General features: G+C 63.9%; 48 protein-coding genes and 1 pseudogene (2 of these 49 cut by a window edge). 20 read left to right on the top strand and 29 right to left on the bottom strand.

Annotation, left to right across the window (positions count from 1 at the left end; all coding sequences use genetic code 11):
* The 6 genes and pseudogenes from F3J20_RS03810 to F3J20_RS03785 all read right to left on the bottom strand — a co-directional run.
* A pseudogene (locus tag F3J20_RS03810) lies at positions 1 to 515 on the bottom strand (type VI secretion system Vgr family protein) (it extends 2,343 nt beyond the left edge of the window).
* A 348-nt stretch (positions 516 to 863) separates the two neighbouring features.
* Positions 864 to 2,291: an efflux transporter outer membrane subunit gene (locus F3J20_RS03805; protein ID WP_167282021.1), complete on the bottom strand. Its 1,428-nt coding sequence runs from the start codon at positions 2,289 to 2,291 to the stop codon at positions 864 to 866.
* A 10-nt stretch (positions 2,292 to 2,301) separates the two neighbouring features.
* Positions 2,302 to 3,873, bottom strand: a complete 1,572-nt coding sequence (locus tag F3J20_RS03800; RefSeq protein WP_167044530.1) for a DHA2 family efflux MFS transporter permease subunit — start codon at positions 3,871 to 3,873, stop codon at positions 2,302 to 2,304.
* 7 nt (positions 3,874 to 3,880) lie between these two features.
* Complete coding sequence (locus tag F3J20_RS03795) at positions 3,881 to 4,981, bottom strand: HlyD family secretion protein (protein ID WP_205299202.1); 1,101 nt, start codon at positions 4,979 to 4,981, stop codon at positions 3,881 to 3,883.
* An 80-nt stretch (positions 4,982 to 5,061) separates the two neighbouring features.
* Positions 5,062 to 5,484: a MarR family transcriptional regulator gene (locus F3J20_RS03790; RefSeq protein ID WP_167282019.1), complete on the bottom strand. Its 423-nt coding sequence runs from the start codon at positions 5,482 to 5,484 to the stop codon at positions 5,062 to 5,064.
* An 88-nt stretch (positions 5,485 to 5,572) separates the two neighbouring features.
* Positions 5,573 to 5,995 (bottom strand): MarR family transcriptional regulator, encoded by a 423-nt coding sequence (locus tag F3J20_RS03785; protein WP_167282017.1) that lies wholly within the window; start codon positions 5,993 to 5,995, stop codon positions 5,573 to 5,575.
* Between the two features lie 532 nt (positions 5,996 to 6,527).
* Between F3J20_RS03785 and F3J20_RS03780 the strand changes: the two genes are divergently transcribed.
* From F3J20_RS03780 to F3J20_RS03770, 3 genes are all read left to right on the top strand, one after another.
* Positions 6,528 to 7,541, top strand: a complete 1,014-nt coding sequence (locus tag F3J20_RS03780) for a VRR-NUC domain-containing protein (RefSeq protein ID WP_167282015.1) — start codon at positions 6,528 to 6,530, stop codon at positions 7,539 to 7,541.
* Positions 7,522 to 8,682 (top strand): type VI immunity family protein, encoded by a 1,161-nt coding sequence (locus F3J20_RS03775; protein WP_240162693.1) that lies wholly within the window; start codon positions 7,522 to 7,524, stop codon positions 8,680 to 8,682. The genes F3J20_RS03780 and F3J20_RS03775 overlap by 20 nt, the downstream gene beginning before the upstream one ends.
* A 327-nt stretch (positions 8,683 to 9,009) precedes the next feature.
* Positions 9,010 to 9,936 (top strand): EamA family transporter, encoded by a 927-nt coding sequence (locus F3J20_RS03770; protein WP_167282013.1) that lies wholly within the window; start codon positions 9,010 to 9,012, stop codon positions 9,934 to 9,936.
* A 41-nt stretch (positions 9,937 to 9,977) separates the two neighbouring features.
* On the opposite strand, the gene F3J20_RS03765 is transcribed toward F3J20_RS03770, so the two are convergent.
* The 4 genes from F3J20_RS03765 to F3J20_RS03750 are packed head-to-tail and all read right to left on the bottom strand — an operon-like array spanning position 9,978 to position 17,878.
* Positions 9,978 to 10,730 carry an AAA family ATPase gene (locus F3J20_RS03765; RefSeq protein ID WP_167282011.1) on the bottom strand — a complete coding sequence of 251 codons (753 nt, stop codon included), beginning with the start codon at positions 10,728 to 10,730 and terminating at the stop codon, positions 9,978 to 9,980.
* 25 nt (positions 10,731 to 10,755) lie between these two features.
* Entirely contained in the window at positions 10,756 to 11,649 is an 894-nt protein-coding gene (locus F3J20_RS03760) for a transglutaminase family protein (protein ID WP_167044545.1), read from the bottom strand.
* Positions 11,646 to 14,351: a circularly permuted type 2 ATP-grasp protein gene (locus F3J20_RS03755; protein WP_167282009.1), complete on the bottom strand. Its 2,706-nt coding sequence runs from the start codon at positions 14,349 to 14,351 to the stop codon at positions 11,646 to 11,648. Before F3J20_RS03755 ends, F3J20_RS03760 begins: the two co-directional genes overlap by 4 nt.
* 29 nt (positions 14,352 to 14,380) lie before the next feature.
* Positions 14,381 to 17,878: a transglutaminase family protein gene (locus F3J20_RS03750; protein WP_167282006.1), complete on the bottom strand. Its 3,498-nt coding sequence runs from the start codon at positions 17,876 to 17,878 to the stop codon at positions 14,381 to 14,383.
* Positions 17,879 to 18,356: 478 nt separating this feature from the next.
* On the opposite strand from F3J20_RS03750, the gene F3J20_RS03745 reads away from it, so the two are divergent.
* Positions 18,357 to 19,538 carry a putative zinc-binding metallopeptidase gene (locus F3J20_RS03745; protein ID WP_167282004.1) on the top strand — a complete coding sequence of 394 codons (1,182 nt, stop codon included), beginning with the start codon at positions 18,357 to 18,359 and terminating at the stop codon, positions 19,536 to 19,538.
* Positions 19,539 to 19,657: 119 nt separating this feature from the next.
* Here the strand turns inward: F3J20_RS03745 and F3J20_RS03740 are convergent, their stop codons facing one another.
* The 3 genes from F3J20_RS03740 to F3J20_RS03730 all read right to left on the bottom strand — a co-directional run bounded on the left by F3J20_RS03740 (position 19,658) and on the right by F3J20_RS03730 (position 22,434).
* Entirely contained in the window at positions 19,658 to 20,944 is a 1,287-nt protein-coding gene (locus tag F3J20_RS03740) for a DUF3443 domain-containing protein (protein ID WP_167282002.1), read from the bottom strand.
* An 11-nt stretch (positions 20,945 to 20,955) separates the two neighbouring features.
* Positions 20,956 to 21,405 carry a DUF2844 domain-containing protein gene (locus tag F3J20_RS03735; protein WP_205193044.1) on the bottom strand — a complete coding sequence of 150 codons (450 nt, stop codon included), beginning with the start codon at positions 21,403 to 21,405 and terminating at the stop codon, positions 20,956 to 20,958.
* A gap of 603 nt (positions 21,406 to 22,008) precedes the next feature.
* Complete coding sequence (locus F3J20_RS03730; RefSeq protein ID WP_167044562.1) at positions 22,009 to 22,434, bottom strand: phasin family protein; 426 nt, start codon at positions 22,432 to 22,434, stop codon at positions 22,009 to 22,011.
* A 321-nt stretch (positions 22,435 to 22,755) separates the two neighbouring features.
* Here F3J20_RS03730 and F3J20_RS03725 point away from each other — a divergent pair, with 321 nt between their 5' ends.
* The 8 genes from F3J20_RS03725 to F3J20_RS03690 all read left to right on the top strand — a co-directional run bounded on the left by F3J20_RS03725 (position 22,756) and on the right by F3J20_RS03690 (position 33,431).
* Complete coding sequence (locus F3J20_RS03725; RefSeq protein ID WP_167282061.1) at positions 22,756 to 23,211, top strand: hypothetical protein; 456 nt, start codon at positions 22,756 to 22,758, stop codon at positions 23,209 to 23,211.
* A gap of 814 nt (positions 23,212 to 24,025) precedes the next feature.
* On the top strand, positions 24,026 to 24,841 hold the full coding sequence (locus tag F3J20_RS03720) for a DUF4410 domain-containing protein (protein ID WP_167282000.1): 816 nt from the start codon (positions 24,026 to 24,028) through the stop codon (positions 24,839 to 24,841).
* Between the two features lie 298 nt (positions 24,842 to 25,139).
* Positions 25,140 to 27,701, top strand: coding sequence for a type VI secretion system Vgr family protein (locus F3J20_RS03715; protein WP_167281998.1), 2,562 nt, complete (start codon positions 25,140 to 25,142; stop codon positions 27,699 to 27,701).
* A 4-nt stretch (positions 27,702 to 27,705) separates the two neighbouring features.
* The gene (locus tag F3J20_RS03710; protein ID WP_167281995.1) at positions 27,706 to 28,707 is read left to right on the top strand and encodes a DUF4123 domain-containing protein; all 1,002 of its coding nucleotides are present in this window, start codon (positions 27,706 to 27,708) and stop codon (positions 28,705 to 28,707) included.
* A 39-nt stretch (positions 28,708 to 28,746) separates the two neighbouring features.
* The gene (locus F3J20_RS03705) at positions 28,747 to 31,668 is read left to right on the top strand and encodes a T6SS effector BTH_I2691 family protein (protein ID WP_167281993.1); all 2,922 of its coding nucleotides are present in this window, start codon (positions 28,747 to 28,749) and stop codon (positions 31,666 to 31,668) included.
* Entirely contained in the window at positions 31,665 to 32,405 is a 741-nt protein-coding gene (locus tag F3J20_RS03700; RefSeq protein WP_167281991.1) for a putative type VI secretion system effector, read from the top strand. Before F3J20_RS03705 ends, F3J20_RS03700 begins: the two co-directional genes overlap by 4 nt.
* 14 nt (positions 32,406 to 32,419) lie before the next feature.
* Positions 32,420 to 33,148, top strand: a complete 729-nt coding sequence (locus tag F3J20_RS03695) for a putative type VI secretion system effector (RefSeq protein ID WP_167281989.1) — start codon at positions 32,420 to 32,422, stop codon at positions 33,146 to 33,148.
* Positions 33,149 to 33,179: 31 nt separating this feature from the next.
* Complete coding sequence (locus tag F3J20_RS03690) at positions 33,180 to 33,431, top strand: PAAR domain-containing protein (RefSeq protein WP_167281987.1); 252 nt, start codon at positions 33,180 to 33,182, stop codon at positions 33,429 to 33,431.
* Between the two features lie 170 nt (positions 33,432 to 33,601).
* On the opposite strand, the gene F3J20_RS03685 is transcribed toward F3J20_RS03690, so the two are convergent.
* Positions 33,602 to 34,081 (bottom strand): universal stress protein, encoded by a 480-nt coding sequence (locus tag F3J20_RS03685; protein ID WP_167281985.1) that lies wholly within the window; start codon positions 34,079 to 34,081, stop codon positions 33,602 to 33,604.
* Between the two features lie 244 nt (positions 34,082 to 34,325).
* Positions 34,326 to 34,643 (bottom strand): DUF1840 domain-containing protein, encoded by a 318-nt coding sequence (locus F3J20_RS03680; RefSeq protein WP_167044586.1) that lies wholly within the window; start codon positions 34,641 to 34,643, stop codon positions 34,326 to 34,328.
* Between the two features lie 307 nt (positions 34,644 to 34,950).
* Here F3J20_RS03680 and F3J20_RS03675 point away from each other — a divergent pair, with 307 nt between their 5' ends.
* From F3J20_RS03675 to F3J20_RS03660, 4 genes are all read left to right on the top strand, one after another.
* Positions 34,951 to 36,117 carry an HPP family protein gene (locus F3J20_RS03675; protein ID WP_205299207.1) on the top strand — a complete coding sequence of 389 codons (1,167 nt, stop codon included), beginning with the start codon at positions 34,951 to 34,953 and terminating at the stop codon, positions 36,115 to 36,117.
* A 97-nt stretch (positions 36,118 to 36,214) separates the two neighbouring features.
* Positions 36,215 to 36,631 (top strand): helix-turn-helix domain-containing protein, encoded by a 417-nt coding sequence (locus F3J20_RS03670; RefSeq protein ID WP_167044589.1) that lies wholly within the window; start codon positions 36,215 to 36,217, stop codon positions 36,629 to 36,631.
* Positions 36,632 to 36,633: 2 nt separating this feature from the next.
* Positions 36,634 to 38,433 (top strand): chloride channel protein, encoded by a 1,800-nt coding sequence (locus tag F3J20_RS03665; RefSeq protein WP_167281983.1) that lies wholly within the window; start codon positions 36,634 to 36,636, stop codon positions 38,431 to 38,433.
* Between the two features lie 277 nt (positions 38,434 to 38,710).
* Positions 38,711 to 39,334 (top strand): LysE family translocator, encoded by a 624-nt coding sequence (locus F3J20_RS03660; RefSeq protein WP_167044595.1) that lies wholly within the window; start codon positions 38,711 to 38,713, stop codon positions 39,332 to 39,334.
* A 104-nt stretch (positions 39,335 to 39,438) separates the two neighbouring features.
* Here the strand turns inward: F3J20_RS03660 and F3J20_RS03655 are convergent, their stop codons facing one another.
* Complete coding sequence (locus F3J20_RS03655) at positions 39,439 to 40,854, bottom strand: PLP-dependent aminotransferase family protein (protein ID WP_167281973.1); 1,416 nt, start codon at positions 40,852 to 40,854, stop codon at positions 39,439 to 39,441.
* Between the two features lie 240 nt (positions 40,855 to 41,094).
* Here F3J20_RS03655 and F3J20_RS03650 point away from each other — a divergent pair, with 240 nt between their 5' ends.
* Positions 41,095 to 42,423 (top strand): aspartate aminotransferase family protein, encoded by a 1,329-nt coding sequence (locus tag F3J20_RS03650; protein ID WP_167281970.1) that lies wholly within the window; start codon positions 41,095 to 41,097, stop codon positions 42,421 to 42,423.
* A gap of 145 nt (positions 42,424 to 42,568) precedes the next feature.
* On the opposite strand, the gene F3J20_RS03645 is transcribed toward F3J20_RS03650, so the two are convergent.
* From F3J20_RS03645 to F3J20_RS03630, 4 genes are all read right to left on the bottom strand, one after another.
* A complete protein-coding gene (locus F3J20_RS03645) occupies positions 42,569 to 42,904 on the bottom strand; it encodes a ribbon-helix-helix domain-containing protein (RefSeq protein ID WP_167044604.1) in 336 nt (111 codons plus the stop codon).
* A gap of 63 nt (positions 42,905 to 42,967) precedes the next feature.
* Positions 42,968 to 44,554, bottom strand: coding sequence for a GMC family oxidoreductase (locus tag F3J20_RS03640; protein WP_167281969.1), 1,587 nt, complete (start codon positions 44,552 to 44,554; stop codon positions 42,968 to 42,970).
* Positions 44,555 to 44,570: 16 nt separating this feature from the next.
* Entirely contained in the window at positions 44,571 to 45,182 is a 612-nt protein-coding gene (locus F3J20_RS03635) for a tat (twin-arginine translocation) pathway signal sequence (RefSeq protein ID WP_167281967.1), read from the bottom strand.
* 63 nt (positions 45,183 to 45,245) lie between these two features.
* On the bottom strand, positions 45,246 to 45,644 hold the full coding sequence (locus tag F3J20_RS03630; protein ID WP_167044613.1) for a VOC family protein: 399 nt from the start codon (positions 45,642 to 45,644) through the stop codon (positions 45,246 to 45,248).
* A gap of 359 nt (positions 45,645 to 46,003) precedes the next feature.
* On the opposite strand from F3J20_RS03630, the gene F3J20_RS03625 reads away from it, so the two are divergent.
* The gene (locus F3J20_RS03625; protein ID WP_167044617.1) at positions 46,004 to 46,255 is read left to right on the top strand and encodes a hypothetical protein; all 252 of its coding nucleotides are present in this window, start codon (positions 46,004 to 46,006) and stop codon (positions 46,253 to 46,255) included.
* Between the two features lie 70 nt (positions 46,256 to 46,325).
* Here the strand turns inward: F3J20_RS03625 and F3J20_RS03620 are convergent, their stop codons facing one another.
* From F3J20_RS03620 to F3J20_RS03580, 9 genes are all read right to left on the bottom strand, one after another.
* The gene (locus tag F3J20_RS03620; protein ID WP_167281965.1) at positions 46,326 to 47,534 is read right to left on the bottom strand and encodes an ABC transporter substrate-binding protein; all 1,209 of its coding nucleotides are present in this window, start codon (positions 47,532 to 47,534) and stop codon (positions 46,326 to 46,328) included.
* A 124-nt stretch (positions 47,535 to 47,658) separates the two neighbouring features.
* A complete protein-coding gene (locus tag F3J20_RS03615) occupies positions 47,659 to 48,372 on the bottom strand; it encodes an ABC transporter ATP-binding protein (RefSeq protein ID WP_167281963.1) in 714 nt (237 codons plus the stop codon).
* On the bottom strand, positions 48,369 to 49,190 hold the full coding sequence (locus tag F3J20_RS03610) for an ABC transporter ATP-binding protein (protein ID WP_167281961.1): 822 nt from the start codon (positions 49,188 to 49,190) through the stop codon (positions 48,369 to 48,371). The genes F3J20_RS03615 and F3J20_RS03610 overlap by 4 nt, the downstream gene beginning before the upstream one ends.
* The gene (locus F3J20_RS03605; protein WP_167281959.1) at positions 49,187 to 51,136 is read right to left on the bottom strand and encodes an ABC transporter permease; all 1,950 of its coding nucleotides are present in this window, start codon (positions 51,134 to 51,136) and stop codon (positions 49,187 to 49,189) included. The genes F3J20_RS03610 and F3J20_RS03605 overlap by 4 nt, the downstream gene beginning before the upstream one ends.
* 353 nt (positions 51,137 to 51,489) lie before the next feature.
* Positions 51,490 to 51,891: a 4-carboxymuconolactone decarboxylase gene (gene pcaC, locus F3J20_RS03600; protein WP_167281958.1), complete on the bottom strand. Its 402-nt coding sequence runs from the start codon at positions 51,889 to 51,891 to the stop codon at positions 51,490 to 51,492.
* Positions 51,888 to 52,679 carry a 3-oxoadipate enol-lactonase gene (gene pcaD, locus F3J20_RS03595; protein WP_167281956.1) on the bottom strand — a complete coding sequence of 264 codons (792 nt, stop codon included), beginning with the start codon at positions 52,677 to 52,679 and terminating at the stop codon, positions 51,888 to 51,890. Before pcaD ends, pcaC begins: the two co-directional genes overlap by 4 nt.
* A 5-nt stretch (positions 52,680 to 52,684) precedes the next feature.
* The gene (locus tag F3J20_RS03590) at positions 52,685 to 54,064 is read right to left on the bottom strand and encodes a 3-carboxy-cis,cis-muconate cycloisomerase (protein WP_167281954.1); all 1,380 of its coding nucleotides are present in this window, start codon (positions 54,062 to 54,064) and stop codon (positions 52,685 to 52,687) included.
* Between the two features lie 315 nt (positions 54,065 to 54,379).
* Positions 54,380 to 55,039 (bottom strand): 3-oxoacid CoA-transferase subunit B, encoded by a 660-nt coding sequence (locus F3J20_RS03585; protein ID WP_167044641.1) that lies wholly within the window; start codon positions 55,037 to 55,039, stop codon positions 54,380 to 54,382.
* Positions 55,040 to 55,052: 13 nt separating this feature from the next.
* Positions 55,053 to 55,760, bottom strand: coding sequence for a 3-oxoacid CoA-transferase subunit A (locus F3J20_RS03580; protein ID WP_167044644.1), 708 nt, complete (start codon positions 55,758 to 55,760; stop codon positions 55,053 to 55,055).
* Positions 55,761 to 56,190: 430 nt separating this feature from the next.
* On the opposite strand from F3J20_RS03580, the gene F3J20_RS03575 reads away from it, so the two are divergent.
* A complete protein-coding gene (locus F3J20_RS03575; RefSeq protein ID WP_167281952.1) occupies positions 56,191 to 57,120 on the top strand; it encodes a LysR family transcriptional regulator in 930 nt (309 codons plus the stop codon).
* A gap of 168 nt (positions 57,121 to 57,288) precedes the next feature.
* Positions 57,289 to 57,671: the 5' portion of a GTP cyclohydrolase I FolE gene (folE, locus tag F3J20_RS03570; protein WP_167281949.1), read on the top strand. It continues 256 nt past the right edge of the window; the window shows 383 of its 639 coding nt (coding positions 1-383); it begins with the start codon at positions 57,289 to 57,291; its stop codon lies off the right edge, out of view.

Here is a 57,671-nt window from a genome sequence, read left to right as displayed (position 1 = left end):
CCGGGCACGAAGTTCCAGTCAGTGTCGTCCTGCCGGCAGTACGAGCGCTCGGGCAGCGGCTTCGACAGCACGAAGCGGTACATGCCGTGCGCCTGCGGGTGCTGGTTGAACACGTCTGAGACGATCGCATCGACGCTTTTGTCCTGCCAGTGCTTCTGATCACGGCGAAACCGCAGGAAGTGCATCCATGAGGAAAACGCCAATTGATAGCTGGTAAGACTGCCTTCGCTCCCCAGTCGGCGCGCCATGTGCACGTAGCCGTGGTGCGGGAGGTACGAACCGTCTGTCTGCTGGATCCACAGCGTGATGCCCTGCGCAATCAGCGTCTTGAGCTGAACATCGGCCAACGTGGAAACGCAGTCGAGCATAAACAGGTAATCGCGGCCAATCCGCGAACGCCCCGTTACCCGATGTGGCAGCAGTACGTCATTGCCTGCCGGCGTATCCAGTTTCAGAAGACGGTCCTGCTGCGACAGGCCGCCTGTTATCACCCCGGTTAAATCCTGTGCATTCATGACGCTCTTTATCTGATTATCCGTTCACCTCGCGCGATTTTACGTATGACGATTATGTGAATGCAATCGAATAATCTTCGGGAATTGTAAAATTGGGCAGCCAATTGCCCCAGACTGCTGCCGGTCAGATTCATGCTGACCACTGCCGATAAAACACTATGCCCATCAGTATATTCATTTTGCATACGTCGTGATTCACATACACTGGGATGGAAACAGCGTAGAAACCTGCGATACGCGCAACGTAAGCTCGCGTCTATCTCCTGATACAACAGGCCTTCGACGAACGAATATAGCCGGGACTGCAATGCAGTAAGCGCCGCACCATCTACCCGCGATCAAACCCCATCACCGATCCACCGCCGCCACCGCCTCCCCCTCACCCCAACCGCCCCCAAGCGACCGATACAACGCGATCGCCGCAAGCGCATGCTCGCGCCTTGCCTGGTTCAGCGATTCCGCGTCGCGCAGATACGCTTCCTGCGCGGCCAGAACATCGAGAAAGCTCGACGCACCGCCCTTGTACAACTCCGTCGACAAACGCAGCGCGTGATTCGACGCATCGAGCGCAGCGCCGAGACGCTGCACTTGTACCGCGCCGCTCACGAGATCGCTGCGGTTATCCTCGACTTCCTTCAACGCCTGCAGCATCGTCTGCTGCAAGCCGAGTTGCGATTCGCGCATGCGGCTTTCGCTCGCGTCGATGTTCGCGGTAATGCGGCCAGCGTTGAAAATCGGGCTCGTCGCATTGAGGGCGGCGCTAAACAGATTGTCGGTTAGCGTCGGCAATCCCAGGTATGACGAAGCAAGCAGCCCATCCGCGAGATTGATCCTGAACTGCGGATAGCGCTGCGCCTTCGACACGCCCACTTCCGCTGCGCGCTGTTCGACGAGCGCATACGCGGTGCGCACGTCAGGCCGATGCAGCAGCGCCTCGGACGGCAACACCTGCGGCGCGCTTTGCGCGGGCACCGGAATCTCGCGCGCGTCGCCAAGCAGCAGCGTGTCGACGCTTTCCGGCGTACGACCCGAATACACGGCGATCAGACTCAGTTGATGCTGCACCGCCGATTGCATACGCGGAATCTGCGCCTGCAAATCCTCCAGCTGGTTTTGCGCGCGCGCGACGTCGAGTTGCGTCGACAGACCGTAATGCAAGCGCTCCTGCGTGAGCTTCAGCGCACGGCTGCGAATCGCTTCGTTGTCGCCGAGAATCTGCAATTGCGCCTGAGCCCAGCGCAGATCGATATAGGCCGCCGCCGTATTCGCCGCAAGCGCGAGCCGCAACTCGTTCAAGGCGGCTTCGCGTCCCGACACCTGCGCCTGCGAGGCCAGCACCGCGAGACGTTCGCCGCCGAACACATCGGGCGTCCAGCTCGCGGCCACGCCGAAGCCGGCCTGCCGCACATAGCCGAGCGGCGGTGGCGTGTTCTGGCGCGTGCTCGACGCGCCCGCGTTCGCATTCAGTTGCGGCACGAGCGCCGCACGATCCTGCGTGACGAGATCCTGCGCCTGCTTCACGCGTTCCATTGCAGCCTGCACGTCGAGGTTGCCGGTCAACACCGTTTCGACCAGTTGATGCATGACCGAATCGCCAAACTGCGTCCACCAGGCATCGGCACTCACGCTGTCCTGCGGCGCATCGACGCTCCACGCAGCCGGCGCGATCGTCGCTACCGTCTGCGGCAAATCCGCATGCGTGGCCGGTTGCACCGCGCATCCCGCAAGCGCGAGCCATGCCGCGCTCGCTGCCCACGTCATTATCATCCGCTTCATGTTCGACTCCTTAATGGGCTTCGGGCGGCGGCGCGGTATTGCCGAACGGGCGCGAAAACAGCACGCTCAGCAAGCCGACCACAAAGCAAAGCGACACGGCGAGAAACGCGTCGGAGAAAGTAAGAACGAGCGCTTCGCGCATCAGTACCGCGTGCAATTCACCGAGCCCCGCATTCGCTGCATTCAATACGCCGCCGCCGACGGCCGACAGATATTCGGCCTGTTTTTGCAGGATCGACTCGACCACCGGACGGCCCGCGGTCAAATGCTCATCGAGACGTTCGTAATGGAAGTTCAGGCGGTCGTTCAGCATCGTGCTGCTGACTGCAATGCCGATCGCGCCGCCGAGATTACGCATCAGATTGAAAAGCCCGCTCGCGGAACGCAACCGCGACGGCGGCAATGCGCCGAGCGCCATCGTAACGATCGGCGGAATGCAGAACTGCTGGCCGATGCCGCGCAACGCCTGCGGAATCAGCAGTTGCTGCCAGCCCCATTGACTCGTCAACGGCACATACAGATAGCAGCCGATGCCGAACAGTACGAGCCCGAACACCATCAGCATGCGCATATCGACGAAGCGCGCGAGCATCGAATAGGCGACCAGCGCGAGCAGTTGAAAGCAGCCGACCGACAGCAGCGCAAGGCCGATCTGCAACGAATCGAAACCGCGCACGCGCCCGAGAAAGACCGGCGTCAGAAATACCATGCAGAAAATCCCGATGCCGGTAATGAACGACAGCAGACTGCCGATGCCGAAATTGCGCAGCGCGAGCGCGCGCAGATCGACAATCGGGTCTTTCGCCGTGAAGGCGTGCACGACGAACAGAAAGCCGCAGATTGCCGCGACCCACGCGCACAATACGATGACGTCGTCGCCGAACCAGTTCTTGCGCGGGCCTTCTTCGAGCACGTATTCGAGGCAGCCGAGAAAGCCCGACATCAGCAGAATGCCGACGTAATCCCCCTTCTTCAGCAACGACAGATCGGCTTTGTCGATATGCACATACTTCGGCACCATCAGCGTAACGATCACACCGGGCACGAGATTCAGATAGAACAGCCAGTGCCACGACCATTGCGACGTGATCCAGCCGCCGATCACGGGGCCGATGGTCGGCGCGAGCGAGGCAAGCGCGCTGATCGTCGTGGACGCAATCAGGCGCTGCTTGCCCGGAAACAGCACGAATGCCGTGGTAAACACAGTCGGAATCATCGCGGCGCCGAGTGCGCCTTGCAGACCGCGAAACAGGATCATCGAGTGGATGTCCCATGCGAGCCCGCACAGCATGCTCGTTACCGTGAAGCCGAACGAGGAGAACGTGAAAAGCCAGCGTGTCGAGAACACACGTGTGAGCCAGCCCGACATCGGAATCACGATGATCTCCGCGATCAGATACGAAGTCTGCACCCACGGCAATTCGTCCTGACTCGCGGACAATCCACCGCCGATGTCGCGCAACGAGGATGCGACGATCTGGATATCGAGTGTCGCCATGAAGAAGCCAATGCACATCAGCGTGAACGCGAAAACCTTGGTGCGGGTCGGCTGATCGGCGGGATTGTCGGGAACGTGAGTCATGATCGGCTTATCCCCGAGTTGCCGCGTTGCCGGCGTCGACGTGTACCTTGACCGTCGCCGAAAGACCAGGACGCAGCACGTTTTGCATGTCCTTCGGCACATCGAGGCGCACGCGCACCGGCACACGCTGAACGATCTTCGTGAAGTTGCCGGTCGCGTTTTCGGCGGGTAGCAGGCTGAAGGTTGCGCCGGTAGCCGGCGCGAGACTTTCGACCACGCCATGCAGTTGCCGGCTCGATGCGTCGAGATCGACGTCGACGCTGTCTCCGGCATGCATCTTCTTCAGTTGATCTTCCTTGAAGTTCGCGTCGATCCACAAACCGCTCGCCGGCACGACCGTCAGCAGCGATACGCCGGTGTTCGCAAGCAGCCCCACGCGTGCGGTGCGATTGCCGACATAGCCGTCGATCGGCGAACGAATCGTCGTGTACCCGACGTTCAGCGCCGCGACGCGCTGTGCGGCCTGCGCGGTCGCGATACGTGCCTTCGCGTCGTCAATCTGCGCGTCGAGCACCGCGATCTGGCGTTGCGCGGCAAGCAGCGCCGCGCCGCTGCGATCGACCGCGGCACGCGCTTTCGTCAGATCGGCGTCGGCCTTCTCGACGACCTGGTTCGATACCGCATCGTCTTTCACGAGTTCGCGATAGCGCGTCTGGTCGGCGGCGCTGCGCGTCAGCTCGGCGCCGGAGGCGCGAACCTCGGCGGCCTGCTCGCCGATCGAGGCGAGTTGCAGCGATTTCTTCGCTTCCAGTTCGATGACGGCCGCCTGCGCGCTCTCCACTTCGGCGTTCGCCTGCGCGAGACGGGCCTCGTAATCGCGCGCATCGAGCCGCACAAGCACCTGGTTCGCGTGGACGAACTCGTTGTCGCGCACGAGCACGTCGGTGACGAAGCCGTTCACCTTCGGCGCCATCACGGTCACGTCACCGCCGACGTAGGCGTCGTCGGTCGTCTCGACGAAACGGCCGACGAAGAACCAGTACGAAGCAGCAAGCGCCAGAACGACAATGACCGTGAGAACCGCGAGCAGCATCCACGGAATGCGCCGTACCTGCCGGGCGGGTTGCAGCGCGCTCGGCGGCGCGACAGTCGAAGGTGTAGTGGACATGGTTCGTATATGTGCGTATGCACTTATCAGGTTAAAAAAACAGCGCCATGCGCCGGCCTCCGCGACTTCTAGCGTTGATGTCAAAGCGAATCCCGGGTGATCGCAAACAGTTCGGTGCGCAGCGCAGCCGCGCGCTGCTCGCCGAACCGGTGTTCGAATTCAGCTTGCGCGGTGTGCCAATGCGCGCGGCCCGCACTCAGCCGCTCCGCACCGGTCGCGGTCAGCGAAATCAACAGCGTGCGTGCATCCGCGCCCCTCGTCGCGCTCGACACGAGGCCATCGCGGCGCAGTGGCTGGATCGTGCGGACCAGCGTGGTGCGCTGCATGTGCATTGCCTCGGCGATCTGCTTCATCGTCATCGGACCTGTGCGCCTGAGCCGCCCTAGCAGCGAAAACTGCGTAATGGTCAACCCGACATTCGACAGATGCCGGTCGTAGATTTGCGATACGTGGCGCGCCGCCTGGCGGATCGCAAAGCAGTCGTCGTCGAAAAGTGCTTCCATTGCGGTACTTTCCTGCTCGTTGCACGTTAGTGCATATGCACACAAAAAGGTATAAGAAAACCCGCCGAAGCGGGTTGATCCGCGCAATCTAACCGGTAATGCTGAACAACTCGGCGCGCAGCATTTTGGCGCGCGCGCGGCCAAACTTCTTTTCGAATTCGTCCTGCGCTTCGCGCCATGCAATGGATGCCTGATCGAACGTCCCTTCGCCCTTTTCCGTCAGGCTGAACAGAAATGTACGGCCATCGTGCTCCGCCGCCTCGGCCACCACGAGGCCGTCGCGCTGCAACGGCTTCATCGCGCGAACCAGCGTGGTGCGCTCCATGACCATTGCGTCCGCAAGGTCTGCCATCGGCAGATTCGGCATGCGCGCGAGCTTGGCGAGAATCGTGAACTGCGCAGCCGTCAGCCCGACACCACTGAGATGGCGTTCGTAGATTTGCGTGACGTGCCGCGCCGCCTGGCGCAGCGCAAAGCAGTTGCATTCGTCGTAGGAGATCGGTCGGGTCATGCTGAGCAGTCTATATGTGCATACGCACAGAGTCAAGATTTTTGTGAATTGAAGAGCCTTGCTCGATAGCGGACATCGCCGTTCCTGTCGTTAGCCCTGTCTCTTCCGTCGTGCTGAATCGTGACCTATATGGCAAGCGCATTTGCCATCGGGAGAAGAAATGATGCTCTAGCGAATATTTTCCGGCCTTAAAACTCAAGGATTTTTCACAATTTCAGTCATGAATAGATCATCGCCTTGAGCACAGATGTGCCACGCGCAGTTAGTGCAAAAGTCATAGGACACGGCACTTCGGTGGGCTTCCGGGACGGCTGAGTCCGTTCTTGCCAAGGGTATCTCCGACTCATTGACAAAATCGTGTCGTTGCTTTTCTGCGGGAAGTTGGGAACGATCGCAGGCCATATGTCGGTTTGCTCCCTATTCGCGATTGAGGAGAACCCATCCGCAAGCTTTCCTTCGCGGATGGCGGGACGGAGATTGTTTGCCAACCAACATCACCAAATAGCTCAACTGAAGAGGAGACCATGTATTAATGGCACCACAGATGATTCCCGTTGACACAACCGTGACCATTCGGGAGGACATACCCAAATACGTCCGTCTTCCGCATCAGGCAATGGGTTACCTCGAAGAAAAAATCCGCTCGGCGATGTGGTGGCCCGAGGTACTGCGGGTGCAGAGACCGGATGGCCTCGTGGGAACGAGCCTGCTCAAGCAGATTGCGATGAGCGCGGCGATTCGCGCGGATGAGAGGAAACATGAGTTCTGCTGGCGGTACAAGGCCGAGGTGTCGTTTGATATGCGGCCGTGGATAACAAGCAGACATGCAAAAGCGCCAATTCCTTTTCTCAGCAAGAGCGATGGCGACACCCCCGGGCGCCGTCACAGCCAGAATCCGTTTCCCCTGCCCGGCAGCCTTGCGGGAGACGTGCGCCGCCCGGACGTGGTGATCGTCGAGAACGAGGGCAACCGGTGGCCAGGGCGCGGGACGGTCGATCACGACGGGATGGCGCAGTGGCCAAACCTGCTGAGGCTCGTCGAGGTCAAGTTTCCGGGAGATACCTGGGGCGAAAACCAGGAGCGCGACTATCTCGGCATTGCCGGCGATAACCGCCATATGACCGTGCTGAAAGTCTCGGGCGGTGAGGAGCGTGCAAAGGCAATGGTCGAGGCGGCCATTGCCGCCGGATTCCTCGGCAAGGTCGCCGGCAGGCTGCTGCTACGCGCCCGGCTCCGCTCGAAGATCCCCGTCCCGCAGGCCGCATGGCAGCAGATCAGACAGCAGACCGACCTGACCGTCCAGCAACTCCGGCAGATCGACTGGGGACAGGTGTGCATCACCATGTCCGGGGGGATGGCCGTGGTTGTCCTCGTCATCGATGGGGTTCTCGTTCCCGTCGTGCTGACGCAGGCTCTGGTCGGCGCGCTGGCCGCGCTGGTGGCGATCACCGCGACAGCGGGCGACGCGGCGCTGATGGCGGCACTGACCAGCCCACCCAATTTTTCTTTTACTTCAAATGGATCACATGATGAATTCTTCCCGTAAAAAGCCGGTGCTGACACCGGCGGAAGCCTTCAGCCGCTATGGCGAGGAACTATGTCAGCACGACAACCGGGGCGGGCTGGTGATCTTCCCCGGCGTAATCGGCACGGTGTTCTTCGAGCGCGGTTCGAAGCCCGATGTACGCCGCGGACTGCTCGCCTGCTTCGACCGTTTCGAGCAACTGTTTGGCCCTTACTTGAAAGGCGGCAGGAATGGCGATGACGGCCGCTTCAGCCGGAAGACGCCACGCGGGGTCGAAGCGATGCGCCGGGCAATTCTGGAAACTCAGCCCGAAATCAAGGTTGAGGTCGTACGCTCCAGCGCGATCGATGAGGATAGCGCCGCAGCCTATCAGATCAAGACGCTGACCGATGTGGCGGTAGCCGAGGACTATACCGATCCGTCAGGATTTTTCGTGAAGAAAGGGCAGGACTGTGGCTTGTCCTACCTCAAATTCTGGATGCCGATGGATTTCGTGAACACGCCCGAAGGTGTCCGGAGCTACGAGGCGTTCCTGCGCTTCGTCTGCGAACAGCTTCCGGTGCGGGGCGGCTACGGCGGATTCTCATCCATCCTGCCGTACAGTTTCCACGAGTACATGCCGCAGGAGTGGGCGCTTGCGCAGCGGTTCAGCGGACTGGAAATCGACAGCTACGCGTTCATACAAGATATGGAATACGACACCATGTCGTACGAGGGTCAATCGACCGACCACATGACGGCGCTTTATGAAGACCTTCGTCCCGGCGCCAAAGTCGGGCATTACGGGTTCATCAAGGGCGTGAACTGGTACACCCTCATCGGCGACCTGTTCGTCGACCGCCTCGGCGGGGAAGCCGCCGTGCGAGCCGAACTGGCACGGCCTGACATTGGCATCGAGCGGGTCGGCCAATGCCTGCTGATCCGCGCAGGCGACTTCCCCCGCCTCGGCGCGCCTGAAGAGGGACTTCCCGAACCCTACGTGTTCGTCAATCGCGTGCTACGTGTGCTGCGTAATCCCGCGCCTCCCTCGCTGCACACCAATGTGCCAGGCGCCGACCATGCCGACCCCGACGGCACCCGGCGATGGGAAGCCCGCTTTGATCTGCCCGGTGCGCCACCGTTGCCGCGCACGCCTGAAATCGTCCCCGCGAAGAAAAACTGACCCAAGGCAGCGGCCTGAATTTTTTCGGCTCGGCGACCTCACCGACCACGGCGGCGAGGTCGTCACTGCCTCGACAACGGCGGACTATCAAATCAATCGATGAAACCGGGTTATCGAACGGAGCACCCCGTCCATCGCTTTTACAGAGCGAGCAGAGCGAAAACCACCGTCATACCGTTTCTCAAAGCATGCAAGACAACCAAACCAACCCCCACCCGCATTTCACTCCACACTGAAACATCCACATCAGGACACACGCATAATTCGATTCCACAGGCGGACCACGACGCGCATCGCTCATACCCACACCGTCAAGGCGAAACCGAATTGCCCCGCACCGAACCAACCACGGCGAACGGCCCAAACACCGCTCTCGAACTCGCCCTGCTTCTGGCGCTCTCGACGCTATGGGGTGCGTCCTATACGTTCATCCGGATCGGCGTCGCCACGATTCCCCCGCTGACGCTCATCGCGGCGAGAACCTTGATCGCCGGATCGGTGCTCCTGTTCTGGATGAAAGTCCAACGCATCCCGATGCCGCGCGGCCTCGCGACATGGCGCCGCTTCCTGGTACAGGCGCTATTGAACAGCGTGGTTCCCTTCACGCTGATCGCGTGGGCGGAACGTTCGGTCGAAGCGGGTTTGGCGACCATTCTCAATTCCGCGTCACCGGTACTCGCATTTCTCGGCACCTGGATGATGACGCGCCATGAACCGCTGACACCCCGCAAATTGTTCGGCGTCGTCGCGGGACTCGCCGGCATATGCCTCGTTGTCGGCGTAAGCGCATTCGAAGGACTCGGGCATCAACTGATTCCGCAACTGGCGATCGTCGCGGCGACGGTTTGCTATGCAGGCGCGGCGATTTACGGTCGCTCGTTCAAAGGACTCTCACCGGCCGCGCCCGCGGCGGGCTCGCTGATTGCCGGCGCAATACTGCTCACGCCCGTCAGTCTGGTCGTCGATCGCCCCTGGACGCTTCACCCTTCATGGCAATCGCTCATGGCGCTAGCCGCGCTCGCGGTCTTTTCGACGGCCATGGCGTTCGTCATCTACTTTCGGCTCGTGCAAGCGCTCGGCTCGGTCGGCACGACCGCGCAAGCCTATCTGCGGGTTCCGATTGGCGTGGGAATCGGCATGGCGCTGCTCGGCGAATCGCTGTCCACGTCGGCGTGGCTCGGACTGGCGTGTGTCGTTGCCGGCGTCGCCGCCATGACGATTCCATCGCGCGAGACGCACAAGCAGAGCGCGTAACGGGACTTGCCGCGAGTCCTCGCGCGCGCAGCAAATACGCGCTATTCGCCGCCTAGCAACGTGTCGAGCATGCGCTGCGGGTTCATCAGAAAAGCGCGCATGACCTGGTAGTGCTCCGTGTCCTCATACGCCATTTGCGACACGCCGTTTGCATCGAAGTGATAGATCGTTGCATCGGGATAGGCCATCAGGATCGGCGAGTGCGTCGCGATAATAAATTGCGAGTCGTCGCTGACGAGATCGTGAATTCGGGCAAGCGCCGCGAGTTGCCGTTGCGGCGACAACGCGGCCTCGGGTTCGTCGAGCAGATACAGCCCCTTGCCGCCGAAGCGGTTCATCAGCAACGTCAGAAACGATTCGCCGTGAGACTGCTCGTGCAGCGAGCGGCCACCGTACGAGTGGATGATGCGCGCGCCCGGTCCGGGCTCCGAGTCGAGGTTTTCGATCTCGGTGGCAACGTTGAAAAAACTCTCCGCGCGCAGAAAGAACCCGTCCCTGGGGCGCTTGATACCCTTCGCGATGCGCAGATAGTCCGCGAGATTCGAGTGCGAGTTGCGCGTGCCGAAGTTGAAGTTCTTCGTCCCACCCTCGGGATTGAAGCCCATCGAAACCGCCACCGCTTCCAGAAACGTCGATTTTCCCGAGCCGTTTTCGCCGATCAGGAACGTCACCTTCGGATGCGGTTCGAGCGACTCGAACGAGTGAATCGCGGGCAAGGAAAACGGATAGCGCTCGAAAGACTCGACCTTCTCGCGCAGCAGTGAAATACGGCTGATGTACTGGGTGGAAATCATCGCAGGTACGGTGGAAACGGTTGCATCATTCTAGCCCTAGCACCGTCACCCCCACTTCCATCCGATGCGCGCCGCCGCCGAGAATCGTCCCGCGCAACAGCGACACGTCGCTGTAATCGCGGCCGATCGCGAGCGTCACATGATCGAGATCGGCAAGCACGTCGTTGGTCGGATCGAGATCGATCCAGCCGCTGCCGGGGCAATGCACCGAAACCCATGCATGCGACGCGTCGGCGCCGATGAGCTTCGGCTGTCCCGGTGGCGGATCGTTGCGCAGATAGCCGCTCACATAGCGTGCGGGCAAGCCGAGCGAGCGCAGGCAGCCGATCATGACCTGCGCGAAATCCTGGCATACGCCGCTTTTCAGTTCGAAGGCACGCTCGGCCGGCGTATCGAACAGCGTCGCCGAGGGCTTATAGGCGAAGTCCGCGTGAATCCGCTGCATCAGATCGATCGCGCCTGCCACGAGCGGCCGGCCGCTCGTAAAGCTCGGCAACGCATAGTCGCGCAGCGACGGCCGCAAGGCGATATTCGGCGACGCGAAACAGAACTCGACCTCGGGCCGAAACTCGCCGCCGACGCGAAACCGCAGCGCATCGGCCACCGTTTCCCACGCGGGCGTGGCCTCGGCATCGAGATCGGTCCAGCGCGGCGTCAGCGACACCGTCGTTTCGCTGACCAGTTGCAAGCATTCGTGCGGCGTATCGAGCGCGAAGTACAGCACGTCATTGCCGAACGCGTCGATACGGCTATGCAGATACGACGGCTGCGGCTCGATCCGCTCGCTGCGCGAGATCACGCGCTGCCACGGGCACGCGAGCGGCCGGATCGTCGCGAGATGCTGCGCGGTCTCAACATAGGTCGAGTAGTGATAAGTCGTGCGATGCGAAACGGACAGCACGGTCGGCGCGTTCTTCATACCCACACCTGCGAGGCGACCGTGGTCGCGTGACTGAAATAACGCGCGCTGATTTCATGCGCGGCCGCATTCGCGAAGCCGCCGATCTGATCGCACAGCGCAATCAGGCTGGTGTAGGCGCCTTGCTCGTCGACTTCGCACAGCGATTCGAGCGAGGGCAGCAATTCGACGGGCGGCAATAGCTCCGCGAACGGCCGGTGCCGCGCGCTGTCCGTCGTCGCCGTGATTTCATCGAGCTTCTTGCGCAGCCGTTCGTACACGCCGTAAATGCCGCGCGGATTGTGCGGTTCGATCACGAGCAGATCGAGCAGGGCCGGCACTTCGAAACGGCCCGGATACAGCGAGCGATACGTGAGCGTGCTGTCGAACAGTTGCAGCAGCAGATCGAAACCGGCCGGCGTCGCAAGCTGACCATGCGCGGCGACGCCGCGAACGAATGCGGTCATCGTCGCGACGCGTTCGATATGGCGGCCGACGAACAGCAGGCGCCACGCGCCGTCGCGCGTCATGCGATCGCCCTGCGCGCCGCTGATCGCCGACAACTGTACCGACAGATGTTCGAGCGCGTTCGCGAGCGTCACGCGGTCGTAGCGATCGGCGGCATTGGCGCTTGCGCTATTCGTCGTGCCACCTGTCGTGCCACCCGCCGCGCCATTCCGCGCACCACTCGCGCCGCCGTTGCTATTGCCGTTGCTCGACACCGGCAACAACGCCTGCAATGCATCCTCGAAGTCATTACGCGCCGCGAGAATCACGCGCCAGTGATCGTTCGACAATCTTCCGCGCACCTCGCCGTTCGCGCGCGCCTGACTGCTCAGGTTCTGGCTGATGCTGACGCTGCCCGCACTGCCGGCGAGATTCGCGACGAGCACGCGCTCGAAGGTCTGCGGCGAAGGCGGCGTATGCGGCGACGCCATATCGCCCGGCTGCACGAGACCGCAGTACGTCGCGAGTTCGACCAGCGCCGGAAACATCGCATCGGCATCGTTGCCTTCGAGCGAGCCGAGAATCAGCCGCAACAGCCGCACGTTGTTTTCCGCGCGCTCGCCGTAACGGCCGGCCCAGAACAGGTTTTCCGCGGCGCGGCTCGACACGGTGCGATGCCGGCGCGAAAGGTCGGCGGGCTGCATCGGCGAAGGCAATAGCGTAAACGTCGAGCTCGGCTGGCTCGACAGCACCCACGTATCGACGCTGCTGCCGCCGTGCTGCATCGACACGGTCGTCTGACGCTCGGCTGCCATGCGCGTAAAGCCGCCCGGCATTACGTGCCAGCCGCCGTTGACGTCGGCGATCGCATAGACGCGCAGCACCGACGGCCGGCCGCCGATCGTGCCGGCCTCGTAGCGCGGCGTACACGAGAAGCGCTGCTCCTGCTGGATCGTGAACGTATCGGGCATCGCCTCGATGCGCTCGCGCCAGGCCGCGAGCGGCTGCGCGCCCTGCTCGATGCCCGGCGGCGCGTCGCGTCCCGCGAGCGGCCATGTCGGCACGATAAAGGCGGTGTCGAGATGCTCGAACGCATGCTCGCGCGCGGCCGCCTCGCCGCACCACCAGGTCGGCACACCGGGTAGCACGAGTTCCTCGCCGAGCAGCGCCTCGGCAATGCCCGGCAGAAAACCGTGCAGCGCCGGCGATTCGACGAAGCCCGCGCCCGGCACGTTCGACACGATCACATTGCCCGCGCGCATCACCTGCAACAGGCCCGGCACGCCGATCGTCGAATCGGCGCGCAGCTCGACCGGATCGCAGAACGCGTCGTCGAGACGGCGCAGCACGACGTGCACGCGTTCGAGCCCGGTCAATGTCTTCAGATAGAGCCGGTCGCCGCGCACGGTCAGGTCCTTGCCCTCGACCAGCGTGACGCCGAGATAGCGCGCGAGAAACACGTGCTCGAAATAGGTTTCGCTGTAAGGCCCCGGCGTGAGCAGCGCGATATGCGGCGATATATCAGAAGATGATGCATCGGCATCGCCGGCGTTCGCTGCGTTGCCCAGGGTTGCCTGCGCGGATCGCACGAGCGTCGCGATCAGTTGCGAATAGATCGGCGCGAGGCGGCTCACGCGCATTGCACGGAACGGCCCGGCGAACAGCGTCGAGACGATCAGGCGGTTTTCGAGCGCATAGCCGAGGCCGGACGGCGCCTCGGTGCGATGCGCGAGCACGCTCCACTCGCCGTTCGGCGTGCGCGTCAGATCGAGCGCGACGACCTGCAAGTACTGCCCGCCCGGTGGCGTGAAGCCCGTCACCGAACGCAGATAGCCGGGATGCCCGAAGACCAGCGCGGGCGGCAATTGCCCGCGTTCGAGCAGCGTGCGCGCGCCGTAGATGTCGGCAACGATAGCATTGAGCAGATGCGCGCGCTGCTTCACGCCGCGCTCGATCTGCGCCCACTCGGCCTCGCTGATCAGAAACGGCAGCAGACCGAGCGCCCACGGCCGCGACTTGCCGTTGTCCGCATAGACGTTGTAGCTGATGTCGTTGTCGCGAATCTGCTGCGCGATCGACGCGTTATGGTCCGCGAGCCGCGCGATGCCGTCTTCGCCGAGCAGCGCGAAGAACTGCCGCCACGGTTCGCGCAGCGCGCCGGACGCGTCGCGCAGTTCGTCCCAATGTCCGTCATGACCCGGCAGCAACCGCAACAGGGACAAAGCGTCCGCGTGCGGCGCGGACGCTTCGAAGGGCAAGGTCGATTGAAAGGCCAAGGTCGTGTGAGGTCAGGAGTCCATCGTTGTCAACGGCGGCGCAGATCGAGCGTGAACGGAAACTCGAGACTGCGCCGCGGCGTGCCCACCGCGAGCGGCCCCGGCGTGTGACCCGACGCGAAGAAGCGCGCGCGCCGCCGGCTTTCCGCCTCGTAGGCGTTGACCGGGAAGGTCTGGTAGTTGCGCCCGCCCGGATGAGCGACATGATACTGGCATCCGCCGAGCGAGCGGCCGGTCCATGTATCGACGAGATCGAACGTGAGCGGCGCATGCACGCCGATCGTCGGATGCAGCGCCGACGCCTGCGACCACGCGCGAAAGCGCACGCCGGCCACGTACTCGCTGACGCGGCCGGTCGGCTGCAACGGCACCGGCACGCCGTTGACGGTCAGCACATGGCGGTTGCCGTTCAAGCCGAGCGCGCGCACTTCGAGCCGCTCCACCGACGAATCGACATAGCGCACCGTGCCGCCGGCGGCACCTTCCTCGCCCATCACGTGCCACGGTTCGAGCGCGTTGCGGATCGTCAGATCGACGCCACTCACGACCATCTCGCCGACCAGCGGGAAGCGGAATTCGAAATGCGGCGCGAACCACGCACTATGGAATGCGAAGCCGGCTTCGCCGAGATCGGCGAGCACGTCGTCGAAATCCATCCTGACGAAGGTGCCGAGCAGGAAGCGGTCATGCAGCTCGGTGCCCCAGCGCGTCAGGCGCTGCGTGTACGGCGTGCGCCAGAAACGCGCGACGAGCGCACGCAGCAGCAGTTGCTGCACGAGACTCATGCGCGCATGCGGCGGCATTTCGAAGCCGCGCAGTTCGAGCAGGCCGAGACGGCCGGTCGGGCCGTCGGGCGAATAGAGCTTGTCGATGCAGAATTCGGCGCGGTGCGTGTTGCCGGCCACGTCGATCAGGATGTTGCGCAGCGCGCGGTCGATCATCCACGGCGGCAGGCTTGCGCTATCGCGACCGCCGAGCAGATCGATCTGCCGCTGCAATTCGGCGAACGCGACTTCGAGTTCGTAGACCTGATCGTTGCGCGCCTCGTCGATACGCGGCGCCTGGCTCGTCGGTCCGATAAACATCCCCGAGAACAGATACGACAGCGAAGGATGGTTATGCCAGTACGCGACCAGGCTCGCGAGCAGATCGGGACGGCGCAGAAACGGACTGTCGGCCGGCGTCGCGCCGCCGAGCACGAAGTGATTGCCGCCGCCGGTGCCGGTGTGGCGGCCGTCGAGCATGAACTTCTCGCTGCTCAGATAGCAGTGCTCGGCCGACCGGTACAGGTACTCGGTGTGATCGACGAGTTGCTCCCAGCTCGCGGCCGGATGGATGTTGACTTCGATCACGCCGGGGTCGGGCGTCACCTGCAACACCTTCAGGCGCGCGTCGCGCGGCGGTTGATAGCCTTCGAGCACGACCTGCATCTTCAGTTCTTCGGCCGTCGCTTCGACTGCGGCGAGCAGGTCGAGATAATCGTCGAGATCGGTCAGCGGCGGCATGAATACATGCAGCAGCGTATGGCCGCTGCCGAACGAATCCGTTTCGGCCTTCGGGCCGGCCGCGCGTTTCGGGTCGCGCGCCTCGACGCAGAGCGCGGTGCGCAGCGTATCCGCCGACGATTGCCCGCGCGCCGGCGCCTGCACGTCTTGCTGTGCCTCGTCGGCGCGTGGCGCATAGGCCAGCACGGTGCCGCCCGGCACGCCGCTCAGCACATCCGCCGCGGATAGCGACAACGCCGCGGCCTGGCGTGCCTCGGCCGTTGCCTCGGCGGACCCCGCCTGCTCGCGCACGCCTTCGTATTGCAGGCGCAACTGCGCGGCCGTGCGCAACGGCTGCGGCGGCGCGAACGGATCGTGCGCGTGCTGATACGGATAGTCGGTCTCCGATACCCAAGGCAGCGAGTCGAGCGGCAAGCGGTAGCCCATCGGCGAATCGCCCGGAATCAGGTACATGCGCTCGTCGCGGAAGAACCAGCGGCCGCTGACCCACTTCGGCGTCGAGCCGGACAGGCCGCGTGCGCGGCCGAGCGGCAGCACGTAGCCGGTCGGGTGGCTGAGGCCCGCATCGAACACGCGCCGCAGACGCGCGCGTTCGAGTTCGTCGTCGAGGCGCGCATCGAACGGATCGACGTTGACGGGCAGGCGGCGCTCGCGCCATAGGTAGTACCAGGTATCCTCGTAGCCAGTCTCGATGCAGTTCTTGTCGACCGAGAGCTTGTCCGCCAGATGCGCGATGAAGCGCTGCGCGTCGCTGGCGGTATAGCGGCCCGGCTCGCGTTCGTCGGCGAAGAGCGCGGGGTTATGCCAGCACGGCTCGCCGTCGGCGCGCCAGTAGAGCGACATCGCCCAACGCGGCAACTGCTCGCCCGGATACCATTTGCCCTGGCCGAGATGCAGGAAGCCGCCCGCGCCGTAGCGCTCGCGCAGCCGGTCCATCAGCGCGACCGCGTAGCCGCGTTTGGTGGGCCCGAGCGCATCGGTGTTCCATTCGGCGGCGTCGCGGTCGCGCACCGACACGAAGGTCGGCTCGCCGCCCATCGTGAGGCGCACGTCCATTCCGGCGAGTTCGCGGTCGACCCGCGCGCCCATCGCCTGCACGTCGCTCCAGACTTCCTCGCTGTACGGCTTCGTCACGCGCGGCGTTTCGAGCACGCGTTCGATCGACATCGCGTGGCCGAACTCGACCTCGCATTCGTCGACCGCGCCCGAGATCGGCGCCGCGCTGCCCGGCTCCGGCGTGCACGCAACCGGAATATGCCCCTCGCCCGCGAGCAGCCCCGAGGTCGGATCGAGCCCGATCCAGCCCGCGCCGGGCAGATAGACTTCGCACCACGCATGCAGGTCGGTGAAGTCGACTTCGGTGCCGCTCGGGCCGTCGATCGCTTTGACGTCGGGCGCGAGTTGCAGCAGATAGCCCGACACGAAGCGCGCCGCGAAGCCGAGTTGCCGCAGCGTCTCGACGAGCAGCCAGCCCGAATCGCGGCACGAACCCGAAGCGTTCACGAGCGTTTGCTCGGGGGTCTGCACGCCGGGCTCCATCCGGATCAGATAGCGGATCTCGTGTTGCAGCCGCTGATTGAGCGCGACGAGAAAGTTCGCGGTGCCGGCCGGCGTGCGGTCGATGCTCGCGACGAATTCGGCGAAGCGCGGCGTCATCGGCCGCTGGATGCGATACGGCGCGAGTTCGGCGGCAAGCTCCGGCGCATAGTCGAACGGAAACTGCTCGGCCGACGGTTCGAGAAAGAAATCGAACGGGTTATAGACGGCCATTTCGGCGACCAGATCGACGGTCACCTTGAATTCGCGCGTCGGCTCGGGAAACACGAGCCGCGCCTGATAGTTGGCGAAGGCGTCCTGCTGCCAGTTGATGAAGTGCCGCTCCGGCTCGACCCGCATCGAATACGACAGGATCGGCGTACGGCAGTGCGGCGCGGGCCGCAGCCGCACGACCTGGGGCGACAGCGAGACGAGCCTGTCGTAGCGGTAATGAGTAACGTGATGCAACGCGACGCGAATGGACACTCCGGACTCCTCGACGAAGATGGGCAGCCCGCCAGAAAGCAAGCTCTATGCCGTTGAGCGACAACCGCTACCTGAACCGCCTGGTGCTTCATGAATTGCGTTGTGCTGACGTGTGCTGCTGTTGCATCTGCTGCCGTTGCATTCGCTGCTGCCTGAGCTCGCCGCCCGGTCTCGCTACCCAGTCTCGCTGCCCCGAGGCGACTTTCATCATGTTGCGCTGGACTTCGATCTAACCTCTATCCGGTTAACCGCGATCTCTCGCGAAACACTCCCGCCACGCACCGCGCGTTGCCGCGGTGCGCCATCGAACCGTGCACCAAAGCGGCGCGCCGCCGATGCACGATCATGTACGTACTGTGCGTTAAAGCAGTGAGTTCTGGCAATCGCGGCATGAAGATTGCGGCGGGCTTTCGCTCATGAACCGCTCATGAACGTGACTCATGCCTCTTCAGGCCGCCTTCACCACCGGGTCCGACCGATGAAAACCTTCCACTGCAATCGCTGCTCGCAACTCGTGTTCTATGAGAACGTCCGCTGCGAACGCTGCGAGTCCCTGCTCGGCTACCTTCCGGATCTCAAGGAAATCAGCGCGTTCGAGACCGCCGGCGAAGGCCGCTGGCGCAGCCTGCATCCGCGCGCGGACGGCACGCTGTTCCGCCAATGCCACAACTATGCGGTCGAAAATGTCTGCAACTGGATGATTCCCGACGCCTCGCCCGACACGCTGTGCCGTGCCTGTCATCTGACGCACACGATCCCGAACCTGGCCGAACCGGAGAACCGCCTCTACTGGTATCGGCTCGAAGTCGCGAAGCGGCGTCTGTTGTACACGCTTGCTGAACTCGGGCTCGACGTGACGTCGCGCGACGCGGACCCCGAGCACGGCCTCGCCTTCGAATTCCTCGCCGACGGCGACGACGGCGCGCGCGTGATGACGGGCCATGACAACGGGCTGATTACGCTGAACATCGCCGAAGCCGACGACGCCCATCGCGAGAAAGTACGCACCGCGATGGGCGAACCGTATCGCACGCTGCTCGGACACTTCCGCCACGAGACCGGGCATTACTACTTCAGCCAGTTGATCGAAAACGAGCCGAGCCGGCTCGAACCGTATCGCCAACTGTTCGGCGACGAACGCGCCGATTACGGCGAAGCGCTCGAAGCCTACTATCGCGACGGCGCACCGGCCGACTGGCAGGCCTCGTATATCAGCGCGTACGCGACGATGCATCCGTGGGAAGACTGGGCCGAGACGTGGGCGCACTATCTGCTGATCGTCGACGTGCTCGATACCGCGAGCACGTACGGCCTCGCGCTGCTGCCCGACGATCCGCGCGAACCGACGCTGACCGACCGCACGCCGGTCGAGGACGCGAGCTTCGACAATCTGCTCAAGCGCTGGTTTCCGCTCACGTATGCGCTGAACAGCCTGAACCGCAGCCTCGGTATCGCCGATGGCTACCCGTTCACGCTCGCCGCGCCGGTGGTGGAAAAGCTGCGCTTCGTGCATCACGTGATCGCGGCGGCGGGAGAAAAGAAGACGCGGGCCACCGATCCGCCGGCAACGCCTGCGAGCGAGGACGAAGCCGCCGTGAACGAAGCCGCCGCGGCGGGTCCCTCGCACGAACCGCATCGACTCGACGCCGACAACGCCTGAGTTCGCGCACGACGACGGCATAAAAAAACCCGCTGCCGGATCGACCAGCAGCGGGTTTTATTCATGCAGCGATGCGCGGCCTTCGCTCACAGGCTCGCGCATGCCCTCCGCGCCATCGCTCAATACGCGACATAAGGCCCGGTCCCGCCCGGCGTCCCCTGCTGCTCGATCGCCGCATACACGTTGCGGCCATAGAAGAACGGCAGCCCCCAGTCGAATACCGCCGAGGTCACGAACGCCGGTCCCGCGAGCAGCGGCAGCGCCGCATCGCCGTTATAGGTCTGCGCAACCGAGGTCGCATTGGCGACGCCGAACGTCACCGCGCTCGTCACGCCGTTCACGCCCTCGATCATCGCGCTCAACTGCTGCGTCGAACCCGGGCAGTAGTACGCGCTATTCGGGCTCGCGCAGGCCTGCATCGACGAGGTCTGGAAGAAGAGTCCGGTCGAGCCGCTGTCGAGAATGCTGTGCGAGTACGTCGTGCCGTTCTGCACCGTCGTGAAGGTGCCGTTCGACGGACTCACGCCGATCACCTGCGCATTGCCGAGCGCGTTGTTGCTCTGCGTGCCGATGCCGAACACGAGCTGCCCCGATACCGACGGCGCGCCGCCGTTCACGGTCGGCAGACTCAGGACCGAGCCGTTGTTGTCGGTCGTGAAGTACGGCACCGGATTGGCGACCTGATAGTTCTCGGCAAGCGGAATCGAGGTGCAGCCCGAAGCGCCGCAACCGTAGTACGTCGCGGGAATCGCCTGCTGCACGCAGTTGCCGCCGCAATCGTGCTTGAACACGCCGATGCCGAGAATGCCGTTGGCCTGCAACGCCGCCGGTGTATTGCGCGACGCGCCGACGGCCGCGCAATCGGCGGGCAGCGAGGCGTAGTTCGGGTCGATCACCTGGACCGGCAGCGACGCCGCCGTTTCGCCGGCGATCCGCAGATCGGCGAGCTTCACGGCGCCCCACGTATAGCCATCGAAGAACTGCATGCATTCGGCGACGAGGTTGCCCGCGCCGTCCTTCTGTTGCGGCAGGTTCATCGACGCGGGCAATTGCGAGGCGAATACGCGCACGCCCCACGAGCCCGTATCGACGAGCACGTGATCGATCGTCTGACAGTCGCTCGTGCCGGGCGCGCAGATCGTGATGCTGACGAACGGCATGTTCGGCACGTTGCTCACGCCCGAGTCGACCGTCACGCGTACGGCATTCGCAGCAAGCACCTGGGGCGCCGGCGAGGTGTTGGTCACGGTCGGGCTGCTCGACGAAGCCGTCGAGTTGCCCGAATTGGCCGAGTTGGCTGTGCTGCTCGCGCCGCCGGAGCCACCGCCCCCGCCCCCGCATGCGCTCACGATCAGTGCGGCGAGTGCCGCGCCCAGCAGGGTCATCCACGAAGACCTGTATCGCATGATTCGCTCCGTTATTGAATGACGCCGACATCGACACCCGCGGGCAGCGCCTGCGGCAGATACGCGTAACCGGTGAACGCACGCAGATGGCCGCTCGAAAACACCACGAGGTCGCTGTTCGACACGGCGAGCGGCGTGCCGCGCCGGTTCGCGACGGCGGCCACGTACACGTCGAAGGAGGCGCCGAGCATCGCCTTGAGATCGGGCAAGGTCGGGCCGTCCCACGCGACGCCGAACACGATGCCGTTTTGCGCGACGTACTCGCGCACCTGCGTGCCGGACGGCAACGTCAGTCGATGCACCGAGTACGCGCCCTGCGTGGTGGCCGCGTGCGCGACGGCGTGCAGGTGCGACTGATCGCCATCGACGGTGCTGACGTTCTGGCCGAGTGTCGCGTGCGCGGCGAACGGCAATGCGCAGCTCGCCCCGAGCATTGCGCAGGCAATGCGGGTAAGAAACATCGGTTTCAAGAGATTTCCTTCGAGATGAAACGCCCGTGACTGCATGAAGCCGCCACAAACGCGAAACCAGGGGCGCACACCTGACCGGCGGAACCGGCTTGCCTTCACGCCGATCGGTTGCGTGAATGCGTCTACGGAAGGATGGGGCGAAACTTTAGCGAGGCGGACGGCACGCGGCAATCGTTTGCGCCGCGATTCAAACCGCGACGCGCGATCAGTACGTTCGACTTCGTTTGACTGACGATAGCGAAACCTTTTACGAACAGTACTTTGCCGTCTTTTTCTGTTTTATATGACGTTTAAAGCAAACGGCCACGGAAAATCCGGGAAGGGCTGCATAAAAAATAGAGACCGCTCGAAGCTTGCCCGGATCATGTAAGCGTTCTCTTAATAAACTGGGTCCGACGCGTGTATTCCTCTGACTACGGGCGCTTTCTACGGCTTGCTGTCGGACTTTTTTTCGGGCCTTTTATCAGACCTTATATCGGCCAAAATATCAGGCCAAAAAAATGCCGCGGATGGCACGATCGCCATCCGCGGCATGGGTGTTCGAAGCGTGCTTTGAAGCGCACGTCGAAGCGCGCAACGCCGCTTGCTTCGCGGTTATTTCTTTTGCTGCTGCAAAAGCGACTTCAGCTCCTGCACGTTTTCTTCCACGCGTTTTGCGATGACCGCATACGACTCCGCGTGCGTCTGATACGCGGCCTGCGCGAGTTGCTGCATATCGGCGAGCGATTTGTGCAGGCTCTGCTGGACCAGCTCCGCGGTTTTCGCCGACGGCGACGCGCCCGCTGTCGACAGTTGCGCCGTCAGCGCTTGCAGTTCGTTCAGCGTTGCGCGCAGCATGTCGGCCTGTTTCTGCGCGAGCGACTGCATGCCCTGGAAAGCCGTCTGATTCGCCTGAACCAGTGCTTCCATGTCCTTGCGCCGTGCTTCCATGATGGCGGGTACGTCGAAGCCGGGGAGCTTGAACTGCTCGAGCATTTTCGTGAGATCGCCAAACGGATTGGCGGCTTCGGGTCGGTCCATGCGAAATCCTCCTTGCGGTTGAACGGACGCCGCCGGTGCGCGGCCACCTCGCATAAGCATGGCATCGGGACCTGGCGACGGCGTGTGCCGCACGAGCCACCACGGCAAGCTGGGTTTGGGGGGTGCACGGCACATCGCGCTCAATCATGCTCTATCCGGCCGCATTGCGCCAGCGGACTCACCCTGACGCGCCGCCCCCGATGCAAGGCCCGGTAAGTTACCGCAGCGCTTTCAGTAACCCGACGAATCATCGAGTCGACTATCGTTGCGGCTGGACCGGCCCATCGTGGCGCCGGCACCGTTCTCGACGGGAGCGACATGATGAAAAAAGCCCTATTCTGCGCGGCGCTCGCCGCGGTTTCCGGCCTGATCGCAACGGCCGCCTGCGCCGACGATCCGCCGCCCCCACCGCCCGGCGCGATGCATGGCGACGGGCCGCCGCCGTTTCGCGGCCATGGTCAGATGAGGGGTCCGGGCGGCGCCAACTTCGCGGTGATCCACGATCTCGAACAGTTGCGCCGTCTCTATGCGCTGAGCGGTCATGAAAGCGAAATCGTCGCGGTGTACCGCGACGTGCTGGGCAAGACGCAGGACCCGATGCTGCGGCACTACGTCTACGACTCGCTGGCTCGCGAACAATTGAAGCCCGCGAATCCCGAACAGGCAATCGCCACGCTGCGCACGAGTCTCGCGGAAGACCTCGCCGTGGCAAACAAGGTATCGCATGGTATGCCGGATGGCATGCCGTCGGGGCAGTCTTCCGGTCAGTCGCATTGAGTCGCCGCACTGCACCGACGCACTGAGCCGATGCGTCGAGTGGAGGTGCCGGGTTTGCGCGGCCGTTCGTGGCTGCATGTTTGGATGGAATAAAGCGTCGCGTGGTATGCGGCGCTTACTCGCTTCATGCTCGGCGCAAGACTGGCCATTACGATCGGCCGTCCTCGCATGGAAGCGCTCCCTCCGCCGCATCGCGCAGCCCTTCGGCACGCTACGTTGGCTGTCCCACATTGGCGCTTCACTGGCGCTTTTCATCTTCCCCCAGGTGACTAGGATAGGAGCACCGAAACGTCCGGGCAGGGTGAAGAATGCGCTATCCGTTGAACCTGGCCATTGCCGCTGCCCTGCTCGTGTTCGTCCTGTGCTGCATCATCAAGCTGGCCTTGAATTGATCGTGGCGCATCCGTGCGGACGCTCATTGCGTTGCGCATGCCGACGACTTCGACGCGTACGCCGTATTGATCCGTGCCGGTTCGCATGGACCGCTGCGCCTACGGCTCACGCTGCTCGCGCGTAGGCGCTTTCATCTCACGCCCGTTCTTTTTTACGTCGCGGGCTGCTGCGACCGTGCCCTCGACACACCTTCACTCGCGCGCATTTCGCCGCGACATCGCGCGAAATAATTGTCGAATGGCGTCCGGCGCACCACGCGCCCATACTTCGTTCGCTGCCGGTGCGTACGAATCAACGACGCATGCGATCGAAGTGCTCCACGTGCGAATCCCTTCGCCGATGATCGACGATCCCACGGTTGCCCGATCATCGGCGCATGGCTTCGAACCGACCGGCACCCGGTGCCGACGACAGGATCATCATGTTGAACCCAATGAACTTCATCAAACAGAATGCGGCCCGTTTCACCTGCATGACACTCGTCTGTGGCAGCGCGCTATTGAGCGGTTGCGCCGGCGCGCAGATCACGAACGCGAGCGCGATGAATCCGCCCGTTGCCGCGCAGCGCGATGCGCAAACCGGCACATCAGCCGGCGTACCGGCGATGGCGCACCCGGACACGATTTACGTCTCGACGTTCGACGCCGATCCGCGCCAGGTCAAACTCGATAGCGGCATGCTGCAGAAGCTGAAGACGCAGTTGTCGGGTTCATCGGCGCAACAGCAGCAGGTCGCCGATGCAGCCCAGGTCCGCGAGCAGACCGCCGATGAAATCGTGCGCCAGTTGCAGGCGATGGGTCTGCACGCGGCACGCTCGGACGGCCCCGTGCCCGCCGATCAGAACGTGCTGCTCGTGCAAGGCAGCTTCGACACCATCGACTCCGGCAATCGCCGCCGTCGCACGCTGATCGGCCTCGGCGCGGGCAAGAGCGAAGTGACGGGCTCGGTGCGGATCATCTACCAGCCGGCGGGCGGCGCGGCGCGTCTCGTGCAGAGCTTCACCGCCGATGCGGACAGCGGCAGGATGCCGGGCATCGCCGAAACCACCGGGGTGGGCGCGGCCGCCGGCAGCATCGCGACCACGGCCGCGGCGGGCGCGGGCCTGCACGGCATAAGCGAAACGAAACGCGCCGGCGTATCGGACGATGCGAAGCGCCTCGCCGGCGCGGTCGCGAAACAGATCGCGCAGATCGGCGTCGCTAACGGCTGGATATCGGCGGAGCAGGTGAAGGGCTGAGGGCTTAAAGACGAAAGTCGGTGCCGTTCGTGCGGGACCGGGATAACGGAACGGTTAAATCCCCTCGCGATTCGCACGGTTCCGATTGAAGCGACGGAATATCAGAATTATTCAAGCTTACAGCCGCGTTATTTCTACCGATTTCTAATTACCCATCTTTTGATCGGCATTTTTTTCTCATTTCTCGCCTTTCTCCCCTTGATTTTCAAAGCATTAATTGCAAGGCATTGATTTCGTCACACAAATTTTTTATAAAATGCTCGCGCGATGCAAACATGACTTTGAAAGGCAGGGTGGAATGGGAACGCAAGATTTGGCCAGCACGATTTCGAGCGATCTGACACAAAGCGACCGCTTGCTCAAACTCGATACTCCGTTGGGCTCGAATATCCTGGTGCCGCAGCGTGTCGTTGGGCGCTCGCGTCTCGGGCGCCACTTCGAATTCACGGTGGACGTCGTTTCGACGACCGGCAGCATCGAGCTCAAGTCGCTGATCGCGCAGCCCGTGACGCTCTGGGTCCAGCAGGCCGACAAATCGTATCAGCCGCACAACGGCTACGTGCATACCGCACGCCGGCTCGGCTCGAACAGCGGGCTGACCAGCTATCAGCTCGGTTTCGCCTCGTGGATGCACTTCCTGAAATTCCGTCGCGATCAACGCATCTGGCAGGACCGGAGCGCCGACGACATCGTCGCCGACGTATTCAACGCCCATCCGCAATCGCAGGGCCTGTTCCAGTTCGCGCTGTCCAGTCCGCTTCCCGCGCGCTCCTACTGCCGCCAGGACGAAAGCGACTGGAACTTCGTGCACCGGCTGCTCGAAACCGAGGGGCTCTTCGGCTTCTGGCGCCAGGCGCAGGACGGGCGCTCGCACACGCTCGTCATCACCGACCGGCTCGCCACGCTCGATGCGCTCTCGCCCGAAACAGTGTCGTTCTATCGCGGCGGCACCGGCAGCGAAACCGACGCGCTCGTGCAATGGTCGGGCACACGCACCCTGCAAAGCACGGTACTCACCACGCGCACGTTCGACTACAAAACGCCGTCGTCAATCCACAACCCGAAGGGTACGGCCGTGCCGACCATGCCCGATCAGGGCGCCCTCCCGGATCAGGCGGAAGTCTACGAATACACGGGCGCCTACACCTATAACAAGCAGGATCGCGGCGATCAGCTTTCGCGCATCCGTATGGAAGAATGGGAGTCGCGCGCCAAGCGTTTCGTGGGCGTGGGCGGCGTGCGCGCGATGGATGCGGGCAAGCGCTTCGTGCTCGACGGCCACCCCGATCACGACGCCGATCCCGCCAGCCGGAAAGAATTCGCGGCAATCGAAACGAACTGGGTGATCGCCAACAATCTTCCGTCCGGTAGCCAGGGATCGGCTTTTCCGCACAGCCTCCAGGAAACCGTGGACGCGGCGCGCGCGCGTCACGCGAGCGACGCCGCGTTCACGGTCGCGCACGACGACGGTTCGGTGGGCTTCTATCTCGTGGAGATCGAGGCACAGCGCACGAGCGTGCCGTACCGCAGCCCGTTCGAGCACCGCAAACCCGAGATGCACCTGGAAACGGCGATCGTCGTCGGTCCGCAAGGCGAAGAGGTCTATACGGACGAGCTGAACCGTATCAAGGTGCAGTTCATCTGGGACCGCCTGAACGGCGGCGACGAACGCGCCTCCTGCTGGGTGCGCGTGGCGCAAGCGGATACGGGCGGCGGCTACGGCGCCGTGCATATGCCGCGCGTGGGCGAAGAGGTTCTGATCGATCACATCGGCGGCGACTGCGACCGGCCCGTGGCAACGTCGCGGCTCTATAACGGCGCCGCGAAACCGCAGTGGCATTCGAACGGACTGCTCTCGGGCTATCGCTCCAGGGAATATGGCGGCGGCAGCGGCTACAACCAGCTCGTAATGGACGACTCGACGGCGCAGAACCGCGTCCATCTATATTCGAGCAGCTATCAGTCCCACCTGCATCTGGGCTATCTCGTCGATCAGTCGGCCAATACGCGCGGCGCGTTTCTCGGCAGCGGCTTCGACCTCAAATCGGAAGCCTACGGCGCGGTCCGCGCGAGCCAGGGCCTGTTCGTCACGACGCATCCGGCTTCCGTCACGCAACCGCTCAACGTCACGGCCGCAGCCGAGCAACTCGCCAGCGCGGAAAGCGTGGTCGAACTGGCTTCGCAGGCGAGCGCCGCGAACCAGGCCGAAAGTCTCGACGAGGGGCACGACGCGCTGAAGAAGTTCACCGACGCGACGCAATACAGCGTGCCGGGCGGCGCGGGTTCGAGCGGACGCACGGGCGGCGGCGGCACCGGCAACGCGAACGGTTTCTCCACGCCGATCATGCTGCTCGCGAGCCCGTCCGGCGTGGGCGTTTCCACCCAGGATTCGGCGCAGCTGACCGCGAACCAGCAAGTCAACATCGTCAGCGGCAAGAACACGCACGTGGCCGCCGGCAAATCGCTGATCGCGAGCGTGACCGAGAAGATCAGCCTGTTCGTGCAGAACGCCGGCATGAAGCTGTTCGCCGCCAAGGGCAAGGTCGAGATTCAGGCGCAGAGCGACGCGCTGGCGCTCACGGCGCTCAACGACGTAACGGTGACGAGCACCAGCGGCAAGCTCGTGCTGTCCGCCGACAAGGAAATCTGGATCGGCGCGGGTGGCTCGTATATCCGCATCACGGCCGACATGATCGAAAACGGCACCTCCGGCCAGATCCTCGAAAAATGCGCGTCGTGGGACAAGCCCGGCCCGGCTTCGATGCGGTTGCCCGCGCAGGTGACGAGCGTGACGAAGGGCTGTTCGTGGAAATCCGCCGCGGCGTCGGCGGACAGTGCCTCGAGCGTGGTGCTGGAGTAAGACGATGGACTATCGACACCATCACGACGAAGCCGCGAACCGCGCATCCGAAGCGTCCGGGACGACCGAAGCCGCGCGGGTCGACGCGTCGACCGCGACGATCAGACAATGGTTCGGCCGCCATGCGAATCAGCGCTGCTTTCTCTCCGTCGACCCGAGCCAGCGCGACCTGAACGCCGACTTTCCCGAACACGACAACCCGTTCGCGGATCTGCCGCGCGCCGACGTCGTCATCGATCACGAGGCGTTCGCCGAAGCGCATCGCCCCTATCTGCTCGAACTGGATCTTGCGACCGACACGGGCTTGGCCGCGCTCGCGCACAGCGTGCAGGCCGCGTTCGACGACCGCCTCCCGGCCTCGATGGCGTCGGGCCTGGGACAACGGATCGGCGGCTGGCTCGCAAGCCCGGCTTCGCTCGAGGACGTCGCCGCGCACTGGTCGCGTCTCGCGCTGCAACGCGACGCGGCGGGACGCGCCTGCGTGCTGCGCTTCTACGACACGCGCGCGCTCGACCTGCTGTGGACGGCGCTCTCCCCGGCACAACAGCAGGCATTGCTCGGCCCGGTAAAGGCATGGCACGCGCTCGACGCATGCGCGCGGCTCGTGGTTCGCCAAAGCGCGCAGACGTCGCCGGCCCGCTTCGCGCTGCTGCCGCAGCAATGGGACGCCATCCATCGGCACGGTCTCGTCAATCGCGCGCTGGCGCTGCACGCGTATGCGAGCGAGCGTCAGCCGCAAGCGCACGAAGTCGAGGCGGCGCTCGCCGCCGCCGCGCGCGCCGAACGCTACGGGCTGCTCGACCGCGACGACCAGATCGCGTTCATCGGGCACGCGATTGCTTGGCATCCGCAATTCGATCTGCATCCCAAAGTGTTGCAGTTGCTCGGCCGCCGGGCCGACGACGATTTCTACTCGGCCGCAATCAGCCGGCTCTCCGCGGACGAGATCGCCGAAATCCGCCAGGGTGCCTGGTACGACCGTCTCACGGCGTCGGCTTCCCGCTAATCCATTCGCCTCCGCACGCAATCGAAACGACGACACAGCATGACGACGAATAACCAGAAATGCGCGAACTGTGAGAAGTCCGGGCTGCCGATCTTGCCGGTTCGCTATACCGCACTGCCGAAATACGTGAAGGCCGGCTTGCCCGCGGGCATCGGCGGCGCACGCGTGACGGACGTCGCGCTCGAAGCGCACCACTACGGCGTGCGTACGCTGCGCGAAGGCTGGGTCTATCTCTTCTATGAAGCTGGCCCGCGCGGCAGCCGCTACTGGGAAGCGTACAAGGTCACTTCCGACGGACGCCTCTGGAAACAGACGCTGCCCTTATCGCTGGTGCCCGTGACCGATCCCGCCTGCGCGCAATGTGCGATCGCGGTGCCGATGGACCTCATCGCCATCGAGCACCCCGAGAAATGCACGGGCCGCGTGTTCATCGCGTTCTCCCAGCATACGTGGCATCAGCAGATTTTCGACCTGTACGCGTCCGACGACACGCTGCGCGAAGCGCGCATGCAGTACATCGAGCCGTCGAAGTGGATCGGCGGTAGCGCGGACGCGCACCAGCATGCGGTCGCCGCGACCGCGCAGACGATCGACGCCGTGATCGAATACATGCCCGGCTTCGATCCGAAGTCGATGGCGCTTCCCGACGACAAGCAGGCCTTCAGCGATGCAACCGGCGCCTACAAGGACGACCTGCTGCAGCACGAAGTGACGCGCTATGCGCCGTTCATCCGCCAGGCGTCGCCGGCTTCCGCCAGCCAGGCACTCGTGAAGCTGATGCAGCAGATCGGCGCGAAAAACGAGGATGGCGGCAGCGCCGATGCGCATCATCCGCCGATGTTGCTTGCGTTGTGGGACAGCATCGGCACGGTGCACGAGCTGAACGGTTTCCGCTGCGATCCCGCGTCATGGCTCGATCGCTATGCGACCGGAGAGCGCCAGCTCCAGGTCGGCGCGCTCAAGGATATCGACACCGCGCACGCGATCGTCCAGTCGCGTACCGAACAGGCGCTGAACAACCAGGAAGCGCTGGCAAAGCAGGCGCATTCGATGACGCCGCTCGGCCAGCCGGGCGCGCAAGGCGCGCTCGCCGCGCAACGCGCCAAGGCGCTGGCGGGCGCCGACCCGACGCGCGCGTCGCAGATCAACGCGTATTACGACGACATGGACTGGATGGCCGCCAACAACATTCCCGGCAGCTACCAGACCCGGCTCGTGCAGATGGGCCGCTCCACGGCGGCGGGCAGCCCGGGCTCCAGCGTGCCCTATACGGGCACGTATCGCGACCAGATCATGAACGAGGCGCATGCGTACGCGCAGGCGCAGCCCGGTGCTCACGACCGCAATCTCAAGAGCATGACGACATACAACTGGTCCGATTACGAGGCGCGGCTCAAGCGGACGGATATCGAGAATTTCCGCAAGAAGTACAACGCACTGCAGGCGAAGGTGCACGACATCCAGGAAGCGCGTACCGCCGACGTCGGCAAATGGCTGCAGTCGAAGCTGTTCCTCGACACGCTGGAAGACTACGCTTCAACCGATCTGCGCGACGCAGTGGCCTTCGAGATCGTGATCACCGATGCGCTCGCGGGCATCGGCTCGACGCCCAAGGGCAAGACCGTGCTCGATACGCTGGTCACGCACTGGGACCCCGTGCAGCCGGCGAGTCTCATCTGGCGGGTGTTCGCGATGAACCAGAAGGACGCGCGCCAGGAAATGGCTCAGTTGCTGAAAACGGCGCTCGCCAAAAAGGATACGCCGCTCGAAGCGCCGCCCGGGCAGCCCGCCGCGGGACAGAGCGCGGGAGTGAACGCCGTGATTTCGGCGGCCGGGTCGCTCAAGACGCTCAACGGCTACTACAAGAATCTCGGCAAACTGGCGCTCGAAACGGACCCGAAAAAGATCACGCCGCTAGGCGGGCTGCTCAAACGTCTCGAAGTGGACGTGTTCGGGTTGACCGTGGGCGATGCGGTTTTTTCGAAATTCCGCATCAACCAGATGGGCGACTTCGTCGGCGAAAAGATCATTCAGTCATTGCTGCTGCAACGTGCCGGCATCTCCTATTCCGACGCGATGGCGCTCGTGCGCAAGCAGGCCGAGGTGGAAAAGATCAGCCGTGCCGAAACGATCGAGCGCCTGTTGAAGACGCGCTCGCTGCTGCGCTCGGCGGCGCCCGCGAATACGCCGAAAGCAACCCAGGCGCTGTATGACGTGTGGAACGGCATGAAGTCCACCGACGAGGGCATCAAGGCGCTGAGGTCGAGCCGGATTGCCGTGGTGGCGGCGTTGCTGGAGGCGGTCAACTTCTACAAGATCATGTCGGGGACGCACGACAAGGATACGACGCTCAAGCTCGTGCAGTCGGGTGCGTCGATGCTGTCGTCGGTCATCACGATTACGATGACGCCGTTTTATGGGGCGCTGAAGAACGCCATCAAGTCGCAGAGCTGGAAGCTGGTGGGTGGGGGGTTGAGTAGTTTTGGGACGTTTATTTCGGCGTGGATGAGCTTTGAGCAAACCGGCGATAGCCTCAAAAAGGAACAGTACGACATTGCGGTCCTCAATTTTGGGCAGGCGCTGCTAGGTAGCGCAATGGGTGTAGCAACAGTGATCGACACCATAAGCACCGCAGCTCCCCTGCTCAAAAGGCTCGCAATCCAGTATGGAACTGACGCGGTGATAGAGGCGGTGGAAACCGTCACCGCGCGCATGGTAGCTTGGGCTGCATTGAGATCGGTAGGTATGCTGATAGGCTGGGAAGCGACGGTGGGACTGATCGTGCTGCAGACGCTCGCCAGCTGGCTGACGCCCGATGCGCTCGAATCCTGGTGTTCCCGGTGCGCATTCGGCACTGGACAGGAAACGATACTTCGCGTCGCGGACCATAGCGTCACGCGCTACACGGACCCTTCTCAGCAAGAGAAGGACTATGTCGACGCCATGACCAAACTCTCATGAAAAAAGACAACTCGACAAAACCCGCTGTACTGTTGAAAGGTGTGATTTCCAATCTCGAACGCTCGAAGCGAAACCACGACTTCGTGCTGAGCGAAGTTCAGCACCAACAGGTCGGCGCGACGGCGGTTGCCGCCTCGGCCCTAGGCTTGAGCGCTGCGGGCATCGGCCTGATCGGCATGGCGGGAAATTCCGCCGAAGAAGCCGATTGGGTCGAGTTCGAACTCGACGGCAAGCGTATCAAGGGCTGGCTCTGGATGATGCCGATGCGCAATGGCGATCAGGTCGAGGTCGCCGCCGAGCAGGTCGGGAGCGGGCAGTACATTGCATACGCGGTCAAACGGGACGGCGACAATCTGCTTGCCGTCTACCCACACGCTACGGCAGGCAGAAAAGTGCATTATCGAAAGTCCCTCAAGATATGGCTCTGGAGCGCAGCGTTGCTTTATGCGGCAGGGATGATCGTCATGCTGATCCAGCAAGGCGCGAGTTTTTTCCTGCGCGCGGATATGGTCAAGTTCTTTATTCTGCCCGGGATCGTTTTCTGGCTGCTGATATCGGGCCTCATGGCATTCCGCATTTCGCGCAAATTCATGGGCTTCGTGAGAATCGCGGAGACGATCTTCAAGACCTTCGGCTGGCCCGATGCCGAGAATATCGACTTACGGAAAACGTCTCGAGAATCTCGCCGTGAAAACAAGCTGCCTAACTTCGGCAACCTGTATTTCCGCTATAAATAACGGTCGCAGCCTACGTGAATCCAACAAAACCCGCTGTACTGCTGAAAGGCGTGATCTCCAATCTCGAGCGCTCGAAGCGAAACCGCGACTTCGTGCTGGACGAAGTTCAGCACCAACAGGTCGGCGCGACGGCCGTTGCCGCCTCGGCCATGGGCTTGGGCGCTACAGGCATCGGCCTGATCGGCATGGCGGGAAACTCCGATGAAGAAGCCGATTGGGTCGAGTTCGAACTCGACGGCAAGCAGATCAAGGGCTGGCTCTGGATGATGCCGATGCGCAACGGCGACCGTGTCGAGGTCGTTGCCGAGCAAATTGGAAGCCAACGGTACATTGCGTACGCGGTCAAACGGGACGGCGACGACCTGCTTGCCGTCTACCCTCACGCCACGGCAGGCCGGAAAGTGCACCACAAGAAATCCCTCAAGATCTGGCTATGGTGTTCCGTGCTGATGTTTCTCACGTTGCCAATACTCCTGATGCTCCGGGAAGGCCACAAGTTTTTTTCCAACGAAGACATGCCCTTCATGCTGCTTATGGTATTTGCGTTCTGGATGCTGATCTCGGGTCTGATGGCATTCCGCATTTCACGCAAATTCATGGGCTTCGTCAGAATCGCAGAAACGATCTTCGCTACCTTCGGCTGGCCCGACGTCGAAAACATCGATTTGCGGAAAACATCACGCGAATCTCGCCGTGAAAACAAACTGCCCAACTTCGGCAACCTGTACTTCCGCTACAAATAAACCTCTATCGCACTCGAAAGTCAGACAAAAAATGATCGATCTCATTCGTGTCGGCGACGACGCCGACCACGGAGGCAAGGTCATCACGGGTTCGTCGACCCTGTGTTTCGACGGTCGTTACGTCGCGCGCAAGGGCGACGAGGTTTCGTGTCCGCGCCACCCGGACGTGCAGCCGAACACGATAGTGGAAGGCGACGAAACAATGACCGACAACGGCGTTCCGATTGCCCGGCATGGACATCGGGCCAGTTGTGGCTGTCGTTTGATTTCGAGCCTGCTGTAGCGGCAAAAGTCGGCACGAGTCGAATTTCGTGCCACCGTCTGCCAGGCCCAAGAGCACGCGCCGCACACACGAACGAGAGCACAACGCAGCCCCCGACGCAACGATCGGATCATTCCCCGCAATGCGGCAAAACATATGGCGGAAAAGCGCGAACTTCGTGCCACCCATATCTACGCGCCCGACGCCCCGGCCACCGCCTCGGACGCTTCGGCTTGCGCGCCCATCGTCACGAGCACGCTGCACGTAACCCGGTCGAGCAGCAGACCGTCGTTGCGGCTGCCGCCCCACCAGCGCGCGAGTCCGTGGCTACGACGGTGTCCCACCACCACGAGATCGACGTTCAGATCTTTCGCAAAGAAGGGAATCTGTTCGAGCGGTTCGCCGATCGCGAGATGTCCCGTCGCGTGAATGCCACGTGCGGCGAGTTTCTTCAATCCCTCGTCGAGCAGGCTCCGCGCCGATTCGTTGATGAAGTCGACCGGCACCGCGGAGGTGATATCCGCGCCCTGCATCCAGGCCGAGTTATTGAGCACGGAAAGCAGATGAACCTGGGCGTTCAGTTCCTGCGCCAGCGCGGCACCGTCTTTCAGCGCGTGCTGCCCTTCGCGGGTTCCGTCGTAACAGAGAAGAATGCGGTTAAAGCATGCCATAGCGTTTCCCCTGCACTGCTTTCGCGGCATATGATTAATTCATTATATGTCAGTTTGTGATACATACGGCACGGCGAGCGGCACGACGCAGACCATCGCGAGAACGATCGTGAAACGCCGCCGCGACAACAGCCGCAACAGCCGCAACAGCCGCAACAACCGCAACAACCGCCGCTTCATCATCAGGCCTTCGCCAGGCCCGCGTAAAACGGAATGACCCATCAGGAAGCCGAATAAAATGCGTTCACAGTCCCCAGATAATGTCTGCCTCGCTCTTGCGCGCCTCACGCATCATGTCGAGAAACGGCCATGCGCGTTGCGAGAGCCGGTTGCGCGAGTCGCGCTGATTGCCGGCCGAGCAGTGCAACGCTTCGAGCGTCGCTTCGGCGGTCGCATCGTCGGAAATCGCGGCTTCGAGCCGGTCGATCGCGTGGGGCAGTTCGTCGTGCATGATGACGCCGCGCTCGCCGAGCCGCTTGCCGATCAAACCAAGCAGATATTGCGCGAGGTCCCTGAGCATCACGACATCCGGTGACGCCGTCGATTGAAATGTAATCATCATGATGGCTCCTTTCCCGATAGACGCGCTGTACCGGCCAGCGGCCCGCACCCGCCCTGTCGCCATCATTTTATATCACAACATGATGCAAATGCGCGAGGTGCCGTGCGCGGGCATGCACGGTCCGTATCGTCGTTGCGACACTGCACCGCTGTCTCAGCGCCACGCCACAGTTTTGCCGCACTGCGACAAGCCGGCGCCGCGTTTTATATCATATTGAAATATAATCATGACCACACTGTATTCGCGTTGCCAGGGTTTCCCCGGTAATGTCGGGCCCGGCATTCTCGACTACTTTCTGATCCTTATCTTGTCCCGCTCCCCCGTCCTTAGCTGGCTGTCCAGTTTCTTCCCCGCACCGGTCACCGTGAAATGGCACGAGCGTGCGCGATCGTGTCTCGGCGCATTGCTCGGCATCGCCTTCACAGGCGGACTCATGTATCTGCTGCTCGGGCCTGCCGCGAGCATCCCGCTGCTCGTCGCGCCGATGGGCGCCTCGGCGGTCCTGCTGTTCGCGGTGCCCGCGAGTCCGCTCGCACAGCCGTGGTCGATCATCGGCGGCAATCTCGTCTCCGCAACGATCGGCGTGACCTGCGCGAACCTGATCGGAGACCCGACGCTCGCGGCCGCGCTGGCCGTCTCGCTGTCGATCTGCGGCATGTTCGCGCTGCGCTGCGTACACCCGCCGTCGGGCGCGGTCGCGTTGACGGCCGTGCTCGGCGGCCCCGTCATTCATGTACTCGGCTACCGTTTCGTGCTCGAACCGATCGCGATCCAGTCAGCCGCGCTGCTGCTCGCGGCACTCGTCTATCACGCCGCCACCGGTCACCGCTATCCGCATGCGGGCCGCCAGGATCGCGCGACGGCCAGCCAGGCCGCCGACGAAGCCTCGCGCGTCGGCTTCGCGCGCGCGGACGTCGAAGCGGTTCTCGCGCGCCGCGGCGAAATGCTCGACATCGATCCCGACGATCTCTATTCGCTGCTGCGCGAAACGCAGCTTCAGGCGTTCTCGCGCAGCTTCGACGAACTGCGCTGCGAAGACGTCATGTCGCGCCACGTCGTATCGGTCTCCGCGGAAACTCGCGCGGCCACCGCCTGGGATCTGTTCAAACGCAACAAGGTGAAAGCGCTGCCGGTCGTCGATGCGGAACAGAAACTGGTCGGCATCGTCACGCGCGCCGATTTCGTCGACCATCAAAGCTCCGGCGCACTAGCGCCGATCCTCGACTACTTCGACGGCTGGCTGCGCGGCGACGCGTCTCGCACGCCCAACGTCGGCAGCGTGATGACCACCGAGGTCTGCACCGTCGACGCAAGCGCGCCGATCACCGAACTCGTGCCGATGTTCGCGAACTTCGGCCATCACCACGTACCGGTGCTCGATGCGAGCGGGCGCGTGGCCGGCATGATTACGCAAGTCGACCTGATCTCCGGCCTTTACCGGCAAACCATCGCCAAAGCACGCCACGCAGCCTAGACATACGCGCAACCGGGGTCGCGAATCAAGGCCTTCATTCGACCAAATACATCACCATGTGATATATTTGAGGTTTTCTCCTCTCGGCTGATCGCCCATGAAAGTACGAACTCGCAAGCTGAACAAAAGCGACTTCGAGCAACTGTCGGAGTTTCGCTATCAGATGCGGCGCTTCGAGCGGTTCTCCGAACAGGCCGCGCAAAGCGAAGGCATCACGCCCTTGCAATACCTGCTGCTGCTGCATATCAAGGGCTATCCGGAGCGCGACTGGGCCACCGTCGGCGAACTCGCGGAGCGCCTGCAGGCGCAGCATCACGGCGTGGTCGCGCTGGTGTCGCGCTGCGAGGCGCTGAATCTCGTGCGCCGTCAGGTCAGCGAAACCGATCGGCGCCAGGTTGAAGTACACATCGAAAAAGCCGGCGAGCGGGTACTCGAGCGACTCGCGGAATTGCATCGCGCCGAATTGAAATCGCTCGAAGGCTCTTTCCAGATTCCACAGATCGACTTCGACTAACTATGAGCATGGATTCCCATAAGCGCGACTTTTCGACCAACGCGCGGTTGCCCGGCATTTTTGCGCTGGCGGCCGCGATCGGCATGGTCAGCACGCTCGCCGCTTTCGTATTGCTGAACCTGATTCATCTGTTCACCAATCTGTTCTTCTTCGGCACGCTGTCGTTCGCCGACCGTTCGCCGGCCACCAATACGCTCGGCCTCTGGGTCATCGGCGTGCCGGTGATCGGCGGGCTGATCGTCGGGATGATGGCGCGCTTCGGCTCCGAAAAAATCCGCGGCCACGGCATTCCCGAGGCGATCGAAGCGATCCTGTTCGGCAAGAGCAAGATGTCGCCGAAAGTCGCGATACTCAAGCCGCTGTCGTCGGGCATCGTGATCGGCAGCGGCGGACCGTTCGGCGCGGAAGGCCCGATCATCATGACGGGCGGTGCGCTCGGCTCGCTGATCGCGCAGTGCATCAAGGTCACGTCGGCGGAGCGCAAGACGCTGCTGGTCGCCGGCGCCGCCGCCGGCATGACCGCGGTATTCGGCACGCCGGTGGCGGCCGTGCTGCTGGCGGTCGAACTGCTGCTGTTCGAATGGCGGCCGCGCAGTTTCCTGCCGGTCGCGGTGGCCTGCGCGGTCGCCGGTTTCGCGCGCGCGATCTTCTTCGGCACGGGTCCGCTGTTTCCGCTTCAGACGGCCACGCCCGATGGCTGGTCGCTGATTTCGTGCCTCGTCGCGGGCGTGCTGTCGGGCGCGCTGGCCTCGGGACTGTCCGCCGCGCTCTACAAGGTGGAAGACCTGTTCGGCAAGCTGCCGATCCACTGGATGTGGTGGCCGGCGCTCGGCGGCATCGTGGTCGGGATCGGCGGGTGGCTCGAACCGCGCGCGCTCGGCGTCGGCTACGACGTGATCGGCGATCTGCTGCATCAGCATATCGCGGTGCAGGTCGCGCTTCTGCTGCTCGCCGTGAAGGCGGTGATGTGGGTCGTCGCGCTCGGCTCGGGCACCTCGGGCGGCGTGCTCGCGCCGCTCCTGATGCTCGGCGCCGGACTCGGCACGGTGCTCTCGCACTGGCTGCCCGGCAGCGAGCCGGCCTTGTGGCCGCTCGTCTGCATGGCCGCGACGCTCGGCGCCACGCTCGGCGCGCCGCTCACGGCCATCGTGTTCGCGTTCGGCCTCACGCACGACAGCAACGCGTTGCTGCCGCTTCTGACCGCCACGCTGGTCGCGCACGGCTTTTCGACCATGGTGATGCGCCGCTCGATCATGACCGAGAAAATCGCGCGCCGCGGTTATCACATCTTTCGCGAGTACGGCGTCGATCCGCTCGAACGCCACTATGTCGACGAGGTGATGACGGCCTCGGTCGAATCGGCCGAGGCGAGCGCGACGGTCGGCGCCACGCTGCAAACGCTGTTCGGCGCGAACCAGGTGCGCCGCGCCTATCCGGTGGTGCGCGACGGCGCGGTGATCGGCGTGGCCGACCGCATGCTGCTCGAACGCTTCTGCGCCGACGACGCGGAGCGCAAACGCGCGCTGCCGCTCGCCGAGGTATTCGCGCAGCACAACACCGCCTTTGCCTTGCCATCCGAAACATGCCGGCTCGTCGCAACGCGCCTCGCCGTGCTCGGTCTCGAACGCCTTCCGGTGGTCGCCGACCGCAAGAGCATGCGGCTGATCGGCATCGTCTCGCGCAGCGATCTGGTCAAGCCGTCGCTCGCGCACTTCGAAGAGGAACACAAGCGGGAACGCTTCAGACGCATCGGGCCGGCGCCCACCAAGCGGCGTTTCGCGCCGGTTCGCAAAACCGGCTGAAAAAAGCCGGGATTGGCGATAGCAGAAAGGCCGAGGCCAGTGATGGCCTCGGCCTTTCCATTTGCAGGTCCCTGACGCGTTGTGCGGCAAGAAATGGCACCACCGCCCGCACTGCTGTCCGCCGTCCCCTGCTCCGTGAGAGGCATGGATCACGCTTCCTATGAGGCCCCGATCCGTACCGGACATCACCCCCAAAACCGTATAGGTACTGTACCGGCCCACCCCGATAGAATGAGCTTCATCGGTCATTCACCTTTCCGCCGCCACGGAGCCATTCATGTCTTACGTCAGTCTCAGCGCGCTGCCCGCCGGCATTCTGTTCGCGCTCGTCACGTCGATCACGCCCGGTCCGAACAACACCATGCTGCTGGCCTCGGGCGTCAATTTCGGCTTTCGCCGCACGCTGCCGCACCTGTCCGGCATCAGCGCCGGCATGGTGCTGTTGATGCTGTCGGTCGGCATCGGTCTCGGCGAGGCGTTCGTGCATTTCCCCGTGCTGTACACGGTGCTCGAAGCTGTCAGCGTCGTGTATCTGCTGTATCTGGCGTGGAAAATCGGCACCTCGGGCGAACTGAAGCTCAAGAAGGGCGAGCGCCGGCCCATGCGCTTTCACGAAGCGATCGCGTTCCAGTGGGTCAATCCGAAGGCGTGGATGATGGTGCTGACCGCGGCCACGACGATCCACCTCAGCGAGAGCTTCGGCATGAATGTCGTCGCGATGGCGGTGGTGTTCTACGTGATCGGCTTTCCGTGCATCTGCCTATGGGCGGGTTTCGGCACGGCCATGCGACAGGTACTGTCGAATCCGAAGCGGCTGCGCATCTTCAACGTGGCGATGGCGCTGCTGCTGGTGGCCTCGCTGTATCCGATCGCGCTGAAGCTGTTCGGCCACGGCGGCTGAGCACGGCCGGCCTTCGCGGCCTAACACCGCACAACACAGCGCCGCGGTGCCGCACGTTACGGCTTTCGTAGCACGCCTCGCACTGCCACATCCGCCCGCCGCGCTCAGAACGCGCCCTGCCCGACCCGCTCGATGAAGCGCCACAATGCATCGTCGGTCGAGTACGGCGCGTTGAAGCGGAACCAGGTGCTCGGCGCGTCGTCGGGACGGAAGTAGGAACCGGGCGCGAGCCAGATGCCATGCGCGAGCGCGGCCGTCGCGACCGCGCCCGCGCGCTCGGGCTCGATCGGCAGGCGCGCCATCATGAAAAGCCCCGCGCGCGGCCGGTGAAAAATCTCGAGCCCGAGCGCATCGAGCCGTTCTTCGAGCGCGGCCTGCGCGAGCTTGAGCCGTTCGTTGACGGTCTCGACATGGCGCGCATAGCGCCCCTCGACCAGCACCTTGTCGACAATCCGCTCGATCGTTTCGGACGACGTCAGCCCCACCGCCATCTTCGTGCGCGCGAGTTCGCGCAGCACCGCCGTCTCGGCCACCACATAGCCGCAGCGCAGCGCGGGCGTCACCGTCTTCGAAAAGCCGCTCACGTACACCACGCGCTGCAGCCCTTCCATCGCGGCAAAAAGCGGCGCGCCCGACGGCGCGAGTTCGCGGCTCACGTCGTCCTCGATCACCCACATGCGCTCGCGCTCGGCGATCTGCAGCACACGGAACGCGGCCGACATGCCGAAGGTCGCACCGGTCGGATTCTGCAGCGTCGTATTGACGAAGATCGCCTTCGGCTTGTGCCGCGCGACCAGCGTGTCGAGCACGTCGGTATCGATGCCGGCCGGCGTGCGCGGCACGCCATGCACGACGAGGCCGGCGAGCTTGAGGATCTGCAGCAGATTGCAATAGCCGGGATCTTCGACGATCACCGTATCGCCCGCGCGCAGCAGCGTGCGCACGATCAGATCGAGCCCCTGCGTCGCGCCCTGGGTGAGCAGCACGTTCGTCACGTCGACGGGCAGGCCGCGCCGGTCCAGTTGTTCGGCGACGCGCTCGCGCAACGGCGCGAAACCGTACGGATGACCGTAGTCGCCGAGGCGCACGGCCGGCACCCGGCTTATCGCCCGCAACGCATGCTGCAAACCGCTTTCGTTGATCCACTCGGCCGGCAGCCAGCCGCAGCCGGCCTTGATCGGCACCGAATGGTCGGCGAACACGTCGGACAGCAGCCAGGTCGCGGTCAGGCTCGGCGGCTGCCAGTCGTCGGCGGCCGCGCGCGTGGCCGGTCCGCGCGCCGCCACGCGATAGCCGGAGCCGCGCCGCGCGACCACGAGCCCCATCGAGACGAGCCGGCCGTAGGCCTCGGTCACCGTGAAGGTGCTCAGTGCATGGCTGTGCGCGAGCTGCCGCACCGACGGCAGCAGCGCGCCCGCGCGCAGCGATTGCGCCTCGATCGCCTGCGCGAAGCCTTGCACGACCTGCTCGACGAGCGTCGGCGCGGCGCGCCGGTCGCGCTGAAGTTCCAGTTCGATCATGATGCGGGCGATGAATCCAGGCAAAAAAAACGGGCCGGGCCGGCCGGGGTGAATGGACGCTGTGGATGCGGTGCCTGAGCATTCGCGCCGTGAATCGATCGCCCACCGGAACAGTTCACGCGAATCCGCCAGCACAGTTAGCACCACACTTCGTCAACTGTTTATGCCGTCATTAAACCGCGAGCGCTACAGTTTGGCTACGCAGAAAACCCGCACCCCCACCTACTCCAAGGAAATGCCATGAACTCGCGCCCCGTCATCGACGATCTGTCGTCGTTCTGGATGCCCTTCACCGCCAACCGCCAGTTCAAGGCCGCGCCGCGCCTGCTGGAATCGGCGAAGGGCATGTACTACCGCAGCACCGACGGGCGCGAAGTGCTCGACTGCTGCGCGGGTCTATGGTGCGTGAATGCGGGTCATAGCCGCGACGAGATCGTCGCGGCGATCACCGCGCAGCTCTCGACGCTCGATTACGCGCCGACCTTCCAGATGGGTCACCCGCTCGCGTTCGAAGCGGCCGCCAAGGTCGCCGAATTGATGCCGGCCGGCCTCGACCGCATCTTCTTTACGAACTCGGGCTCCGAATCGGTCGATACCGCGCTGAAAATCGCGCTGGCCTATCACCGCGCGCGCGGCGAAGGCCAGCGCACGCGTCTGATCGGCCGCGAGCGCGGCTATCACGGCGTCGGCTTCGGCGGCATTTCGGTCGGCGGCATCTCGCCGAACCGCAAGGCCTTCTCGGGCGCGCTGCTGCCCGCGATCGACCATCTGCCGCACACGCACAACCTCGAACACAATGCGTTCTCGAAGGGCCAGCCCGCGTGGGGCGCGCATCTGGCCGAGGAACTGGAGCGCCTCGTCGCGCTGCACGATGCGTCGACGATCGCCGCGGTCATCGTCGAGCCGGTGGCCGGTTCGACCGGCGTGCTGATTCCGCCGCAAGGCTATTTGCAAAAGCTGCGCGAAATCTGCACGAAGCACGGCATCCTACTGATTTTCGACGAGGTCATCACGGGCTTTGGCCGCCTCGGCAAAGCGACCGCGAGCGAGTGCTTCGGCGTGACGCCGGACATCATCACGCTGGCGAAGGCGATCAACAACGCGGCGATTCCGATGGGCGCGGTCGCGGCGAGCCGCGCGATCCACGATACGGTCGTGAATAGCGGCGCGCCGGGCGCGATCGAGCTGTTCCACGGCTACACGTATTCGGCGCATCCGGCCGCGGCCGCCGCCGCGATCGCGACGATCGACCTGTATCGCCGCGACAAACTGTTCGAACGCGCGGCCGGCCTCGCGCCGACGTTCGAAGCGGCCGCGCATGCGCTGCGCGGCGCGAAGCACGTCAAGGACGTGCGCAACCTCGGCCTCGTCGCGGGCATCGAGCTCGAATCGCGCGACGGCGCGCCGGGCGCGCGGGCCTACGAGGCGTTCGTCAAATGCTTCGAGGCGGGCGTGCTGATCCGCTTTACTGGCGATATCCTCGCGTTTTCGCCGCCGCTCATCATCGATGAGGAGCAGATCGCGCATCTCTTCAGGACGGTTGGCGAGGTGCTCGCGACCGTGCAGTAAGCGCGGCTCGAAACACCCTCGGCGCAAGCAGAAGCGGCGGCACGCGTTGGCGTGCCGCCGCTTTTTTTATCGCGCCTCGCGTGGATGCGCCTGTAGATGTGCATCCGATACGCGCGTTCAAACACGCGGGTTCAAACGCACAGGCTCAAACGGTCTTCACGATCTTGGGCCGAAAGGCGGGATTGCCCGGCAAGTCTCCCGCCGCCTCGTTGCGCGCGGCACTCGTCGATAAATACCGCAGGCAGCATACGCGCAGAAAAGACGCGAAATTCAGCGGCTCTTCGCCGCGCAAGGCCAGCAGTTCGTCGTAGAGCTTGACGGCGAATTGCGTCGTGGTCATGTTCTCGCGGTTGGCGATTTCCTGGAGTACATCCCAGAAGAGATTTTCGAGCCGGACCGTCGTGACGACGCCATGAATGCGCAGCGCGCGCGTGCGCGATTCATAGAGGATCGGATCGGCGTTGACATAGACATTGCACATACTGTCCCTCGCAAATGATGACGTAGCGGCCCTCGCCCCACCTCGCGCCGCTACGCCAGCCCGTCAGATTTCGCGTTTGCTCATCTGCCCGGCGATATAGTCGGCCTGGCGGATCGCGAGCGTCACGATGGTCAAGGTGGGATTCTCGCCCGCGCCGGTCGTGAACTGGCTGCCATCCGAAATAAACAGATTCGCAATGTCGTGCGTCTGCCCGAAGCGGTTGCATACGCCGTCTTCCGCTCGCGCGCTCATGCGGGCCGTGCCGAGATTATGCGTCGACGGATAAGGCGGCACGCGATACACCGTCTTCGCACCCGCCGCTTCGTACACGGCCGTGCCCTGCTTGAAGCCATGTTCGCGCATCGCCTCGTCATTGGGATGATCGTCGAAATTGACGTTGGCCACCGGCAGTCCGAACTGATCCTTCACGTCGTGATTGAGCGTAATACGGTTGTTCGCGCGCGGCATGTCCTCGCCGACGATCCACATGCCCGCCGTGTACGGATACGCGTCCATCGCGTGCGCAAAGTCGGCGCCCCACGCACCGGGATTCAGGAACGCCGCGTAAAACGGCAAGCCGAGCGAGATGGTCTCCATATGATAGCCGCCGGCGAAGCCGCGCTTCGGATCGAAGCGCGCTTCGTCCTCGATGATGCCGGCCATCGTCGTGCCCTTGAACATCTCGACCTTGTTTTCGAACGTGGCGTAGACGGAGCCCGTCGTATGGCGCATGTAATTGCGTCCCACCTGGTCCGACGAATTGGCGAGTCCGTTCGGATAGCGGCTCGATGCCGAGGCAAGCAGCAAACGCGGCGTTTCGATCGAATTGCCCGCGACCGCCACCACGCGCGCCTTCTGGCGTTGCAGCTTGCCTTTGCCGTCGTAGTAGAGCACGGCATTCACCTTGCCGTGCGCATCGTGTTCGATGCGCGCAACGTGCGAATGCGGCCGCAATTCCATATGGCCCGTCGCCTGCGCCTTCGGAAGCTCGGTATAGAGCGTGGACCACTTCGCGCTGAAGCGGCAGCCCTGAAAGCAGAAGCCGCGTTGATAGCAGTGGCTGCGATCGTCGCGATTCACGCTGTTGATCGCCATATGCCCGGTGTTGCATTGGCGATAGCCGACCTTGGTCGCGCCCGCGAACATCACCTTGAAATTATTGTTGCCCGGCAGGCCCGGCCAGCCGTTCGTGCGCGTCACGCCCATCTTCTTCTCGGCGCGGTCGTAGTACGGATCGAGATCCTCGCGCGTCACGGGCCAGTCGAGCAGCGTCGCGCCGTCGATGGCGCCATAGGTCGTGCGCGCCTTGAATTCGTGCGGCTGGATGCGCAGGCTCGCGCCGGCCCAGTGCGTGGTCGTGCCGCCGACCGTCTTGCAGATCCACGCGGGCAGATGGGGGAAATCGCGCGCCACGCGCCAGCTGCCCGAGGCCGTGCGCGGATCGAGCCAGGAGAGCAGATGGAACGCATCCCACTCTTCCGTTTTGAAATCGGCCGGCGTGTTGTGCGCGCCCGCTTCGAGCACGACCACATCGATGCCCTTCTGCGCGAGTTCGTTCGCGAGCGTGCCGCCGCCCGCGCCGGAGCCGATGATGACGACCACATTATGGTCGTCGAGCGAAAAGCGTGTGCTGCCTTGTGTCGTTGCCATGTTGGGTCTCCCGATGTCACGCCGCCGGAACCGGGCCGCTGTCCTCGGCGGGCGGCTCGGGCAGCCATGCGAGATTATTGAAGCCCTTGAACAGATAGCCGCCGTCGCCCTCGCTCGCGCCATAGCCGAAATGCTGGTACGCGAGCGTGCTGCTGTAGATCGACACCACGGCCATGCCGCGCACCGTTTCGAAGAACGGCGTGCCCGCGAGGGCGGCGACGTCGCTGGCCTGCGCCTCGGCCGCCTGCTTTGTCCAGTCTCCGCCCGGGGCCTTTTTATCGAGCGCTGTCACGCCGTCGGCCAGTTGCTTGCGCACGGCCGCGTCCTGCTGCGCCTTGGCGTCGAGGTCCTTGACCGCGAGCGCATAAACGGCATCGTCGAGCGTCTTGTGCGGATAGAGTTGCTTCGTCAGCGCCAGCAGCACGGCGCCCTGATGCGTGTCGAGATGCTTGAGTTCGAGCGCCCAGACGCGGCTCGGCGCGAACATCGCCAGCGAGGAAGATACCGCGAGCGTGCCGATCAGCATGCCCGTGCCCTTGAGCCATTCGCGGCGCGTAAGCGCGATGCGCGCACGCGTCCCACTCGCCGCTTGCGCGTCGAGGGCAATATCGATGGTCTTGCCTGTCATCGTCGTCTCCTTCCATGTTGGCGCGCGGACTGTGGGCATCCTTGCGCGCGGGCGGGTGCCGGACTAGCGATAGTGTCCGTGCTTCTCCAGCACCTCGATCTTGTAGCCGTCCGGGTCTTCGATAAAGAAGTAGCGCGCAAGCAATTCGCCCGCGTCGTTTTTAAACTCGCGCAGGTCCTTGGGCGCGAAGCCGAGACCGAGCAGGCGTTCGCGCTCCGCGTGCGTGTCGTCGACCACGACGGCGACGTGGCCGTAGCCGTCGCCATGCGTGTACGGCGTCTCGCGGCCTTTGTTCCAGGTGAGTTCGATTTCGGCATCGGCTTCGCCGTTGCGCAGATAGACGAGCGAGAAGTCGTCGAAATCGAGCCGATGGCTCGGCGTCATGCCGAGTACGGTCTCATAGAAAGCGAGCGAGCGCTCCAGATCGCGCACGCGAATCATCGTGTGGATAAGCTTGGCCATATCCCTCTCCGTCAGTGTGCGATGCGCGAGCCGGGCCGCGTGAGGCACTGCGCGAGCCGATTCGCGCCGGTCACGGAATCAAATGTAGCGACCCCAACTGCCGCTGAGGTAATACGCGGCTAAATCCATGCCAGGGATTACACGGAGTCGTGTCCACATTTGCGAGGCGCGCGCGATGCGGTTTGCGCAGAACCGTGTGTAAAGTGAGACCTGAGGTGATACCTGATCTGGCCGACCGCCGGGTATGGGATCAGAATAGGCGATGAAGAGTTAACTCAGGTCGATCGCTTTGCATGGTGCATGGAATCGGAGTCGGCGCTGAAGCGCCAACTCAGGTCGACCGCTTTGAGGAGACGTTCATGAAGAGTCCCACCGTTCGCGCGGGTACGCATATCGAGGGCGTGCACTGGGTCGCCGAATATGCCGAAGACGTCCACGAAATTCGCGTGTTTCGCGAAGGGCAGGAAGTGGACGTGCACGACGCGCCGGCCACGCTATTCGGCGACGAGGCCAGCGCGGGCTCGAAAAGCACCGCCGATCATCGTGCGATGGAAGCGGCCGTGCTCGCCTATCTGAAGCACTTCGTCATGGAGCACGACGCGGAAGAGTAGCTGGCGGCGGCCTTCGGTGTCGTGAAGCGTGCAGGCCGCCGGTATTTTCAAGCCGCCAGCCCTTAGTCCGCTACTCCGCCGGCCGCAGTTTCTTCACCTCGGCATCCGACGGCTGCACGCTCGCGCCGTCGATATACCGGTACGACGTCATCACGCCCTTGCCGTCTTTCAGCGCCGTCACGCCGACATACGCGCCCATGGTCGACTGGTTGTCCTGCGGACGGAACATGATCGGCCCGAACGGCGTCTGTACGTTGAGCCCCTTGAACGCGGCGGCGAGCTTGTCGGAATCGATCGAGCCGGCCTTTCGGATCCCGTCCGCGATCGACATCATCGCCGTATAGCCGACCACCGAACCGAGCCGCGGATAATCGTGGAAGCGCGCCTGATACGCCTCGACGAATTTTTTGTTCGCCGCCGTATCGATCGAATACCACGGATAACCGGTCACGATCCAGCCGCTCGGCGCTTCGGCCCCGAGCGGGTCGAGATAGTCGGGCTCGCCGGTCAGCAGCGAAACGACCGCACGATCCTTGAAGAGCCCTCGCGTATTGCCCTCGCGCACGAACTTGCCGAGGTCCGCGCTGAACAGCACGTTGAAGATCGCGTCGGGCTTCGCATCGGCAATCGCCTGGGTTACGGCGCCCGCGTCGATATTGCCGAGCGGCGTGGCCTGTTCGACGACGAACTGCACATCGGGCTGCGCGGCCGTCAGCAGTTTCTTGAAGGTCGCCACCGCCGACTGCCCGTACTCGTAGTTCGGGTAGACGAGCGCCCAGCGCTTCTTCTTGAGCTTCGCCGCTTCCGGCACGAGCATCGCAACCTGCATATAGGTCGACGGACGCAGACGGTACGTGTATTGATTGCCGTCGGCCCAGACGATCTTGTCGGTCAGCGGTTCGGCGGCGAGGAAGAACATCTTCTTCTGCTTCGCAAAGTCGGTGAGCGCGAGGCCCGTATTCGACAGATAACCGCCGAACAGCAGTTGCACCTGCTCGCGCGCAATCAGCTCCTGCGCGACGCGAATCGTATCGCCGGGGTTGCCGTTGTCGTCGCGCGAAATCACTTCGAGCGGCTTGCCGAGTACGCCGCCCGCCGCGTTCACCTGTTCGAGCGCGAGAGTCCAGCCGTTGCGGTAAGGTCCGAGAAAAGCGGGTTGCGCCTTGTAGCTATTGATCTCGCCGATTTTGATGGTCTGCTGTGCGCTCGCGCCGAATGCGGCAAACGAGCACGCGGCCGACACCATGAGGCGAGAGATCCATCCTGCGCGCGTGGTCATGCGTTTCTCCGTGGTCTGAAGGATTGCGGGGTTTTTCCGGTATTCGAGTGGCGGGCGGCGCGGCAACCGAGGCGATACTTGCCGCAACAAGCGGGCATCGTACCGTATCGCTTCATACGCGCATTCATACGCTTAGATATGCGCGCCTGACGGCATCGTTTTGCGCAAGCTCGCCGAGTGTGCCGCCGAAACGAATCTGCCCTTTTTCAAGCACGTACGCGCGATCGCTGACCAGTTCGGCGAAATGCAGATTCTGTTCGGATAACAGAATAGAGAGTCCCTCGCGCTTCAGTTCGAGAATCATGTTCGCCATCTGCTCGACGATCACGGGCGCGACGCCTTCGGACGGTTCGTCGAGCAACACCAGGTAAGGATTGCCCATCAGCGTGCGCGACACCGTGAGCATCTGCTGCTCGCCGCCGCTCATCTGTCCGCCCGGGCGCTTCGGCATTTCGCCGAGATTCGGAAAGAGGCGAAACAGCTTGTCCGGCGTCCATTGCGGCGCGCCTTCGCGCGGCGGCTGGCGGCCCGTATCGAGGTTTTCCATCACGCTCAGATCGGCGAATAGGCGGCGGTCATCGGGCACGAAGCCGACGCCCATGCGCGCGATCCGGTGCGGCGGCAGCGCGCCGATATTCTGGCCGCGAAACGTCACTTCGCCGCGACAGCGCGGCAGCAACCCCATGATCGCTTTCATCGTCGTCGATTTACCCGCGCCGTTGCGGCCGAGCAGCGCGACGACTTCGCCGCGGCCGACTTCGAGATCAACGTCGAACAGGATATGCGCGCGGCCATAGAACGCGTTGAGGCCGGCCACCTTCAGCATCGGTTCGCTCATTGCCGTGCCCCTTCGTCTCGACCGTGGCCGTTCGCGCCACCTGCCGCGTGAAGCAACGGTGCCTGCGGGCGGAACGTCTTGCCGGTGCCGAAATAGACTTCCTGCACGCGCGCATCGTTGCGGATCGTCTGCGCATCGCCCTCGGCGATCAGCTTGCCGCGCGCGAGCACGATCATGCGATCGGCGTAGGCAAACACCACGTCCATGCTGTGCTCGGTAAACAGCACACCGATCCCGTTTTCGATGACGAGCCGTTTGGTCAGCGCCATCAATTCGTGGCGCTCCTGCGGCGCCATGCCGGCCGTCGGTTCGTCCATCAGCAGCAGCTTCGGACGGTTCGCGAGCGCGATCGCGAGTTCGACGCGCTTCACGTCGCCATACGCGAGCACGCCGCATGCGCGGCTCGCGTGCCCGGCCATGCCGACCTGTTCGAGCAGCGCGAACGCTTCGTCGGCATAACGCGAGCGCGCCGGCTTCCATATACCGAAGGTCTTTTTCTCGCGCGACACGAGCGCCATCTGCACGTTTTCGAGCACGGTCATCGAATTGAACGTGGCGGCAATCTGGAACGTGCGGCCCACGCCAAGCCGCCAGATATCGCGCGGACGCATGCCGACCAGTTCGTGACCGTCGAGAAGAATCGAGCCCGACGACGGCGGCAACTGTCCGTTGACCATATTGAAGCAGGTCGATTTGCCCGCGCCATTGGGCCCGAGCAGCGCCAGCAGCTGACCGGCTTCGAGAGCGAAGGAAACGTCGTCGACGGCCTTGACGCCGCCGAACGATTTCGACAGGCCGCTCACGCGCAGCAGACTCATAGGCCCTCCTTGACCGCTTCGGTGCGCTGCGCGGGCGACGTGCCGCCGCTGTTTTCATCGGCATGATCGAGGCTCGCATCGCCGAAACGCTCGCGAACGAAGCCGACCATGCCCTGCGGAAACGCGATCACGAGCAGCAGGATCGCGAGGCCGAGCAGCGCCTGCCAATAGTCGGTCTGCCGCGCGACCGTATCCTGCAACCAGGTGAATACGGCCGCGCCGACGAGCGGCCCGCTCAGCGTTTGCAGGCCGCCGAGCAGCACCATCACGAGACCGTCGACCGAACGGCTCACGCTGATGACGTCCGGCGAAATAGTGCCCTTCGAGAACGCATACAGCGAACCGGCGAGCCCGCAGAACAGCGCCGCGATCACGAACGCGGCCCACTGCACGCGCCTGGCATCGATGCCGATCGCCTCGGCGCGCAGCACGGAATCGCGCGACGCGCGCATCGCATAGCCGAGCGGCGAAAACAGCATGCGGCGCAACAGCCACACACCGAGCGCGGCACAAACGAGCGTCAGGTAATAGTAGGCAAGCGGCGACGCCAGCCAGTTCGACGGCCATAAGCCGAGCACGCCATTGCTGCCGCCCGTTACGTCGTCCCACTGGAATACGACGGACCAGACGATCTGCGCGAACGCGAGCGTGAGCATCGCGAGATAGACGCCCGAGAGGCGCACGCAGAACCAGCCGAATACAAGCGCGCCAAGCACAGCAAGCAGCGGGCCGAGCAGCAGCGCGGCTTCCATCGGCAGATCGAGCACCTTGAGAAACAGCGCGGCGCCGTATGCGCCGAGCCCGAAATACGCAGCATGGCCGAATGAATGCATGCCGCCCGGCCCCATGATGAAATGCAGGCTCGCCGCGAACAGCACCGCGATCAGGATTTCGACGAGCAGCACCGGCATATACGGAAACGCCCCGGCCGCGAGCGGCGCGAGCGCGAGAACCAGCAGCACGAGCGCGGCGAGCCACTTCACGCGCCTGCTCGCGGGACGCAGCGGCGCTTCCGGCGCGCCCATGCCGCGCACCGCGACGCTCGCGCGGCCGAGCAGTCCCCACGGCCGCACGACAAGCACGACCGCCATCACGACAAACTCCGCGACGAGCGTAAAACGGCTCAGCGACAAGCCGATGCCGAACAGCGTCACATGGCCGATGCCGATACATAGCGCCTTGATCTCGGCGATCAGCAGCGCCGCGATAAACGCCCCCGGAATCGAACCCATGCCGCCGACCACGACGACCACGAACGCATTGCCGATCGTCTCGAGATCGAGCGACAGGTTCGCCGACATGCGCGGCCCTTGCAGCGCGCCGCCAAGCCCAGCGAGAAACGCGCCGACGAAAAACACGCCGGTAAACAGCCACGCCTGGTTGATGCCGAGCGCGCCGAGCATCTCGCGGTCCTGCGTCGCGGCGCGCACGAGCGTGCCCCAGCGCGTGCGCGTCAACGCATACCAGAGCAGCAGCAGCACCAGCGGACCGATGACGATCAGCGCGATATCGTAGGTCGGCAGCGGATGGCCGAGAAAATCGACCGCGCCCGCGAGATGCGGCGCGCGCGGGCCGAATAGATCGTCGGGGCCCCACAGCCAGAGCGCGGCATCGCGAAAGATCAGCACGAGCGCGAATGTCGCGAGCAGATGGAATAACTCGGGTGCCTGATAGATACGCCGCAGCACCACGATTTCGACGAGCGCGCCGAGCACCGCGACCGCCAGCGCGGCAGCCAGCACCGACAGCCAGAAGCCCGCCACCGTATGGCCGAAGCGGCTCGCGATGCTGTACGCGACGTAAATCCCGATCATATAGAACGAGCCATGCGCAAAGTTGACGATGCGCGTTACGCCGAAGATCAGCGACAGGCCGGCGGCAACGAGAAACAGCGTCGAGGCGTCGGCAAGTCCGTTGACCAGTTGTACCAGCAGATTCGAAAGCATTGCGACCCTCGGCGGCCAGCCGAAAGGCGTGCGAGCGGCGGGCGCGTCGACACGATCGGCGGGCGTTGCAGCGCGTGCGGCACCATGCGCCCGCGTCAAAGGCAGGACACTACCAGTGAATCATCCCGCATCACAACCCACACAAAATCTACGCCGAAGCGAACGGGCGTGCAGTGTGTGGCGGCGGGCCAATACTCGTTGCGTGGGGTCGCGGAACCTGCTGGATGCGGCAACGCCAGGTAGGCGCGCCGCAGTGGCGCCGCCGTGCATAAAAAAACGCGCGCCGGAAAACATCCCGGCACGCGTTCTTCATCTTCAATCAGCAGAAGATTGCGATGCGGCTTGCGATGCGCTTAAGGCTTTGCTGCCGCCGCCGCGGCATCGTCTTCGCGGAACAGCTTGTCGGCGAGATGGAACGCCGAATTGGCCGCCGGCACGCCGCAATAGATCGCGCTCTGCATCAGCACTTCCTTGATCTGCTCGCGCGTCACGCCGTTGTTCTTCGCGGCGCGCAGATGCAGCGCGAGTTCTTCGTTGCGGTTCAGCGCGACCATCATCGCAATGGTCAGCAGGCTGCGCGTATGACGCGGCAGGCCATCGCGCGTCCAGATCTCGCCCCATGCATAGCGCGAGATAAAGTTCTGGAATTCTTCGGTCAGCTCGGTGCGATTCGCAAGCGAGCGGTCGACGTGCGCATTGCCGAGCACTGCGCGGCGCACGCCTATTCCGGCTTCGTAGCGGTCTTCGTCGTTCATTTCGTCTCCGTCAGGAAGTCGAGTACGGTCTTCGTGAAAGCGTCGGCCTTCTCGATGTTGGAAATATGCGAGGCGTCGAGTTCGACATAGCGCGCGCCCGGAATCGCCTGGGCCAGTTCGCGGCCTTGCGCGGGCGTCGCGGCAACGTCGTGCGTGCCGCTGATGACGAGCGCCGGCAGCCTGATGCCGGGCGCTTCGGGGCGCAGGTCGGTCGCGTCGATCGCGTCGCAGTTCGATGCATAGCCTTCCTTGTCGGTATGCACGAACACGTCGCGGATCATCGCCAGCACGATCGGCTCACGCTCGATAAAGTCAGCCGTAAACCAGCGCGGCAGCACCGCGTCGGCCAGCGCGAGCATGCCTTCGTTGCGGGCCTTCGCGGCGCGCGGCACCCACACTTCCGGCGAGCCGATGCGCGCGGCCGTGTTGCACAGCACGACGCGCTCGAAGCGGTCGCCGTGACGCGCGGCAAGACCGACGCCGGTCAGGCCGCCCATCGACACGCCGCAGAAATGCGCGCGCGCGATCTTCAGCGTATCCATCAGGCCGATCACGTCACCGGTCAGTTGCTCGATCGTGTACGGCCCCTTCGGCGCTTCCGAATGGCCGTGGCCGCGCGTGTCGTAGCGCAGCACGCGGAAATGCTTCGACAACGCCGCGACCTGCGGCGTCCACATGGACAGATCGCTGCCGAGCGAATTCGACAGCACGATCCACGGCGCGTGGCCGTGACGGTCGCCGTCGATGCGGTAGTGAAGCTCGGTGCCGTTGACTGCGGCGTAGGGCATGCCGGTTACTCCTTGGAATGGGCGCGCTGCGCGCGCGTGGAATGAAGCGCCAGCGCCGCGTCCACATATGCGTGCGCCTGGCCGACGTATTGAGCGGGGTCGAGCAGCGCTTGCAGGCGCTCGGCCGAAAGATGGGCGGTGACGTCCGCGTCGGCGGACAGCACCTCGTACAGCGTCTTGCCGTCGCGGATCGCCGCCTTCGAGGCGCGCTCGACCAGATGGTGCGCGTCGAGCCGGCCGATCGAATCGCCGAGCGCGAGCATGACCGCTTCGCCGAGAATCAGGCCGTGCGTGACGTCGAGATTCGCGGCGAGACGCGTCACGTTCACATTCAGGCCGGCGGCGATCTGCTCGATATTCGCGAGCGCGCCGCCCGCGAGGCGCGCGAGGTCCGGCAGCGCGTCCCATTCGGCCTGCCAGCCGCCGAGCGCGCGTTCGTGCTCCTGCACCATGCCCGCGAACACGGTCGAGACGAGTCCCGGCGCGCGCGTCGCGGCGGTCAGCACGGCCGCGCAGCCGACCGGGTTGCGCTTGTGCGGCATGGTCGACGAACCACCCTTGCCGGCCGCGGCCGGTTCTGCAAGCTCGTCGATTTCGGTCTGCATCTGTAGCGAGATATCGCGTGCGATCTTGCCGAGCGTGCCGATCAGCATGCCGAACAGCGCTGCCGTTTCGGCGATGCGATCGCGCTGCGTATGCCACGGCAAGGTCGGTACGGCAAGGCCGAGTTCCTTCGCGAGCGCTTGCGTAACCTGCGGCGCCGCCTCGCGCAGACTCGCGAGCGTGCCGGCCGCGCCGCCGAATTGCAGCACGAGCACGCGCTCGCGCAATGCATCGAGCCGCTCGCGATGACGCAGCAGCGCGTCGAGCCATTGCGCGAACTTGAGGCCGAGCGTGATCGGCAGCGCCTGTTGCAGCCATGTGCGGCCGATCATCGGCGTCGCGCGATGGGTGGCCGCGAGTGTCGCGACCGCGTCGCAGGTGGCTTGCAAACCGCTGTCGAGCAGATCGAACGTGTCGCGCAGTTGCAGCACCGTCGCCGTATCGATAATGTCCTGGCTCGTCGCGCCCCAGTGCACGTATTTGCCGGCTTCGGCATCGGCGGCCTTGACGCGCGCGGTCAGTTGCTTGACGAGCGGAATCGCGAGATTGCCGCCGAGCGCGGCATCGCGCGCGAGCGCGTCGGCGTCGAGCTGGTCGGCCTGGCAGGCCGCCTCGATCGCGGGCGCGGCGGTGTGGGGAATGACATGATGGGCGGCCGAAGCGCGCGCGAGCGCGGCTTCGACGTCGAGCATCCGTTGCAGCGTGGCACGCGGCGCCCAGATGTCGTTCATCGGCTGCGTGCCGCAAAGAAGGCCAGTCAGACGGGCGCTGGAGTCGAGCATGGTGACGTCGGGTTCGAGGGAATCGGGGATGAAGAATGAGCGTGGCGCGCAACGGCTCAACGTTGACGCGAGCCGGCGCGCTTGCCGCGGTTGCCGCGGTCGCAATCTCCGGCTGCGCACGTCATGTCGTGCTTCGCGCTCACGCTCGCCCGGCGCAGGGCCGCATCAGGTGGCCTGACACGCCGGTTCGCACGATTGCGCGTCGCCGTGTATTTTGCGCCAAACGCGGCGGGCATGGCGCCGAAATTGCCGGGCCGGCGCCAACGAAGCGTTTGCTCCATCGGCGCCGGCCCTGTCGCACCACTCAGCCAGCCATCAGGCCGCGCGCGCGGACTGCGTGCCGTCGGTCATCGGCACGCCGGTCAGCTTCACCAGCTCGTCGAAGCCGATATCCGAGAAGATCTCGCGCACCACGAGGCCTTCCTTCGCCACGTCGATCATCGCGAGGTCCGTATAGATACGGGTCACGCAGCCGACACCGGTAACCGGGTACGAGCACTCGGCGGCAATCTTGCTTTCGCCCTGCTTGGTCAGGTGCTCCATCATCACGTAGACCTGCTTCGCGCCGATCGCGAGGTCCATCGCGCCGCCGACAGCCGGAATCGCGTCGGGTGCGCCGGTGTGCCAGTTCGCGAGGTCGCCCTTCGCCGACACCTGGAACGCGCCGAGCACGCAGAAGTCGAGATGGCCGCCGCGCATCATCGCGAACGAATCGGCGTGGTGGAAATAGGCGCCGCCCGTCAGCAGCGTAACGTGCTGCTTGCCGGCGTTGATCAGTTCGTCGTCTTCCTCGCCCTTCGCCGGTGCCGGGCCCATGCCGAGCAGACCGTTTTCGCTGTGCAGGAAGATTTCCTTGTCGGTGGCGAGGTGGTTCGCCACCAGCGTCGGCACGCCGATGCCGAGGTTCACGTAAGCGCCTTCAGGAATATCCTGGGCAACGCGCTTGGCCATTTCATCGCGGGTCAGTTTCTTCATGTCGGTCTCCGAATCAGGCAGCAGCGTCGTGAGGATTGGGCGTCGGGGCATGCACCGCTTGCGGCACTTCGATCACGCGTTGCACGAAAATGCCCGGCGTGACGATTTCTTCCGGGTCGAGGCCGCCGAGCGGCACGACTTGCGAGACCTGCACGATCGCGGTTTTCGCCGCGCTCGCCATGATCGGGCCGAAGTTGCGCGCGGTCTTGCGATAGATCAGGTTGCCCCAGCGGTCGCCCTTGTACGCCTTGATCAGCGCGAAGTCCGCATGCAGCGGCGCTTCGAGCACATAGTGGCGGCCGTCGATCAGGCGCGTTTCCTTGCCTTCGGCGAGCTTGGTGCCGTACGCGGTCGGCGTGAAAAAGCCGCCGATGCCGGCGCCCGCCGCGCGGATGCGCTCGGCGAGATTGCCTTGCGGCACGAGTTCGAGTTCGATTTCGCCGGAGCGATAGAGCGCATCGAACACATACGAATCGCTCTGGCGCGGGAACGAGCAGACGATCTTGCGCACGCGCTTGGTCTTCAGCAGCGCGGCGAGGCCGATGTCGCCGTTACCGGCGTTGTTGTTGACGATGGTCAGGTCGCGCGCGCCTTGCTCGATAAGCGCGTCGATCAGCTCCGACGGCATCCCTGCCGTGCCGAAGCCGCCGATCATGACGGTCGCGCCGTCGTGGACATCGGCGACCGCCGACTGCAGTGACTCGAAAATCTTGTTGATCATGTCGAATTTCCTTTGGGGGCGCTACGTGCCGCCGAGCGTACCGCCGTAACCGGCAAGGCTCGCGCGGAACAGTCTCCGGGCATGCTGGCGACGGCTCGCGACGTTGGGAGCGGGCTGGCGCCTTCGGTTCGTTCACCGTCGATTTGTTCGTTGTGTGAACAGTGATTCGTTTAGCGAACGATTCGGCGATTATGGTTGCCCTTGGGCCGCATTGTCAAGGCAGGGAAATCCCCTTCATCATAGGTCGCGGCACGTGACAACGCGCGCTTCGCGGCGCGCGAAAAAACCGCCGACGGCTATTCCCAGTATGCTTACGGGCGATTTTTCAACTACCCTTTATAGCGATACGGAATAGGCACAAACGGGCCACACCCGGGCCGCACCCGTGCCCGCCCGACCGCCCGCCCCGCAAGCCGATAACGAGCCGAGCATGTCCGAGACACCGCTGGATCTGAACCTGATCCCCTACCTCGTCGCGATGGAAGACACGCGCAACGTGAGCCGCGCCGCCGAGCAGCTCGGCGTGAGCCAGCCGCGCGTCAGCACCGCGCTCGGCCGGCTGCGCGAATACTTCGACGATCCGCTCTTCGTGCGCACCTCCAAAGGCATGGAGCCGACGCCGCGCGCGCTCGCGATCCTGCCCGCCGCGCGCGACGCGCTCCTGCGCATCGAGAAAGGCATGCTCGACGTGCAGGACTTCGAGCCGGCCACCAGCACCCATACGTTTTCGATCGCGCTGTCCGACGTCGGTGAGATCGTGTTTCTGCCGCGGCTTCTGCAACTGTTCGCCGAGCGCGCACCGTCCGCGAATCTGCGCTCGGTCACGCTGTCGCCGTCGCAGGTGGAGCGCGGGCTCGAATCGGGCGACGTCGATCTGGCGGTCGGATATTTCCCGGACCTCGCGGGCAATAACTTTTTCCAGCAGCGGCTTTTCACGCACCGCTTCATCTGCCTGATGCGCAGCGGCCATCCGCTCGCGAAGGCGCCGCTCACGCTCCAGCAGTACGTGGCCTCGGGCCACGCGGTCGTGCGCTCCGAGGGACGCAGCCAGGAAGTGCTCGAACAGTATCTGGCGAAAAAGCGCATCAACCGCCGCGCGGTGCTCGAAACGCCGCACTTCATGAGCCTGCCGTTTATCCTCGCGCGCACCGACCTGCTCGCGACGGTGCCGCACGCGATCGGCTTCGCCTATGTCTCCGAGCATGCGTCGATCATGCTGGTCGAACCGCCGCTGCCGTTGCCGCGCTTCGATCTGCGGCAGCACTGGCATCGCAAGTTTCATAACGATCCGCGCGGCACGTGGCTGCGCGGCGTGGTCTCCGAGCTCTTCAACGACGCGATGGACGAATGGCCGAAGTAAGCGTGCCGCTTCGCACGCGGGCGCGCGGCAATCGACGCGGTTCCCTCGCGCGCCCTGACCGCCGCCGGGAACTTCGACACCTTTGCGCGCAAACATGGAACAATGGCCGCAGTGACTGACCCCGCGCGCCACGCGCAGCGTCGCCGCGCGATCCAGGAGGAACGACGCATGACCAGCAGCAAGGCAAAAAAGACCAAAACCGCAGCGGCCGAGCCCCGCCCGAGCCGCGACGAAGCTGAAGCCGCCGTGCGCGTGCTGTTGCGCTGGGCCGGCGACGATCCGCGCCGCGAAGGGCTGCTCGACACGCCCGCGCGCGTGGTCCGCTCGTACGAGGAGTTCTTCGCGGGCTACCAGACCGATCCGCGCGAAATCCTCGCCCGCACCTTCTCCGAAGTGGACGGCTACGACGAAATGATCGTGCTGAAGGACATCCGCTTCGAAAGCTATTGCGAGCACCATATGGTGCCGATCATCGGCCGCGCGCACGTCGCCTATCTGCCGCAGCATCGCGTGGTGGGCATCTCGAAGCTCGCGCGGCTCGTCGATGCATT

The sequence above is a fragment of the Paraburkholderia sp. Cy-641 genome (genome assembly GCF_011752945.1).
In the GTDB taxonomy this organism is placed as follows: Bacteria; Pseudomonadota; Gammaproteobacteria; order Burkholderiales; family Burkholderiaceae; genus Paraburkholderia.
The sequence above is the reverse complement of the archived record's forward strand: the minus strand, read 5'-3'. Positions and strand labels throughout refer to the sequence as shown.

Coding starts and splice junctions, on each gene's coding strand:
- F3J20_RS03660 (WP_167044595.1), top strand. CDS start 38,711: ATGTCTTACGTCAGTCTCAGCGCGCTGCCCGCCGGCATTCTGTTCGCG.
- F3J20_RS03690 (WP_167281987.1), top strand. CDS start 33,180: ATGATCGATCTCATTCGTGTCGGCGACGACGCCGACCACGGAGGCAAG.
- F3J20_RS03785 (WP_167282017.1), bottom strand. CDS start 5,995: ATGACCCGACCGATCTCCTACGACGAATGCAACTGCTTTGCGCTGCGC.
- F3J20_RS03665 (WP_167281983.1), top strand. CDS start 36,634: ATGAGCATGGATTCCCATAAGCGCGACTTTTCGACCAACGCGCGGTTG.
- F3J20_RS03800 (WP_167044530.1), bottom strand. CDS start 3,873: ATGACTCACGTTCCCGACAATCCCGCCGATCAGCCGACCCGCACCAAG.
- F3J20_RS03710 (WP_167281995.1), top strand. CDS start 27,706: ATGGACTATCGACACCATCACGACGAAGCCGCGAACCGCGCATCCGAA.
- F3J20_RS03745 (WP_167282004.1), top strand. CDS start 18,357: ATGAAAACCTTCCACTGCAATCGCTGCTCGCAACTCGTGTTCTATGAG.
- F3J20_RS03635 (WP_167281967.1), bottom strand. CDS start 45,182: ATGACAGGCAAGACCATCGATATTGCCCTCGACGCGCAAGCGGCGAGT.
- F3J20_RS03645 (WP_167044604.1), bottom strand. CDS start 42,904: ATGTGCAATGTCTATGTCAACGCCGATCCGATCCTCTATGAATCGCGC.
- F3J20_RS03590 (WP_167281954.1), bottom strand. CDS start 54,064: ATGCTCGACTCCAGCGCCCGTCTGACTGGCCTTCTTTGCGGCACGCAG.
- F3J20_RS03655 (WP_167281973.1), bottom strand. CDS start 40,854: ATGATCGAACTGGAACTTCAGCGCGACCGGCGCGCCGCGCCGACGCTC.
- F3J20_RS03805 (WP_167282021.1), bottom strand. CDS start 2,291: ATGAAGCGGATGATAATGACGTGGGCAGCGAGCGCGGCATGGCTCGCG.
- F3J20_RS03680 (WP_167044586.1), bottom strand. CDS start 34,643: ATGATGATTACATTTCAATCGACGGCGTCACCGGATGTCGTGATGCTC.
- F3J20_RS03740 (WP_167282002.1), bottom strand. CDS start 20,944: ATGCGATACAGGTCTTCGTGGATGACCCTGCTGGGCGCGGCACTCGCC.
- F3J20_RS03730 (WP_167044562.1), bottom strand. CDS start 22,434: ATGGACCGACCCGAAGCCGCCAATCCGTTTGGCGATCTCACGAAAATG.
- F3J20_RS03725 (WP_167282061.1), top strand. CDS start 22,756: ATGAAAAAAGCCCTATTCTGCGCGGCGCTCGCCGCGGTTTCCGGCCTG.
- F3J20_RS03650 (WP_167281970.1), top strand. CDS start 41,095: ATGAACTCGCGCCCCGTCATCGACGATCTGTCGTCGTTCTGGATGCCC.
- F3J20_RS03705 (WP_167281993.1), top strand. CDS start 28,747: ATGACGACGAATAACCAGAAATGCGCGAACTGTGAGAAGTCCGGGCTG.
- F3J20_RS03715 (WP_167281998.1), top strand. CDS start 25,140: ATGGGAACGCAAGATTTGGCCAGCACGATTTCGAGCGATCTGACACAA.
- F3J20_RS03790 (WP_167282019.1), bottom strand. CDS start 5,484: ATGGAAGCACTTTTCGACGACGACTGCTTTGCGATCCGCCAGGCGGCG.
- F3J20_RS03765 (WP_167282011.1), bottom strand. CDS start 10,730: ATGATTTCCACCCAGTACATCAGCCGTATTTCACTGCTGCGCGAGAAG.
- F3J20_RS03620 (WP_167281965.1), bottom strand. CDS start 47,534: ATGACCACGCGCGCAGGATGGATCTCTCGCCTCATGGTGTCGGCCGCG.
- F3J20_RS03775 (WP_240162693.1), top strand. CDS start 7,522: ATGATGAATTCTTCCCGTAAAAAGCCGGTGCTGACACCGGCGGAAGCC.
- F3J20_RS03670 (WP_167044589.1), top strand. CDS start 36,215: ATGAAAGTACGAACTCGCAAGCTGAACAAAAGCGACTTCGAGCAACTG.
- F3J20_RS03760 (WP_167044545.1), bottom strand. CDS start 11,649: ATGAAGAACGCGCCGACCGTGCTGTCCGTTTCGCATCGCACGACTTAT.
- F3J20_RS03795 (WP_205299202.1), bottom strand. CDS start 4,981: ATGTCCACTACACCTTCGACTGTCGCGCCGCCGAGCGCGCTGCAACCC.
- F3J20_RS03580 (WP_167044644.1), bottom strand. CDS start 55,760: ATGATCAACAAGATTTTCGAGTCACTGCAGTCGGCGGTCGCCGATGTC.
- F3J20_RS03685 (WP_167281985.1), bottom strand. CDS start 34,081: ATGGCATGCTTTAACCGCATTCTTCTCTGTTACGACGGAACCCGCGAA.
- pcaD (WP_167281956.1), bottom strand. CDS start 52,679: ATGCCCTACGCCGCAGTCAACGGCACCGAGCTTCACTACCGCATCGAC.
- pcaC (WP_167281958.1), bottom strand. CDS start 51,891: ATGAACGACGAAGACCGCTACGAAGCCGGAATAGGCGTGCGCCGCGCA.
- F3J20_RS03575 (WP_167281952.1), top strand. CDS start 56,191: ATGTCCGAGACACCGCTGGATCTGAACCTGATCCCCTACCTCGTCGCG.
- F3J20_RS03630 (WP_167044613.1), bottom strand. CDS start 45,644: ATGGCCAAGCTTATCCACACGATGATTCGCGTGCGCGATCTGGAGCGC.
- F3J20_RS03615 (WP_167281963.1), bottom strand. CDS start 48,372: ATGAGCGAACCGATGCTGAAGGTGGCCGGCCTCAACGCGTTCTATGGC.
- F3J20_RS03700 (WP_167281991.1), top strand. CDS start 31,665: ATGAAAAAAGACAACTCGACAAAACCCGCTGTACTGTTGAAAGGTGTG.
- F3J20_RS03610 (WP_167281961.1), bottom strand. CDS start 49,190: ATGAGTCTGCTGCGCGTGAGCGGCCTGTCGAAATCGTTCGGCGGCGTC.
- F3J20_RS03605 (WP_167281959.1), bottom strand. CDS start 51,136: ATGCTTTCGAATCTGCTGGTACAACTGGTCAACGGACTTGCCGACGCC.
- F3J20_RS03640 (WP_167281969.1), bottom strand. CDS start 44,554: ATGGCAACGACACAAGGCAGCACACGCTTTTCGCTCGACGACCATAAT.
- F3J20_RS03735 (WP_205193044.1), bottom strand. CDS start 21,405: ATGTTTCTTACCCGCATTGCCTGCGCAATGCTCGGGGCGAGCTGCGCA.
- F3J20_RS03780 (WP_167282015.1), top strand. CDS start 6,528: ATGGCACCACAGATGATTCCCGTTGACACAACCGTGACCATTCGGGAG.
- F3J20_RS03585 (WP_167044641.1), bottom strand. CDS start 55,039: ATGAAGAAACTGACCCGCGATGAAATGGCCAAGCGCGTTGCCCAGGAT.
- F3J20_RS03720 (WP_167282000.1), top strand. CDS start 24,026: ATGTTGAACCCAATGAACTTCATCAAACAGAATGCGGCCCGTTTCACC.
- F3J20_RS03625 (WP_167044617.1), top strand. CDS start 46,004: ATGAAGAGTCCCACCGTTCGCGCGGGTACGCATATCGAGGGCGTGCAC.